Here is a 57,671-nt window from a genome sequence, read left to right on the forward strand (position 1 = left end):
CGCCAGCGTTCGTCCTGAGCCAGGATCAAACTCTCATAATGATTTGTTTGAACGATCCAAAGGATCGTTAAGCTCATAAAAATTAAAACTTTGCTAGCTATTGCTTGCATGTATTTGCTTCATATAAATGAAGCGTCCTACACATTGGTTCGTTTGCTTGCTTTGTTCAGTTTTCAAAGGTCTACAGTGTTGCGTTAGCAACTTTTATATCATATCAGAGTGACAAGTGATTGTCAACACTTTTTTATAAAAGTTTTCTTGCTAGGTGTTATTTAATTCGAACACCACTCACAACGACTTGATTATCATATCATCTTTAGTGTTATTTGTCAAACACTTTTTTGATAAAAGTTTTTGATTCAAAAGCATTTAAAGGTGATTTGTTTTTTACGACTTTGTTATAATAACACTTGTAAAATCATCCGTCAACTACTTTTTAAAAAAAGATTGAAGAACATTTACTCCAATTGCTTTAACAAAGACAAGTAATAATATAGCAATTCTAATAAGAAAAATCAACTAAAATCATAGCCTTTTTTTGATTATTTTTTATAGGCGAATCATTCATTGAAATTAACTGTGATTGTTCGTTTAATCATGCATTTCAATCGTTCTGAATGCGTATTTTTATAAAAAAACAAGAGAACGCTGTTTACGGATCAACGTTCTCTTGCTTCTCTATCTTTAGGTTTTGAAATTGGTATTTTGATTCTAAAAATCGTACCTTGGCCAATGACGCTTTCAGCGGTGATTTTCCCTTTATAACTTGCAAGTAATTGCTTTGCGATCGACAATCCTAATCCATTGCCGCCTTTTGTTCGCGCTCGGGCTTTATCGACACGATAAAAACGATTGAATATCTTATCCAAATCTTCCCCAGTGATCCCTTCGCCAAAATCTTGGATCGCGACCATGAATTGATCCCGCTCTTTAGAAATCGACAAATGGACTTCTTTTCGCTCTGTTGAATATTTAACAGCATTGTCCAATACAATAATAATGATTTGCTCAAAGTGATTGCGATAGATCTTCAAAATCAACTCATGGTATAAATCATCGTCTAAGGTAAAGACAAAATCAGGATACAATATCTTGAAATTGTTAAAGACCTGATAAACAACTTCTTTCGCTTTCGTCGTTTCGTTTCCATAGTGGACATCTACTTGTTCTGCTCGAGAGAGATCCAGCATTTCTTGCACCAGTGTTTTCATACGACTGATTTCTTGCAGGCTAGCCGATAATGATTCATCTAAAATTTCTGGATCATCTTTCCCCCATCGTTGCAGCAAGTTCATATGACCTTCAATGATTGCAACTGGTGTCCGTAATTCGTGGGACACATCTTCAACGAAACGTTCTTGTTGCTCGATATACGAGCGCATCCGATCGAGCATTTCATTAAAGATATCCGCTAGATCAGACAATTCATCATTTGAATTCAATTCGGGCATATGGACAGTTGACTGCGGATTTTTGCGCACTGTTTCCATTGTATCTCGCAAGACTTTTAATGGTTGCAGGAAATAAGCGGATAAGAAGAAGCCAAGTACACTACTTAAAATCAATGACACGATTTCCAAGATGATCAGTGTCAGCAGCAACTTACTACGAATCTCATAAAATGAAGTCAACTCATAAAACGTTTGTGCATAGCCGATTTTCTCTCTCGTTTCTTTTGAATAGATTGGTTGGATCGATAAAAACCCAGTAACACCATCCAACGTGACGATCGTAGGTGCTTTGCGCGCAACGTCAATCAAAGCCAAATCATTTTCATGGGTTTTAAAGACTAAATCTTGACTCAGATTATAGACAAATAAACTTAATGACGATTGTCCTAGTTCTGAAATAAACGAATCGATTTTCATTAGATTTCCATCGATCGTAGATGTTCTATCATAGATACTTGTTTCTCCTGTATCATTTTTTGTCAGATTGCGGTAGGTGCGCACCAAGGTCAATTCTTGATCGGAATTTGCCAAACGAGAAGCTACTTCTGACATCGTCCGCTCGACATTATTCTCTTCTTTGGCTACGATCAAGTTGACGGACGTTTTATACGTGATGACCGCAAAAATCGTAAAAACAACAAATATAAAGAAAGAACTTGCGAAGGCCCACTTCACAGTTAAAGAAGGCCCCTTCAGTTCTCTCAATTTTTTCATTCTATTTTTCAGGTTCACGAGCGCATCACATATCCTGTACCACGAACGGTTTGGATATAGCTTTCTTCCCCAGGTACATCGATTTTATTGCGGAGATAACGAATATACACGTCAACAACATTGGTTTCGACTTCCGTTTCATAACCCCAAACTTTGTTCAACAATACATCCCTTGCCAAAACTACATTGACGTTCTCCATCAATGTCAATAACAGTTCATACTCACGTTTGGTCAATTCGATGACGTCTGTACCGCGACGAACAACCCGATTTTCTTTTTCGATCGTTAAATCACGATAAGTGATGGTTGTTTGTTTGGCTACGTTTTTGTCCCCTTCGATGTCGATTCGGCGTAACAATGCCCGCAAGCGTGCCAATAATTCTTCAATCGCAAACGGTTTAACGATATAGTCATCTGCACCATGATCTAATCCTGATACACGGTCAATCACTGAATCTCTAGCAGTCATCATGATGATTGGCGTATTTTTGCTTTGACGGACACGACGACAGACTTCTAGTCCGTTCAATTCAGGCAACATAAGATCGAGTAAAATTGCATCCCATTCATTATTTAAAGCAGCATCCAGCCCTGTACGGCCATTGTAATGTACTTCAGTATTGTATCCTTCGTGCTTTAATTCTAATTCCACAAATCGAGCTAAGTTCTTTTCATCTTCAATGATTAGAATATTACTCATGATTGATAGCTCCTTTATTGGTTATTTCTGCTTATATATCAAGCATTATCTGTCTTATTTTAGCATGTATCTAAAAAATAAAAAAGAGATTGACCAAAAGTTCTGACTTTTGGCCATTCTCTTCCTTGTAATAAGCAAATGCTTATGCTTCGTCATACCAAGAATAATGGAAAATACCTTCCTTGTCTGTACGCTCATAAGTATGTGCACCAAAATAATCCCGTTGTGCTTGGATCAGGTTGGCTGGTAAGCGATCAGAACGATAAGAATCAAAGTAAGCGATCGCTGAAGAGAACGTGGGAACTGGTACACCTGCTTGCACAGCATAAGCTACCACTTCACGTACGGATTTTTGGTATCTTCTTGTAATATCGATAAAGTACTCATCTAATAATAAGTTTTCGATATCTGCATCTTTGTCATATGCATCGGTGATTTTTTGTAAAAATTGTGCCCGGATGATACAGCCAGCACGCCAGATTTTTGCAATGTCACCAAATGGCAGATCCCAATCGTATTCTTTTGAAGCTGTACGTAATTGTGCAAAGCCTTGTGCATAGCTCATGATTTTGCTGAAGTACAACGCTTCGCGAATTTTGTTGATAAACGCTTCTTTATCACCTTCAAAAGTGACAGCTTCAGGTTTTGGCAATACTTTGCTGGCATTCACACGTTCTTCTTTGTATGCTGAGATATAGCGTGCAAACACTGACTCAGTGATCAATGGTAATGGTACACCTAAGTCTAATGCACTTTGGCTGGTCCATTTACCGGTTCCTTTGTTTCCAGCGGCATCAAGGATCACATCTACCAGTGGTTTGCCCGTGCCTTCATCATCTTTACGGGTCAAGATATCTGCTGTGATCTCAATCAAGTAGCTATCCAATTCGCCTTTGTTCCATTCAGCGAAGATATCTGCCATTTCAGCTACAGATAGACCTAAAATATTTTGCATCAAATCATAGGATTCAGCAATCAATTGCATATCCCCATATTCGATTCCATTGTGGACCATTTTTACATAGTGTCCTGCACCATTTGGGCCAATGTACGTCACACAAGGAGAACCGTCTTCTGCTTTAGCAGAGATTTGTTCCAAGATCGGTGCGACTAACGCATAAGCTTCTTTTTGACCGCCAGGCATGATTGACGGGCCTTTCAAAGCCCCTTCTTCTCCACCAGAGACACCAGTACCGATAAAGTTGATGCCAGAGTTGGCTAATTCTTCATTCCGGCGCACTGTATCTTTAAAGAATGTATTCCCTCCATCGATCAAGATATCGCCTTTGTCTAGATGAGGCAATAATTCTTGGATCGTAGCGTCAGTTGCAAATCCAGCTTTGACCATCAACAAGATACGACGGGGTGTTTCAATCGATTGTACAAATTCTTCTATCGTATATGTTGCTTTGAAATTTTTATCAGGATGTTCATTTACTACTTCTTCGGTTTTAGAACCAGTACGGTTAAACAGGGCAACAGAGTAACCACGGCTTTCAATATTTAGGGCTAAGTTCTTGCCCATTACAGCCATACCGACAACGCCGATTTGTTGTTTTGTCATCTTGCATCCTCCTAAGATTGAATTATCTTCATCATTATAGCGCAAATATGCTGGCTTTTGAACCATTCTCTCCCGAACTATCAAAAATTTTTCAGAAAAATTACACATTTGCAAAAAAAACAAAAAACCACAGGCTCCATGGTTAGCCTGTGGTTTTAAAATCCTTTTTCAAAAAAAGGGTTATGCTTCTTTTGTTGCAACGTCTTTGCCATCGTAATGACCACAGTTTGCGCAGACATGGTGGCTTTTTTTCATTTCACCACAGTTTGCACATTCGTTCAAACCATTGATCGTCAATTTGTAATGTGTACGACGTTTTGCTTTCTTCGCTTTTGAAGTTCTTCTAGCTGGTACTGCCATTTTGCTACACCTCCTTGTTAATGAACGCAACCTTGAGGCTGCAATTTATTCCAATCCTACGCGTTATCATCATCTGATTCATTGAATAGCTCTGATAGTTTTGCAAGACGAGGATCAACTTGTTGGGCTTGCGTTTCTTTTTGTTTTGCAAAATCTTCCTCTGAGAGAACAGTCCAGTCATTACCAGAAGGCATTTCCGTACTTTCTTTCTCTTCATCGGTCAAGACTTGCAATGGAATCGCAAGTAATAAATTATCCGCTACGGAATCGTCTAGACTGATCGTTTGTCCATCAATCAATAATACTTCTTCTTCAACGATCGTTTCATCGCGGCGCTGAAATTGCTCTGGTGTCATAAAACATTCATCGACAGTAAAATCAAGGCCTAAAGCAACTGGTTCAAGAGAACGAGTTGACGGCAAAGTCATTGTCGTTACAACTTGATAATGCAACAAGTATTCATGCTTGCCAGCACTAATAAAACCTTTCACTTTGACTGGTCCCAAATCAATGATTTGTTCATCTCTTTTGATCAGCTGATTTTTCAAGTCCAATGTTTCATCGAACACTAGTGGTTCTTCTTGGTATTTCTTTAATTCCAATAAAGACCATTTCATTCTTATCACTCCTAAGCAACAAAAGCAATTATACAGGGCTTCTGAGGCTTTGTCAATGAAATTTTCTTGACACCTTTCTCAGAACTTTTGGTACCGTTTTACCTGTTTTATCCCCTGTAAAAAAACAAAAAATCGGAACAGACAGTATGTTATACACTGCCTGTTCCGATCAATTACGCATATACCCTTAAATGGCAGTTGTTTCGCCACGATATACGATACCACGACGTGAATCAAGGGTGATCAATTCGCCGTCTTTGATTGTTGCTGTTGCATCTTTGGCACCAACGATAACTGGTAGGTCTTTGGCAATCCCTACTACAGCTGCATGAGATGTTAGGCCGCCGTCTTCAACGATCAATGCTGCAGCTTTTTCGATTGCTGGCATATATTCTTTATCTGTTGTTGGTACTACAAGGATCATGCCGTCTTTTGCTTTAGCGATTGCTTCTTCTGCAGAATGTGCGATCACAGCGTTTGCGACAACTGATTTTTCACCGATTCCTTGTGCTTCTAATAATTTAGAACCAATCAATTGGATTTTCATCACATTTGTAGTTCCGCGTTCGCCAACCGGCACACCAGCAGTGATCAAGATCAAGTCGCCTTCTTTAGCGAAACCTAAATCTACAGCTTGTTTTGAAGCCAATTCAAACATTTCATCTGTTGTTGTTGGTTTTTGGGCAACAGTTGGGTAAACACCCCAGTTTAACATCAACCCACGTTTTGTGCGTTCGTCAAATGTCACAGCTAAGATATCTGCATCTGGACGGTATTTAGAGATCATTTTTGCAGTATAACCTGATTCAGTTGCTGCTACGATTGTTTTAACACCTAAGTTTTTCGCTGCACGGGCAACTGATAAACCGATTGTTTCGGTAACATCTGTTTTATCAAATTGATTGATTTGGAATGTGCTGTTTTCAGACAATGATTTTTCTGCCTCGATATCGATACGAGCCATTGTCGCAACAGATTCTACTGGGTAATCACCATTTGCTGATTCACCTGATAGCATTGTTGCATCTGTACCATCAAAGACAGCATTGGCAACGTCTGAAGCTTCCGCACGTGTAGGACGTGGGTTTTGTTGCATTGATTCTAGCATTTGTGTAGCAGTGATAACTGATTTTCCAGCAGCATTACATTTTTTGATAATGCTCTTTTGAACCATTGGTACTTCTTCCGCAGGAATCTCAACACCCATGTCGCCACGAGCGACCATGATACCGTCAGAAACTTTGATGATTTCGTCGATGTTGTCGATCCCTTCTTGAGATTCGATTTTAGAGAAGATTTGCACATGTGTCATATCTTTTTCTTCTAAGATTTCACGAATTTCAAGAACATCTTGTGCTTTACGTACAAATGAAGCGGCAATAAAGTCGATGTCATTGTCAAGACCAAAACGGATATCGTCGGCATCTTTTTCAGTGATACCTGGTAAGCTGATTGATACGCCTGGTGCATTGACACCTTTACGTGATCCTAGCATACCAGCATTTTTGACAGTGACGATCAATTCGCGGGTTGCTTCGTCTTTTTCTGTGATTTCCATATCGATCAAACCATCATCAAACAAGATGTGTCCGCCAACATGTACGTCTTCAAATAAACCAGGATATGTTACAGCAATTTTTTCTTTTGAGCCTTTGTGTTCTGGGTCCATTGAGATGCGTGTTTCATCACCTACGTTGAATTGGATGTATCCAGCACGGCCAAAATCTGCTTCAGTCGTATTTTGTACAGTAGTCCGAATTTCAGCACCTTTTGTATCTAAAAGGATACCTACATCTTGACCAACTTTTTTGACTGCTTCGCGAACCATTGTCATCCGTGCCAATTGTTCTTCATGATCTCCATGAGAGAAGTTGAAACGGAAAACATTCGCACCGGCTTCAATCAGTTGAGAAATAATTTCCACACTGTTACTTGCTGGTCCTAATGTACTAACGATTTTTGTTTTTTTCATTACTAAACGCTCCTATTCATTTATTTAAAATAGCTAAAAAAAGCTCTTTTTAAAAGTTTTGTGCGTTACTGCCAGATTGCCTAGAAAGAAATTTCTTTGTTTAATTCATATAAAGAAACATCTGGTTTGTGACGGTTGTTTTCTAAAGTGTCGATGATATCTGAAGCAATCATTTTGTTGTCTTCGATACCGATACACAAGCCGCCTTTGCCTTCTTGCAGCAATTCAACTGCGTATGCACCAAATTTACTTGCCAACACACGGTCGCGGGCGCTTGGTGAACCACCACGTACAACGTGACCTAAGATAGATACGCGTGTGTGGAAATCGCCATATTCAGATAATTTGTCTGCAAATTCATTTCCGCCCATCACACCTTCAGCAAGGACGATCAAGCAATGTTTCTTGCCACGGTCGCGGCCTTCACGGATACGATCTGCAACGACTTGCATGTCAAAATCATGTTCAGGGATGATGATTTCATCCGCACCGCCAGCAACACCAGACCAAAGCGCGATATCTCCAGCGCCACGACCCATGACTTCAATCACAAATGTCCGAACATGAGAAGTTGCTGTATCACGAATACGGTCAATCGATTCTAACACAGTATTGATTGCTGTATCGAAACCAATAGTAAAATCTGTTCCTGGAATATCATTATCGATCGTTCCTGGGATACCGATTGCAGGGAAACCATGACGTGTCAACGCCATTGCGCCATGATAAGAGCCATCTCCACCAATAACGACTAAGCCTTCGATACCGAATTTTTTCAATTGTTCGATCCCTTTTAATTGGCCTTCTTGTGTCGCAAATTCAGGGTATCTTGCTGAATACAAGAATGTACCACCTCGTTGGATTTTATCGCCAACATCAGCTACATCCAATCGACGAATATCGCCAGCAACTAAACCAGCATAACCATAGTTGATACCATATACTTCAAGTCCGTCAAAAATTGCCTTTCTGACAACTGCGCGGATCGCTGCGTTCATACCTGGTGCATCGCCGCCACTGGTTAGGATTCCAATGCGTTTCATTATTCTTTCACCTCATCAAAAGATTTTGTTAGGGCAAACCCTGTTTGATACTTTTCAAGTAATAACCACGAGTCATATTCTACCATTATTCATGACAAATGTCTTTGGATACTAGGAAAAAGTTGAAAAAAGTGTAAGTTCGATTGCTGTTTTCCGAAAATTACTTGAAAATTACATTTCCTTTTCCTAATAATTCTTCCAGCTGTGCAACAAAATGCGGATCATCACTGACCCAGTTCGTTTCATTCACCAACAACTTCTTACCGCTTTGGGCATAAAACATGACTACAGGAACCGTGCCTCGGTATTGCTTCATCAAATTGGCCAACGTTTGCATATGCATCGCTTGTGCTTCAGCAGAAATTTTCAGATAGCAGGTTTGCTGCGCGATTTTGCTTTGTTCATGGTCTGCTACATCTATTTTATCAGCAACCAGCTGAATTTCACCATTGTAACGACTTACCTCAACTTTGCCTTCTATATATAAAACTGCATTTTCTTCAACTTGCGGTCGAACGTGTCGATAAATCAAAGGGAAAATTGTCACAGATAATTCTCCACTGGCATCTGTGCCTTCAACAAATGCCATTTGTTCACCTTTTTTGGTTCTGATTTCCCTTATTTTCCGCACATAAAGCAAGATCCTGACTCGTTCGTTAGGTACAAGATTGGCAATATCTGTGACACGTTTAAATTGCTTCAATTTATGAAATTGTTCTACTGGATGTCCAGACAGATACACGCCTAGATATTCCTCTTCCAAAGCCAGCTTTTCTTCTAGTGGATAATCTGCAATTTCTGCTTCTTTCAATGCCATCGTTTCTAAAAGGTCTAAGCTGCCTCCGCTATAAGCGATATTTTGGATTTTACCTTCTAATTGGATCAATGTTTGCTTTCGATTTTTCGTCAGCTCATCGAAAACACCAATACTGACCAAGGGTACCAGATAATCAAGCTTCAGCCATTTACTGTTGCGTTGATTCAACCGCAGCAAAAATTGATCCAACGATCGATACGCACCATTGATTTTGCGTTCGTCAATGATGTCTTGGATCATATCCCTTCTGATCCCTTTGATACTGCTGAAGCCAAAGCGAATGGTTGCATCTCCTTGTAATTGAAAACTATAGCCGCTGGTATTGATGGTTGGCGGAAGAACTGAAACTTTATATTTCGCTGCCTCATTTAGGTATTCTTTCATTTTGCTCGTCGTGTGGCGGACAGAATGCAGAATGGCTGCAAAGAAAGGCGCTGGATAATGAACCTTTAAATATGCCATTTGAAAACCAATCACTGAATAAGCAAAGGCATGCGAACGGTTGAAGCCGTAATCTGCGAAGCGCTCGATATAATCATAGACAAGCGTTGCTTTATCGGCATCATACTGATTTTCGACAGCGCCTTGAACAAAGTGGCGTCGTTCCTCGTCCAAGATGTCTTTTTTCTTTTTGCTGATGGCTCGGCGCAAAATATCTGCTTGTCCCAGACTAAATCCGGCCATTTTTGAAGCAACTTGCATGATTTGTTCCTGATACACAATGATGCCGTATGTGTTTTTCAGAATCGGAATCAAACTGTCATCCGGATAAACAACCGGCTCTTGGCCTTTCTTGCGTTTGATAAACGTATCGATATGCTGCATCGGACCCGGTCGATACAAGGCATTGACTGCAACGATATCTTCAATACTTTCAGGGCCTAACTTGCGTAAAACATTGCGGATGCCCGCTGACTCAAATTGGAAAATACCGGCAGTTTCTCCTTTTTGAAAGAGGATCAACGTTTCAGGATCATCCAAGGGGATTTCCTTTTGGGTCATTTCTTTATGGGTGATTCGCTTGATGCCTTGCAATGTGTTGTCAATGATCGATAGATTACGCAATCCTAGAAAGTCCATCTTCAACAAGCCCACTGCTTCAACATCATTCATCGTAAACTGCGTCAGCCAAATATCATCACTGCCCGTTTGCAAAGGGACTAGATCTAATAAGTTTTGGTCACTGATCACCACGCCTGCTGCATGGGTGGATACATGTCGGGGCAATCCTTCTAACGTTTTGGCCACTTGAAACAGCAACTGATTTCGTTCATTGAAAGCAACCAATTCACGCAATTGATTGGATTGTTCATAAGCAAGTGTCAACGTCATTTTCAGTGCATTGGGAATGGCTTTGGACCATCGGTTGGCTTCGCTTTGAGAAAGACCGAAGACCCGCGAAACATCCCGCAAGACCATTTTGGCAGCCATTGTGCCAAATGTGGCAATTTGTGCCATATACTCTTGCCCATATTTTTGCCGCACATACTGCAAAATCTCATCTCTGCGATTGTCGGGGATATCTAAGTCGATATCAGGCATCGTGTATCGCTCGGGATTTAGAAACCGTTCAAAAAGCAACTCATACTTGATAGGATCCACATCTGTGATCGACAACACATAAGCTGTCAGCGCTCCTGCGGCCGATCCACGACCAGCACCTGTAACGATTTTTTGCTGATGGGCAAAGTCCATCACGTCCCAGACAATCAAAAAGTAATCATCGAACCCCATTTTATGAATGACTGAGAGTTCATATTCTAATCGTTCTTGATATGCCTTTGTCACATGCGCCACTCTTTGCGGCAAGCGTTCAAAACACAGTTGACGTAAATACGTCGCTGCATCTTGCTTTTCTGATAATGGAAAATGCGGCAGCAACCGTTGATGCAATGGAATCTCTACGCGACATTCCTCTGCGATCCGCTGATTGTTTTTCAGCGCCTCTGAATCAGGATCGAATAACGTCTGCATATGTGCTGGCGTTTGCAGATGATGGACTGACGTTCCCTCTTCTTTGACATGACGAAAGTCTTCGATCTGCGTGCCGGCTTTGATATGCCCCATCACATCAACAGCAAAAGCTTCTTCTTGAAACAATGCTGTTACCATTTGATACGCACAAGCTTCGATCCCTAATCGTCTAAAAGCTTCAAAAGATGGCACTTGCGCTGCCTGCTCATTTTCAACGCCATAAAATAAACTGTTTTGATCAAATAAATCAAGCAGTTGTTTTAATTCCGTATAGTTTTTTTGCGGATCGTTCGTCTGATCCAACAAAAAGCCTTGACCAGTGGGCAACACCCCAAAAAGATCCGCCAACGTTGATTCATTGGCAATGAACAGTTCATCGGTGGTCATTTTCTTACTGGAAAGACGCATCAACCTTTGGTAGCCCTGGATATTTTTGGCAAAAAGATAGAGTGGGAATGTCATTGATCCTGTTGCTGCATTGCAGTCAAACAACACCCCAAAAATTGGTTGGATCTGTTGCGCCTGACACTGGCGAAAGAAATCAACAGCACCATACATGACATTTCGATCGGTCAGCCCAATCGTTTGGTAGCCCATTTCTTTGGTTTGGGCAATATATTGAGGAATTTTAATGGTACTTTGAAGCAAAGAATATGAACTTAACGTTGTAAGCGGCGCATACATTGACATTCCTCCTTATATGAAAGTTCTCTTACGAACTATTAGCAAATAAATTTGAAAAGCATCTATGAAAAAGTGAAAATCTTTACATTAATTTTTTTTGTGATACACTAAAGGCGAAAAGTAAGCTACGTGGAAAAGAGGTGTCGTCATGCGTTACTTAGTCACATTATTTTGGACTTTCGTATTGGGTCAAGTTGTTGGTTATCTAGGCAGCTCGTTAACAGGAGCCACTTATGATTTTCAATTAACGACAATCATCTCTTTGGTCACTGGTGTGGTGATCTTACTGATTGGAACGATCGCACCTGCGCCTGAAAAGACAAGTCACAATTAGTGCAACCACTGCGAATCATCACTTGTAGTGATTCGCAGCAAAAAAAACCAGTTACTATCATTGTAACTGGTTTTTTTTTCTTTTCAACTATTGGCTGATATCTGTTTTGCGGAAACTTTTCCGGAAATTAAAACTTGAAATAACAATATTGATCAGTACAAAACCGCTGGTGACCCAAAAAACGGCTGGATAGCCAAACCCGGCTGCGACGGTCGATCCCACCATTGGCCCTAACACTTGCCCAAAGTTCGAAAACATTTGGTTATAGCTGTATACCCGACTGACCCCTTCTATCGGTGTGATCTTACTGATCAGCGTATTGATCGAAGGCATCAAAGCCCCCGTTGAAAAGCCGAGCATAAACCGCAAGGCCCCTAACTGAAACGGCGTCGATACGAAGCCCATTGGGATAAAACAGATAAACGATAAGACCAATCCGCCTAACAAAACTTTGTGGTTGCCATACCGGTCGCCGATTTTACCCAGAAACGGGGAGGAAATAATCGCTGACACACCAGCAATCGAAACAATCAAGCCGCTGACGAAAAGCACATTATTGGTATCTCCACTCAAATCACGAATATATAATGTCAAAATTGGGCTAATGCTTGTGACGCCCAATTGCAAAATCAAAGAGGTAATGAACAAACCAATCAATAACTGTACGTTTTTGATTTGGCTGAAAATTTCTTTGATTGAAAGCATGTCGCCTTTTTCAACTGGTGTAAAGTTTTCTTGTACTAAGAAAATCGTCAATAACAAAGTGATCAGCAATACGACCCCAGTAATGATAAAGACATTTTTTATTCCAAACCATTCAGCCAATGCCCCACCCATTGAAGGCCCGATCAAATTCCCTGCAATGGCACCAGTTGCTAATGTCCCAAGTGCCCAACCGCTTTTTTCTCGCGGTGCTTGAGAAGCAATCAATGCGGTCGCATTTGGGATATAACCAGACAAAATGCCGGTGAAAAAGCGCATAATCAACAACCAATAGACATTCGGTACAAAAGCCAAAGAACCCATAGTCACGGTCATACCGGCTGCAGCTCGGATCATCATCAAACGACGGCCTTTTTGGTCAGCTAAGTTCCCCCAAATGGGTGCAACGATAGCTGCTGCAAACGCCGTGACTGAGATTGCTAGGCCTGAGAACAACTCAATTTGATTCGTTGGTGCACCTAACTCTTCTATATATAAGGGAATAAATGGCATGACAAGACTGAAACTAGCACCTGTAAAAAAACAACCTACCCAGGATATCAGGAGGTTTCGCTTCCAATCGATCTTCATGTATAAACCTTCTTTCACACCTACTATACCGTATTGAGCTTAAAATTCAAATAAAAAAAACCTTTCTGCATGAAAATTGCAGAAAGATTTTTCTCATTAAACTCAACTAATCAATGCTAAAATGACAAAGTTTAGGATAAATAAGGCATTCACTACCCAAATGATCGGTGAAACTTCACTGAATTTGCCTTTGACAACTTTCACCAATGCATAAAAAATGAATCCAGCCGCAATCCCGTATGAAATGCTATAGCAAAGCCCCATGAAGATCGAAGCAAAGAAAGCCGGAACCGCTTCTTCTAAATCTGTCCAATTGATATCTGCAAAAGAAGCCAACATCATCACACCAACTAAAATCAAGGCAGGTGCTGTTGCTTGCGCAGGAACCACCGAGATCAAAGGTGAAAAGAAACTACTCAAAGCGAACAACACAGCAACCACGACCGAAGTCAATCCAGTCCGTCCACCAGCACCAATTCCAGCTGCTGACTCTACGTAAGTGGTTGTATTAGAGGTCCCAAAAATGGCACCTACTGAAGTAGCGATGGCATCGGCAAAGAGCGCTTTATCCATTTTAGTATTAAATCCATTACTATCTTCGAGCGCTTCTTCATCTTTTTTAGAGAAAATACCTGTGCGGCGACCGGTACCGATAAATGTGCCAATCGTATCAAACGTATCAGATAAACTAAATGCAATGATCGTCATGATCACCTGAGGGATTTTCGCAGAATCACTGAATAAAGAACCCATCCCCTCAGATCCAAATGCTGCCCCAAAGGTTGTTCCTAGTTCATTGATCGAACTGCCCAAAGAATTCCCGTGCCAATCGATCGCACTTAGATCAACAACACCCATCAAAATCCCGATAATCGTTGTGCCTAAGATACCAATAATGATTGCCCCCCGGACATTTTTGACCACAAGCAATGTCGTCAAAACCAATCCAATCAAGGCCAAAATAATTGGCGCATTGTTAAAGTTTGCCAATGCAGGAACGATCCCGCCGTTAAAATTGGCACTAATGATCGTATCGCCATCGATCGTTGATCCGGTAACTGCAGCTGTATCAGCCGAAAAACTCAACAGATTGGCATTTTTGATACCGACATACGCTACAAAGATCCCGATTCCGCCGCCAATCGCATGTTGAAGACTTTCAGGAATCGCATGAATGATCAATTTTCTGATTTTTGTGATCGTGATCAAAATATTGATTAACCCACAAATGAAAACCATCGCCAATGCTTGTTGCCATGTGTAACCCAAACCAAAAACAACTGTAAAAGTGAAGAAAGCATTCAATCCCATACCTGGTGCTTGTGCATATGGCACGTTGGCAAACAACCCCATCACTAATGTGCCAATAACGGATGCAATGATCGTCGCTAGAAAGACTGCTTGAAATGGCATTCCTGCTGCTGACAAGATGGATGGATTGACGAATAAAATATAACTCATCGCGAAGAAGGTGGTCACCCCGGCCATCACTTCAGTTGATACTGTTGTCTTATTTTCCTTTAATTTGAAAAACTTTTCCATGTAAATTTTCCACTCCCGTGTTCATCATTTTAGTCTTTGAAAAGAAATAAGGAATAATAGCACTTCTCATCGAACAATTACAAATTATATAGGACAATCATTCGCTTTTCAACAAAATACACAATATATATTCTATTAAACCATTTAATGTTCGTGTTTTACGAGACAAAGAAAAAGAAAGGAGATTGAAAACTTTCATAGATTGTGAAATACCAGAAATATGTTACACTTAAGCCACTACCACAATAGAATGGAGTGAAATTTTTGAAACCAAAAATCATTGCTATTGATTTGGATGGCACCACTTTAAATACCGAATCTCAACTGTCAACCAAAACGCGGGATGTCTTAGGCCGTGCTGTTCGCGCTGGCCATTATGTAACAATTGCTACTGGGCGTCCTTTTCGTATGAGTGATCAATTCTACCGTGCCCTTGATCTGAATACCCCTATGATTAACTTTAATGGTGGTTTAGTCCATAAACCGCGTCAAATTTGGGTCTCTGAAACTGAACATGCCGTTTCTCGTGAAATTGCGTTTGAATTGATGGCACAACGTGAACAACTTGGTCTATCCTTTGTTGCTGCTGAAAATCGTGAAACTTTTTTTATCGATCGATTGGATAGTTTCGATCAGCACTTCTTTTCTTACGACACTGTTTCTGAAAAAAATCTTCTGTCCAACTTGAAAACAGACCCCACCTCTTTATTGGTAAAAACCCAAAATGAGCTAGCTGAATCTGTTTCATTGCGCATCAAAGACCAATTCGATGACGCTGTTGATGTCCGCACATGGGGTGGCCCGCAAGCTATTCTTGAGATTGTGCCAAAAGGTGTACACAAAGCATTAGGCCTGTCTGTAATTGCCAAATCGATGTCATTAGGACCTGAAGACATCATTGCTTTCGGGGACGAACATAACGACTTAGAAATGCTGGAATATGCGGGTTGGGGTGTTGCTATGGCAAATGGAACCCAACAGTTGAAGTCAGTCGCCAATGACGTGACCGACAAAACAAACGGCGAAGACGGTATGGCGGATTATCTGGAAAAATATCTCGCACTATAATGAAAGATTGATCGCAAAAAAGCGGAGGCTCATGACAGCCTCCGCTTTTTATGTGATTGTTTCATAATCGATTTGTTGCGGCTGGGGCATTTCTTGATCGATGAAGAAGACTTTATACCATGTCAGAAATGTGAATACCGTCCAAATCTTACGTTGCAACTCACCTTGCCCATTACGATGATCTTCAAGCAATTGCAAAATAGCAGTTTGATCAAAAAACTCAGCTGCAAAATCAGCTTTGAACAATGTTTTGACCGCAGCATATCCGGTTCCCTCTTTCAACCATGCTTTGATTGGTACTGGGAAGCCAAGTTTTTCACGATTGGCCCATTCATTTGGCAAGTGCCGATTGGCAGCTTGACGAAATACGTCTTTGGTATTGTTTTGATTGATCAAATATTTTGCAGGGATCGTTTGCGCTAGATTCATCAATTCGACATCCAGCAAAGGGACACGCAACTCCAATGAACTCGCCATGGACAATTTATCCGCCTTCAACAAAATATCTTTCGGCATCCATTGATGCACATCTAAGTACTGCATCTTATTGACCTCATCCTGAAGTCCATCTGCTTTATCATAAAATGGCGCAACGATATCAGCAACTGTCGGTGCCTCTTGATACGCAGCCGTTAGAATGGCTGCAGCTGCTGCTTCTTCAAAAATCTCCGCCTGTCCAATGAAAAAATCTCTTGCCGGTGCTGTCGCTTCATACAAATGGATACGACCATGGAAATTTTTCATTTTTCCGATTTGCCGGCCTAAGCTAAAGCGCAATGCCCGCGGGAGTTTCTTCAATCCTTGTGCGAAGACACGCACTGCTTTGGAATTTGTATGGAACCCATAGGCAGCATACCCGGCAAACAATTCATCGGCACCCTCGCCTGATTGAACGACCCGTACTTGCTGGGCAGCCAAGTTGGCCAAAAAATACAAAGGCACACAACTTGGATTGGCATCAGGTTCATCTAAATGATACTGAATCAAGGGAAATGCGTCGAAAGACATTTCACCATTGATCACAGCTGCTGTATTCGTCAAATTCAGCTGTTCCGTTAGTTTTCGTGCTTCGATCGCTTCATTGTACGTTTTGTCATCAAAACCAATGGAGAAGGTGCGTGCTGGGCGCAAGACAGACGCAACATAACTGGAGTCCACTCCACTGGATAGAAACGAACCCACTTCCACGTCACTGATCGTATGCACATCGATAGAGGATTGGACGGCTTGATCAATTTTTTCGACCCATTCTTCTCTCGAAAAAGATTGTTTCTTCGTAAAGTCGACATCCCAATATTCATGTATCGACAACCCATGACGGTTATAGATAAAGTAATGCCCCTCTTGTAAACGATGCACGCCTTTAAAGAAGGTTTCACCATTTAAGGGTGAGTATTGGAAAGTCAAATACGGTTTTAACGCCGCTTTATTGAGTACTTTGTCAAAATCTGGATGTGGCAGAAAACTTTTGATCTCTGAGCCAAACATAAATGTGTCATTCATTTGCGCAAAGTAATACGGTTTGATCCCAAAATGATCACGGGCACCAAATAATTCTTTTTTCTCATGATCCCAGATGGCGAAGGCAAACATCCCTCGCAGTTTTTGCAAGACTTCTGTTCCCCACTCTTCATATCCGTGGAGAACCACTTCCGTATCCGCATGCGTCGAAAAAGTGTGTCCTGCAGCAATCAAGTCTTTCCTTAACGATTGAAAATTATATATTTCTCCATTGAAAATGATCACTTTGCTGCCATCTTCATTAAAAATTGGCTGGGAACCACCCGCCAAATCAATGATCGACAATCTGCGAAAGCCTAAAGCAACGTGATCATCCACAAATTGACCCGCACTACTCGGTCCGCGATGAATGATTCGCTCCATCATCTCTTGAATGATTGGCTCTTTACCTTTTTTCGTATTTACAAAACCAACTATACCGCACATATTTTCACTTCCGTTTTCATATTACATTTTCATTACAGTCAAGATAAATCATACCACAAAATTCTGTTCCCTATGGTTGTTTTTTTTATAATATAGCAATAATTTAAATTTACACTAAAAATAAAAAGCAAAAGAATGCTCGTACAGCAATCTTTTGCTTGATCATCGAGGTTCTCACCTTACAAAACTGTTATCTGGAAACACAAAAACATCTGTGCAGTTCTTAAGAAATTATTTATCATTACTGGTCTTATCCAGTTTTTGTTGGACGAAATCAAAAAAAGGTGCTATTCTAATAATGGAATTTCGTTATCAACTAACCGTTGCCTTTCGTTTCAACGATTAAGAAAGGAGAATGACAAATGACATTCTATAACACAGATATGCAATATCGGGTAACCCTTGATACAAAGTTGAATCTATTTATTGTCTTTGACAAGAAAAATGCGAATCACTTTGCGACAGGTATTACAATCGAACAAGCTGTACAAGAATTGAATAAAACTGCATAAGGAGTTCATCCAAATGAAGGAAACCGATTCGTACTGAAAGCACCTCGCTAAACTGATTAGCAGGTGCTTTCTTGTGTTTTATGGACGTATTATTCAATTTTCCGCTTTTTCATCATGGTCTTTCACCGCGGATCCATCCGCTTCGGCCGACGCTTTTTCTTTCTTCTGTCCTGTCTGGGCTTCATCTACATGCATAATTGCATCCACAGAATCTGCTTTCAAAAATACATTCAACCCTTTGACCGCCGTTTTGGTGACACGCATAATATAATCTTTTTCGTATTCAGCCATTGTGATCCCTCCTAGGTTATCGTAAAATATATTAAACAGAAGCGGCATGCTATTTGCGCCATTTCTTCTATCTATCATAGCACACATTCGGAGGCGTATCATGAAATTCCATACATATAAGGATGCTGACAAAACATTTTTTGCTGTAGCCATTACCTTCTTTATCCTAGGGATAGGCATGAAATTTTTCTGGTTTCCTGCACTATTGTTTTTACTAGCAGCTTTTTTAAAAAAATAAGCATAGAAAGATGCCATGTTCTATGATTGAAGGCCATTTTTATTAAATACCAAAATAAAGAAACCAGCGCGGCATAAGTAATTCTTATACCTCGCTGGTCTCTTTTCATATATTGCGTAAGGAGAGTATAGGGATTATAAATACTTGTCACAGGGCATTATCCACTCTCAATATATTTGCAAAACCACATAGCAACGCCATACCATTTCATTGTATTTTAAAATGTGTTAAGTGTTTGTGGGTCATTATGTGGGTCAATAAATCTCATTGCGCTTGGGGGCATAGCCATCTATTTTCATAGATGGCTATTAATTACTAGATGAAGATATCGCAGTATCATTACTTACATCTATACTCCAAGAGTAAACATCTATAATATTATTTATGAAAAATAAAATTAAGTTACGATAATCGCCATTGTTATCACACTCTTCTAAGCTTCTGTGATATTGATCTCTTGAATCAACATGTATATAAAATAATGGTATATTGAATAATAACAGTGCCTTATTAAAAAACGCTCTACTTGTTCTTCCATTCCCATCTTGAAAAGGGTGAATTACTGTTATTTTATGATGCATTTTGACCAAATATTTAATAATTTCGAAGTTATCATTAAAAAAACCTTGGTTTTTTTTATCATCAAAATCATTTAAAATTTTAGTCATTTTAGCAGAAATTTCTGTAGGTTCTGCAGTTTTAACCGGTTTTCCTAATATACGAGCAGGCGCAGTTCTATATGTTCCTCCAACTTCTTTAAATGGAACAAATGCATAAAATTTTTGATGAAGTCTGAATATTTCGAAGATAGAACTATTCCTATATCTTTCAAATACAAAGTTATACATTTCGAATTGTCCTAAGATTTCTAAATCATCATTGCTCAATGCTTTTTGCTGTTTTTCTCTTTCCTTTTTAACTTCATCTATCCCTTTAAATCTAATTTCGGCTATTAATTCATTAATTTCTGACTCTTCTAAATTACCATTTTCCATTCTATGATCATTGCTTATCAATAGACGTTGATAATCATTCTGAATTTTTTTAGTAGGCGCCCATCTTACAAACTGATAACTTCTTACAACTTGCGCATAAAGCTCATATTCATTATCTAAGCCTAATTCTTTCTTTTTAGCATTCGGCTTAAAATTTCTTAATGTCTTTTTTATATCAGCGCGTTTTATTTTTTGTACATAATTATTAACTTTATAAAACGCTGCTTGAAAACTAACACCAAACAATACTGATATTTCTAATATTTTTTTTAAATAATTAACTTCTGACATATCCTTAGTAATATTTTTATTTTGAATCATTGAAATAATTAAAGAAGATGGCATTAATAAAGAGGATGCAAATTGATCAGCAAATGCTTCAACTTCATCCCTCGCTCCCGATATACAATAATATGTCTTTTCATCTTTAATATGATGACATAATTCGTGCGCTGCAGTAAATCTTTGTCTAGCAATAGGTCGATTTTTATTAATCCCAACCATAGTTTTTGTTTTTGGACCATCATATTCTGTATTTAAAAGATAAAATCCTTCATATTTATCAAAGTTAAGAAAGGTATATACAACCCCACTCTTTTTTAATAAATAAAAAGGATCCACAGGCAAATCTTCTATAGTGATTTCTCGGTGTAAAACTCTATTAATTACTTTTTCAGCTAATTTTTCAGGTTCATCTCCCGACTGGTATAAATCAAAACCATTAAATTTTAAAAACTCTTTCATTAATTAAAAACAGCTCCCTTTAATTGAATACTCTTTGTAAATTGAGTAAAATTTCAATGGCTTTTTTATCTTTAGCTGTAATATCAGAATTAGATCTAGCAAAACCTAATGAAGATACATCCAAAGTATCGCTGCTATGATTACTTAATATATCAGTTGTTTCAACACCAAATAATTTTGCCATTTTTTCTAATAATTCTGATTCTATATTATCTTGGTTCTCATAACCTTTATATTCTTCTACACTAATTTCTAACATGCGTGCAATAAATTCGATACTTAAAGACTGTTGTTCTCTCAATCGTTTAAGACTGTTCATCATAAGTTTCACCTCTCTATTCTTCATTTCATCATTAAAAGTATACCATGATTGTTCTGTTGAACGCTATTGAAAAACGTGTAATTATATAAATTTTAAGATGAATTTAAATTTAACTAATATATATGAACATAATAATTTTAACCTAGAATTGCTAGGCAATTTCATTTAAATATGAAAAGTATACACAAAAAAGCCACTTCCAGCTAAAGAAAGTGACTTTATTTGTGTTTAAAACGCTAAATTGATTTCTGAATCTTGCCTCGTAGCTTTTCTGAAAAATAATCTCGTACCGATTGTTTAGCGTCTTCCAAATTATATTGGTAGGTCATTTAGTCCCTCCTCATTTTACAATTCTGTTGGCTCTAGCTAATTCAGAAACAGATACTTTTTTCTCGGTTTTTTGTTGCGGTTCTTCTTTGTATTTCTCGGCGATCTTGTCAAAACTATTTACAATTTTTTTAGAAAAATCATCTCCACTTTCTAAAATTGCTTTTCTCAGTCCGTTATACATTTCTTCATACATAGTTAAACCGCTCCTTCATTTTCTAATTGTTTTCTGGCTTCATTAAACGTTACACTACTTAAATTTCTAAAAAGTGAGTAAGGCTTTTGATATAATTCATTTCTGAAATTTTTGTCTAGTTCGTACAAATCAACTAAGCGGCTATATTCTGAACTTTCGCTTGTAAGCTCAACGCTTTTTAAAACTTCTTGACGTTCTGCTTCTCGTACTTTTGCTCTTAAAGTTTCAGTGTTTAAAATCAATTCTTTAACTTCTTCTAAACGCTCATTAAAAATAGTTTGCATATCATGTTTTAGTACTTCTAATGCCTTCTGCTGCAAACCTTGAGTAGAAAGGGATTGTAAGCCTTGTAGCTTCTGCTTACTCATGTTGATTGATTTCTTAGCCTTCTCTTGTAAGTCATAATTTTTTTCAAGTTTTGGATCATCAAAGTTGTTAGCTAAGATTTTTTGATACTTGGCTTTTAATCATGTATGAAATAAGTAGTAGTGGTCTCTTTTTTCTCGGAAAAAGAGTTATCCTTGTCGTCGTCAAGGTTATTGTTTTTTTCAGTATTATTAATCTCAGTATCATTAGGTCGGATATATTCCGACTCTTGAATCGGAGAATCTCCGATTCCGTAATTTATCTTACATACATATATCTTGTTAGGTTTATTCAACCCTTGTCGTTCTTCCTTGATCAAATCAGCCTTGATCAACTCTTTAAATGCGTTCGTCACTGGCTTGTCTGACAAATTAAGCATTTCTCCTACATGCTTCCTAGTAAATAGCAAGAAAACTTGCCCATATTCGTCAATCCAATTATTCGTTCTTGATAATTCCTTTCTATCTAGCAAGAACGAGTAAATCATTTTTGCACTTATGGATAAGCCTTTTTATTGATGAAGATGAAGAGGGATTAATTTGGAATTTAGTAACAAGTGTTTTAGCTGCACTAATTAATGAAGAACCGAGGATGAAGGATATTACCTCTGGAACTTTTCGCTGGGAGCACGGCATAGTTCCGTTTATCTTAAGCAATATATTTATATTTTCTGTTTCAATAGATGAAGAATCTAATATATCTTTAGAGATTCGTACCCCAGAATTGTTTCATTCTATTGACGAAGATCAATTCGAAAGTTTTTCCTAATTATTAGCACGCCCCACGCGCAGCTACGGAGGGAGAACAATGGCAACATTCAAGCAATATGATACAAAACAAGGCACTAGATTTATGTTTAAAGCTTATCTTGGTATTGATTCGAAAACAGGTAAAAGAATAGAAACAACCAGAAGAGGATTTCAATCTAAAAAAGAAGCAAAGTTGGCTTTGAATAGGTTGCAGCTTCAATTTGAGAACGGGGAATTTGGAAAGCCAGTTGAGCAAAGCAAAACGTTTCTTGATGTATTTTTAGTATGGAAAGAAAACTATGAGTTAACAGTGAAAGAAAGTACATTCGTGAAGGCTATTTCCCAGTATGAAGTACATGTTATTCCTGTTTTTGGTGATAAAAAGATTGATGAAATCACTGTTCTTGATATACAAAAATTTGCGAATGAAAAAGTAAAAAAATTCGTTAAATACCGCGACTTTATCACAGACATATCAAGAATTTTTGAGTACGCAATAAGCATTGGTGTGGTTAAAGAAAATCCAGCTAAAAGAATTACGATACCTAAGAGAAAAGATTCGGTTGGTCAAGAAAAGCGTATCAACTACTACACTGCTGCGGAGTTAAAAGAATTTTTAGATTGCTCAAAGAATCAACAACCTTTTTACATTTATACTTTCTTCACGCTCCTATCTGCTTCTGGATGCCGTCAAGGCGAATTGTTGGGGCTGGAATGGCGTTCGGTTGACTTCATAAACAAATGTATCTATATTAATCAAACGCTGGCCAGAGGAAAGAATAAGCGCTTGTATCTGGAGCAACCAAAAACAAGACACTCGAAAAGATCAGTCAGCCTTGATGAAAACACGATTGTTATTTTGAGACATTGGCAAAAGAGACAAAAAGAGTATTTACTACAATTTGGCCATAAAACCAATGAATCGAATCAATTAGTTTTTTCAAGTACCGAAAATAGTTTTATCCAATTATCCAAACCTAGAACATGGATGCTTCAAACGATTAATAAAAATAGTCTAAGAGAAATCACAATACACGGTTTTAGGCACACCCATGCAACTCTTCTATTAGAAGCTGGTGTCGAACCGAAAACTATTTCGGAAAGATTGGGTCATTCTTCTATTCAAATTACGTTAGATCTTTATTCTCACGTAACTGAACAAATGGAAAAAAAGGTACCAGATATTTTCTCGAAAGTAATGGAAAATATTTAAATGTGGGTCATTATGTGGGTCACAAAACAAAAAAAGAGTACCAAAACCGCTCTATCCCTTGCTAGGAAAGCGATTCTGATACTTGTATAGATTGTTATAAGGAGAGTACAGGATTTGAACCTGCGCGCCGGGATGAACCGGGTCGGCGGATTTCGAGTCCGCTGCATTACCACTCTGCCAACTCTCCATAACAGTTATTTTCGCTATTTTTTCAAAAAATGTCAAGGATAAATTCAAAAAATCCCTGTACCTATCTATTGCTTCAAAACGCAGAAAAACCGTTATCAATCCTCCTAAGACGAGATTGATAACGGTTATCTCTCCTTCATTTATGCCTGATTAAAAATATATGTATCTGTTTTGGCTAAAACACCTTGAATCGTTTCATTGATCACTTTGATGATTTGATCTTCTGACGGTGCAATGATCCCAGCCGACATCAGCGAAGCGATCCCTGTCACAACGATCCAGACACCATTGTGCAACGCTTCTATAGTGTCTTCAGCAAGATCATTATACTTCGGTTCTGATAGAATCAGTGATTTGAAATAGTTTGATGAAAATTCATGCATCATTTCCCCACCGCCATAATCATCGATAAAAAGGGCGATATAAAGGTTATGTTTTTCTTGAGCGAAATGAATATAGTTCAAACCTAAATCAACAAGCTTATCTCCAGTTCTAACAACGGGGAAAACATTTTCTGATAAATCTTTGAAAACAGCTTCTACTAACGTGTTCTTCAAGTCTTGCATATTGTTGAACTCTAAGTATATGGGTTGGGTAGAAATGCCCATGTGTTTCGCGATGTTTCGCGCCGTGAAATTACCGAATCCTTCTTTGTTGATCAATTCGTACGCGGCCTTCAAAATGTGCTCTCTTGTATAGACCTTCCTTCGCATCAAAAAATCCCCCTTTTACTCTTTATTCAATTGTACATGAGAATAAAGAAAATTTAAAATGAAACACACCACTAGTTATCTTATTTATTATTCTGACAAAAAGATGCAAATGAATCAATAGAAACATCTAAACAGATCCAGGAGAAACTTGTTCCCAATGTTATGTTTAAAAAGTTTGTCTATTCATTCTTGTTCATAAGCAGAAGAAATTGTACACTTAGGAAGATATATGCTAAGCGCACAAAAGCGCAGCAAAGGAGTATGCCGATGGTGGAATCAAAAGAGTTGCTATTAGAAACTTGCTTGTTAGCAGGGAAAATCATGATGGAAAATGGCTCAGAAGTATACCGTGTAGAGGACACAATGAATCGAATTGCGGCGAATGCCGGTGAAGCTGACAGCATTAGTTACGTGACGGCAACTGGGATTTTCATGGGCTTGCGCAGCAGCCATTACGCGCAAGTGGAGAATGTACATGACCGTGTGATCAATTTAGAAAAAATCGTTGCTGTCAATCGCTTGTCGCGAGAATATGCGGCCAAATCGCTTTCACTGATCGAATTGCATCACGCGCTTAAAGCAGTCAACAGCACCACGCCGAGTTTTTCTTTCCCCTTGCAGGTCCTTAGTGCAGGCGTCGTCAGCAGTACGTTGATGATCATTTTCGGCGGTGGCTGGATTGATTTTCTGCCGACATTTTTGATTGGCAGTATCGGATTTATGATTGCCATTTGGGTCAAAAAACGCATTGACATCCGCTTTTTAGATATGTTTTGTGCGTCATTGGTGATTGGCAGTTTGTCGATCTTGGCGGTCCATTTTCAAGTTGCCGCCAATGTCGACAACTTGATCATTGGGGCTGTCATGCCTCTGGTTCCCGGCGTGGCGATCACCAATTCATTTCGTGATATTCTAGCCGGACATCTGATCAGTGGCATGGCACGCGGAACGGAAGCAATCTTCACTGCGGCGGCGATCGGTGTTGGGATCGCTACGATCTTTACTTTGGTAGGAGGGATCTCATGACGAGTTTGATCCATATAGCTTTTAGTTTTGTCAGTACTGTTGCGTTCGGTGTGCTGACAAACATCCCGAAACGGGCATTGATCGCCACTGGTGCAGCTGGCACGATTGGTTGGATGATTTATTGGGGATTGCAGCAACAGGGTTATGGTATCGGCAGCGCGAACTTTTTGGCTGCATTTGCGGTTGGTTGTGTCAGTATCTTTTTCTCTAGACGAAAGAAAATGCCGATGATTATTTTTAACATTCCTAGCTTAGTCCCTTTAGTACCAGGTGGCCCAGCATATAAAGCGGTGCGAGAATTTGCCTTAGGCGACAATTTTGTTGGTTTGGAAAATCTGATGATCGTTGTGATCACAGCAGGCGCGATCGCCGGGGGATTTATGATGACAAATGTTGTAGAAAAGTCGATCATGCATTGGCAAATGAAACGCTTATTCAATAAATAATAAGCCGTTGAAAAGGATGATTTTGAGTACGAAACGGTTTCAAATCATAATTTTTTATTATTTCAGACTTTAGTACAATGCAATTTTACAAGGATTCTTCTATAATCATGACAGAACTTACAAAACTGTTTGATGAATGTCATTTCTTTTACTGGCTTTTTTCGTTTCCACCCAGTATAGTGAAATTAATGAAACATAAAGGAGATGAAGTCCTGTGAGTGTTGCAACTTCTCGTCGAATTATTAATATGATCTCAATCATCGGGTTAGGTTTATCGATTGCTTTGTCCATTTATTTTATCAATCTAGGTGTGTTTAAAGACATCAATGCATTGAGGGGATTGGTCGGACACTCTGTGATCTTAGGACCCATCATTTTTATCTGTTTACAAATCTTGCAAGTCGTCATACCGATCATTCCTGGCGGAATCTCCAGCGCGGCTGGTGTCTTGATCTTTGGCCCATATATGGGCTTTGTTTATAACTATGTAGGGATCTGTATCGGTTCAGTCATTATCTTTTTGCTAGGTCGTCGATATGGTAAGCCATTTATTCTCAGCATGATCAGTGACAAAACTTACAACAAATATATTGGCTGGTTAGACAACCAAAGCCGCTTTGAAAAACTCTTTGCTCTTGCGATCTTCCTACCTGTCGCACCGGACGATGCACTTTGTTTGATGGCTGGTTTGACCAATATTTCTTTGAAAAAATTTACCTTGATCATTCTATTAGCAAAACCGATCTCTATTTTCTTGTATAGCATGGCATTGATCTATGGTGGTACATTCTTGACAGGTTTATTGGGTGGTTGATTGATCTCCTACCCTTTTTTACGAATCAACTGTGAGGAACTCTCGCAAGTACCTAACTTGTTATGGGCTTGTTGATGACTTCTCTGGCAGTTGGTTCTTTTTTATTTCCATTTGTTATATACTAATTGACAACAACTTTTTGTTAGGATGAGGCATATGAACTATTTAAAAAACAGTTTGATCAATACATGGGATTTTCTAAAATCTAGTGATGCTTATTTTCGTGATGTGCTCTTGATGCATGGGGCCCTTTTATTTTTGGTGATCCCTATTCTATCGGCATCAACGAAATTCGTACTGAAACGCGGCGGTTTCACTTATTTGTCATTTGACAATGTTGGGAGTATCTTTACTGAGCATCCGATGGTGTTGTTCTCTTTGACCGTGATTTTGCTTTTGATTTTAGTTGCGGTATTCTTTGAATTCACTTTTCTGTTGCTGAGTGTTTACTTCATTAAGAAACAGCAACCGATCAGCTTGAAACAATTATTGCGGATGACCTTGCTGCAGATGAGAAAATTAAGACCAATGACGTTTTTGTTTTTCTTGTTCTATTTCTTGCTGGTATTGCCGATTGGCGGATTGAGTTTCAATTCTGATTTATTGGCAAAAATCAAAATTCCGGCTTTTATTATGGATTTCATTTTTGCCAATCGTGTACTCATTATTGGTGCTGTCTTACTGATCTATGTGTTGCTGATTTATCTTGGGATCCGCGTCATTTTTGCTTTACCGGAAATGATTTTAAGGGATTTGCCTTTTCGTCTAGCAATCAAGGAAAGTCTGCAAGTGACTAAACGCCGCTTCTTTGCAATCGTTGGTCAGTTTGTTTTTATCGGGGGCAGTATTCTCTTACTTTCGTCCATTGGTTTCAGCTTGCTGATTGGACTGCAAGCGTTGATCGAAAATTTTTTCCCATCCTCATCTTTATATAGCGCCGTGTTTATTATGACTTTCTTGCAGTTTATTCTGTTGCTGAATATCATTCTGTCGACGGTAGCTATTTTCTACATTATTGTCGATTTTATGGACGATGAAGGATTTCTGCCGGCTATTCCGGCTAGCTTTATTCAAGAACCGATGGCTTCCAAAACATTCTTAGGGGTAGAAGGATTCTTATTTACCTTTATAACCGTTCTTTTTGGTGTAGGTGTGAGTTTGTACAATATGAACTACCTGACTTCAGCAGCGAGTGCCAAACCCCTCACGATTTCTCATCGTGGGGTCAGTAATGGGCAAGGTGTTCAAAATTCCCTTGAAGCGTTGCGTTTCACAAGTGAAACGTATCATCCTGATTATGTGGAAATGGATGTCCAGCAAACGAGTGATGGTGCCTTTATCGTTTACCATGACTTTACTTTTCCGCCATTGACAGGTGCCAAAGGAAAACCGGAGCAATCGACGCTAGCCTACGCACAATCGTTAACTGTTTCAGAAAACGGGGAAACCGCTGAGATCCCAACCTTTGATGCGTATCTGGCACTAGCTAATCAACTGGATCAAAAACTATTGGTTGAGATCAAAACACAAAAAAAAGAAGTCGATACCCTTGTCCAAAACTTCTTAGCACAATACCAAGAAGACTTGATCACGAATGGACATATCATGCAAAGTCTGACGTACAATGTCGTGGAAGAATTGAAAACACAAGCACCAGAATTGGTGACTGGCTATATCATGCCTTTCAATATCGTTGGACCGCCTATTACCAGCGCTGATTTTTTGACAATGGAATTCAGTACGATCAACCGTAATTTCATCGCCTCTGCCAAAGCGGATGACAAGGAGGTCTTTGTCTGGACGCCGAATGACACAGATGATATCAGTCGGATGCGTTTCTACGGTGTAGATGGGATCATTACTGATCAGATGGGTCTATTGAATCAAGAAGTGAATGTCGACATGGATGAGATGACCTATTCAGATAAACTGCTGAACTTCGTGATTGGGGTTGGCTAAATAGAAAAAGCTGTTGATGTACGATCGCATCAACAGCTTTTTTTATGCCGCATGGATCGCAGCGTGTATGTTATTAAAAGTCACGATCATTCGATGATTGCACTCAAATACCCACTCTTTGTCTTCTTCTTCACAAGCCGTGACAATAATCAGCGCTGTATTCAGATATAACTTCTCTATTGTGCCTTCTACGTGTTTTTTCGTGCCCACCGGTTGACAACGATAGGTTTGTCCAATATTGATCTGTTCCATATACTCACCTCAAACAATCATTTTTCTTAAGGCTATCATAACAAATAAACAAGCAAATGAAAACGCTTTTTAAACAAAAAAAGTATTTTTTTATTCCGGTGTTTTTATCTCACTTTTAGATGACAAATTCGTTCGCTCGTTCTCTCACCCCTGTTCGTGCCTGTCTTGAGTTTTCGTATTACACTAGAGAAAATCAATGAGGGAGTGATGATCATGCCTATGATTCAAACATTCGTCATTTTGTTATTGTCAGCTGCATTGCTTTTCGGCTTAAAAGAAAACCATTGATGCATGCCATAATACCGTCTACTATCTGCTTGAAATAAAAAAGTCCCTGCCACCCAGATGATCTGGATGACAGGGACTTTGATGTTTCTTGACGCTTATAGACGTTCGTTCAATTCTTTGGCAAGATCTTCAAAACCTGGTTTGCCAAGTAAAGCAAACATGTTTTTCTTGTAAGCTTCTACACCTGGTTGGTCAAATGGATTGACGCCATTCAAGTATCCTGAGATTGCAACGGCAATTTCAAAGAAGTACATTGTATAGCCTAAAGTGTAGGCATCCATCGTAGGGATTTTCACCAAAAGATTTGGTACATCGCCATCCGTATGGGCCAATAACGTACCTTCAAACGCTTTTGTATTGACGAAATCAACTTCTTTTCCTTGTAAGTAGCCCAATCCATCTAGATCAGCTTCTTGGGTTGGAATCGTGATTGATTTGCGTGGTTTTTCAACTTTTACGACTGTTTCGAAGATATTGCGACGGCCTTCTTGGATATATTGACCAAGAGAGTGCAAGTCAGTTGAAAAATTGGCGCTTGAAGGGTAAATGCCTTTTTGGTCTTTTCCTTCTGATTCGCCGAACAATTGTTTCCACCATTCAGAGAAATATTGCATGCCTGGTTCGTAGTTGATCAATAATTCAGTTACTTTGCCTTTACGGTAAAGGATATTACGCATAGCTGCGTACTGATATGCTTCATTTTTTTCAAGGTCATCTGTCGCATACGCATCACTTGCATCAGCAGCCCCTTGCATCAACGCATCGATATCAGCACCTGTAGCGGCGATTGGCAATAACCCAACAGCGGTTAAGACAGAGAAACGTCCACCAATATCATCGGGAATCACGAATGTTTCCCAGTTTTCCGCATCAGCTTCAACTTTTACAGCGCCTTTAGCTTTATCCGTCGTTGCATAGATCCGTTTGTTGGCTTCTTCTTTACCATACTTCTCGATCAAACGTTCTTTGAAGACACGAAAGGCGATTGCAGGTTCAGTCGTTGTACCTGATTTAGAGATCACGTTCACTGAGAAATCACGTTCGCCAATGATATCGATCAAATCTGCCAAGTACGTAGATGAGATTGAATTTCCAGCGAAGAAGATCTGCGGTGCTTTACGTTCTTCTTTACCAACTAAGTTATAGAAAGAATGATTCAAGAAATCGATTGCCGCTTTGGCACCTAAATATGAACCGCCAATTCCGATAACAACTAAAACGTCAGAATCTGATTGAATTTTTTCTGCTGCTTTTTTGATTCGTGCAAATTCATCTTTATCATAATTTTTAGGTAGATCGATCCAGCCTAAAAAATCACTTCCTGCGCCTGTTCCTTCTCTTAATTGTTTGTCTGCTGCTGTGACTTGACTTTGCATGTAACCCAATTCGTATTCATTGACGAAAGGCGCTACTTTTGAATAGTCAAATTTGATGTGTGACATGATTTGTCCTCCTTGAAAAAATAGTTTTTCATACAGTATCTACTTTACGTTTTTTTTCAACTTTTTTCAAGTAATTCCTAATATATCGCCTGTTAGGTATTTTTAGACAAGTCCTTGGGCAAACATTGCTTTAGCAACCTTTTCAAACCCTGCCACGTTAGCACCCAACATGAAATTATTTTTTTGATCAAATTTTTCAGCAGTATCACGGCAAGATTCATAAATATTTTTCATGATATCGTCTAATTTTTCATCTACTTCTGCTTTCTCCCATTGCAATCGTTGAGAGTTTTGGCTCATTTCTAATGCAGATACGGCTACGCCACCCGCATTGGCTGCTTTACCTGGGCAATAGTAGATGCCTTCTTCGATGAAATATTCTGCGGCTTCTAGCACACTTGGCATATTTGCGGCTTCTGACACGACTCTCACACCATTTTTCTTCGCTCTTTTTGCTTGCTCCAAATTGATTTCATTTTGCGTTGCACATGGAAAAGCCAATTCCGCTTCTGTATCAAAATCCCAGACAGATGCGCCTTCGTGGTATTCTGCAGAAGGGCGTGCTTCAGCATAAGCTGTTAGGCGTTCCCGTTTGACTTCTTTCAATTCTTTCAGTAAAGCCAGATCGATGCCTTCTTTGTCATAAATGAAGCCTGATGAATCGGAACATGTCACAGGGATCGCACCTAATTCTTGTAATTTTTCGATGGCATAGATGGCAACATTCCCACTACCGGAAACGATGGCTTTTTTGCCAGAGAAATCTTCGTCTAAGTCCTTCAAAAGATGTTTGACAAAATAGACTGCGCCATACCCTGTTGCTTCCGTCCGGTTCTTGCTGCCCCAGAAATCTAGAGGTTTACCGGTTAATACGCCGGCATCATATTGTTTTAATCGTTTGTACGCACCGAATAAGTAGCCGATCTCACGGCCGCCAACCCCAATATCCCCCGCCGGAACATCTAAGTCTGGGCCAATATGTTTCGATAATTCGGTCATAAAGCTTTGGCAAAAACGCATGACCTCAGCATCAGATTTGCCTTTAGGATCGAAATCACTTCCACCTTTCCCACCACCGATGGGTAAACCAGTTAAACTGTTCTTGAAGATTTGCTCGAACGCCAAAAACTTCAAAATACTCAAATTGACACTTGGATGGAAACGTAATCCGCCTTTGTAAGGTCCCATGGCAGAGTTGAATTGAATGCGGTAGCCGCGATTGACTTGCCAGTTTCCTTGGTCATCTTGCCAAGGAACACGGAACTGGATAAAACGTTCTGGTTCAGTCAACAACCCTAGCACATTTGATTCAATATATTCTGGATGCTCCTCCAAAAAAGGAACAATCGTCGGTAAGAATTCATCTATCGCTTGCAGAAATTCCGTTTGGTGCTGGTCTTTATCATGGATTTTCGTTTGAATGTCTTGAACATATGCTGAAGCTTTTGTCATAGTGCATTACCTCCTTTAAGATATTCTCTATTTTATAGAAAATTTCAGAAATTGCACGCTTTTTTTTCAAATTGTCAGAATTTTTTTTCAATTCCTTTTAAGATGCTTGCTCTACTGCAGTTGTATGGGATATGTTACAATGCAACAGAGGTGAAAATGATGAATAAAAACTACGATGTCATCGTTGTAGGTGCTGGGACCAGCGGCATGATGGCTGCCATCACGGCGGCGCAACAAGGGGCACGCGTGTTGTTGATAGAAAAAAATAAAAAAATCGGTAAAAAACTTTTACTCACTGGTGGTGGCCGTTGTAATGTCACCAATAATCGTCCTGTTGATGACCTAGTGGCACATATTCCTGGGAATGGCAAATTTCTTTATAGTACCTTTTCTCAGTTTAATAATTTTGATGTGATGACATTCTTCAATGATTTGGGGGTCGTGCTGAAAGAAGAAGACCATGGCAGAATGTTTCCCGTCACAAATAAATCGAAAACCATTGTGGAGGCCTTGCACACAGCAATCAATGACCTGCATGTGACGCTCCTGACCAATACTGTCGTTACGAAACTACTGCACGATGGCCAACAGATCCAAGGTGTCCGAACAGAGCTAGACGAGTACACTGCACCAAGCGTGATCTTAACAACAGGCGGAAAGACCTATCCATCCACTGGTTCCACAGGTGATGGCTATAAAATGGCCAAAAAAGTGGGCCATACGATCACCCCACTCTATCCCACGGAATCGCCTTTGATCTCCGAAGATGATTTTATCCTTGAAAGAACCTTACAAGGTATCTCTTTGCAAGACATCGATTTGACCGTCTTGAATGCCAAAAGAAAACCAGTCGTCACCCACACGATGGACTTGCTGTTTACCCATTTCGGTGTTTCTGGACCTGCGGCTTTGCGCTGTTCTTCCTTCGTTAATACCGCATTGAAAGACGGTCCTGTGTCCGTTGTTGTAGATAGCTATCCACAACGCAGCGTAGCTGCTTTAGCAACAGAACTTCACGATGCCGCCCAATCGAAAAAACAACTCAACAACGCGCTAAGCGGGTTCTTGCCAGAGCGTTTGATGAGCTTCTTTATTGAAAGGCTCGGCTTGATGGACAAAATTGCTGAAAAAACTTCTCTGGAGGAATTGACAGACCTTGCGGGCTTGATGAAAGGTTTTGAGATCAATATCATCCGCACTTTCCCCATTGAAAAATCATTTGTTACTGGTGGTGGGATCCATCTGAAAGAAATCAATCCCAAAACAATGGAAAGCAAAAAAATCAATGGACTATATTTTGCTGGCGAATTGATCGATATCAATGGCTACACAGGCGGCTTCAATATTACAGCAGCTTTTTGTACCGGTCATGTCTCTGGAAAGAATGCCGCAGAAACCGCTAGTTATTTTGCCTATTAGTTCATTCTTTCGTTCGCTCGTTGAGCCAGTCTTTACGGCTGGCTCTTTTTGCGTATCAGTTGGTGTTTCTCTGCAGAAGGCGTACACTTAAGCTAACTAAATAACGGAGTGTGATTGCCATGAAACGAATGTCCAGAGGAAAATTTGACAAAATGCAAAAATTAGCCAATGCAGATGGTGTGATTGCCGCGTTGGCGATCGACCAAAGAGGTTCCATGAAAAAAATGATGAAGGCTGCTACGGGTCCTGACAACTTCACAATGGATCATATCTACGAATACAAAAAGTTGGTTTCACAAGAGTTAACTAAGTATGTCAGTAGTATTCTGCTTGATGAAGAATATGGATTTATGGGCATCGAAGCGAAAAACCCGCAGGCTGGATTGATTTTGTCTTATGAAAAAACAGGCTATGATGTCAACACGCCAGGCAGATTACCTGAGATTTTACCAAATGAATCTTTACAACGCCTAGTCAAAAAAGGGGCGGATGCTGCGAAAGTATTGGTTTACTACAATCCTGATGAACCACAAGAAATATTGGACACAAAACATGCTTTCTTAGAACGTTTGGGCACTGAAGCGCAAGCTGCTGATATTCCATTATTTGTCGAGCCCATCGTGTATGATGATGAGATCACAGATCCTATATCGCCAGCATTTGCCAAAATCAAGCCAAGCAAGGTGATACAGACGATCCAAGAATTGAACAAAGACCAATACCATATCGATATTTTGAAAGTCGAGGTACCTGTGCAATTCAACTTGGTTGAAGGCTATCAAAAAGAAGGTTTAGAAGCAGTCTACACGCAAGAAGAAGCGGCCAACTACTTTAAAGAAGCCAGTGAAGCGGCCACTCGTCCATTTATCTATTTGAGTGCAGGTGTGCCGGCAAATGTCTTCCGGGAGGAACTCATTTTTGCTGGACAACATGGCGCCACATTCTCCGGCATTTTAGGGGGGCGTGCCACTTGGCGAGATAGTGTTGACATCTATGGCAAACAAGGGGCAGATGCGCTGATTGAATGGTTAGATACCAAAGGCAAAGAAAATGTGGAAGAGTTGAATGCCATTTTGACACAATATGCCACACCGTGGTATGCATTTTATGGTGGCTTAGAAAATATTGAGGTCTTTGATTTAAATGTGGCGGACTGAAGCCAGACGACAAAAAGCGCAAACCAAGACGACTTGGTTTGCGCTTTTTGCTTATTCAGCTGCCAAAATATCGACAAACTGGGCTTTTGTCAACACCAAGAGATCCTCTGGTGCAAGGCCCATCTGTAGTCCGCGTTTGCCTGCGGAAATAATGATTTCCTTCAGATTCTCCGCACTTGCATCAACAAATGTCGGAAATAATTTTTTCATACCGATCGGTGAACAGCCTCCACGAATGTAACCGGTGGTTTCTTCTAATTCTTTGACATGAAGCATCTCGACTTTTTTATTTTGACTGACTTTTGCTATTTTCTTTAGATCCAAAGCCGCATTTCCTGGAATTACTGCCACCAAAGGGCCCGTCTTGTTGCCAACTGCCACTAACGTTTTGTAGATGGCTTGTGGTGTATCCAATTGTTCAGCTACGGTTGCCGCATCTAAATGGTCCTCAGACCATGCATAGGTATATTCTTGATAGTTGATTTTACGTTGCTCCACCAATCGAATCGCATTGGTTTTTTGACTCTTTTTTGCCATAATATCCCTTCTATCTCTATGATTCCATTTTGATCTCAAATTCATCTAAGTAACTTTGCATGTGTTCCACGGGAATTTGACCTGGTGCCGATGCCTCGCCTAAAGAAGCAAAGGTAAACACTGAGCCGGTCAATGAGCCGCTGACACGGCTGATTTTGCCTAAATCTCCCATGGACATAATCGCTAAAGGCAATTGATTAAAGCCGCGGGCCTTCGTGATGATCCCCATTAAACGCAAGACATCTTGTATTTGATTTGGCATCATCGCCAACTTACCGATATCTGCGCCAAACTGATTCATGATACCAATCCGCAAAATCAAGACCGCATCTTCTGGTGTTCCTTCAAAATCATGATTGCTTAAAATCAATTTGACTTTGGCTGCTTTGATTTCTTTTATAAACTGTCGACCTAGAAATTCCGCTTTTTCCAATTCAATATCGATCCAATCAATCAAGCCGGATTCCGCTGCTGCCTTGCAAAGTATTTTGTATTGGGTCAATGAATATGGCCGCTTGCCACCTTCTTCTATCGTTCGAAACGTGAACAATAAGACTTTTGATTTCAGCGTTGTGCGAATATGAGAGAGCACATCTAATACTGCCTGTACATCTGCTGCATGTTTGTAGTGATCAACACGCCATTCAACGACATCTGCATCAGATTCTTGTGCTGCCAATGCTTCTTTGATGATTTCTTCATTTGTAGTGCCAATCAACGGCACACATATCAAGGGCTGTTTGCCGTTTTCAGTTGTCGGAATTTCTATTGTCATCTATTTCACTCCTTATGGATTTGATAAAAGAATACTTTTAGATAATTGCCTTCATTAAAATGGCGATCGACTGCAAAATCGCTTGGTAAACGGTAAGTATGCAAACAGTCAAAGGACACGTGTGCGTCGTTCAGTGCGTCCTCGATCAATTCTTGAAACTTGCCAATCGGTAAATTGGCTGCATTCGTTGAAGCGATCAACAGCCCATCATTTGCTAAGATCGCTAAGCTGTCAGTTACCAGCTCCCCATAATTCTTGGCTACAGAAAAAACTTTCTTTTTGTTGCGGGCAAAACTTGGCGGATCCAACACGATTGCATCAAATCGCAGATGTTTCTTCTTGGCATATTGAAAATAACCAAAGACGTCCATCACATGGATTTTTTGCGTTTCTGGATCGATCCCATTGACGCTAAATTGTTCTCGTGTCTTCTCTAGGCTTCGTTTCGCCAGATCAACACTGGTTGTTTGACTGGCGCCCCCCATGGCTGCTGCCACAGAAAAGGCACCGGTATAACTGAACATATTCAATAGTGTTTTCCCACTAACTAAACCATCCACAAGTTGGCCGCGCACTTCTTTTTGATCCAAAAAAATACCAGTCATCAAGCCTTCATTCAAGTAGGTCGCATAGGTAATGCCATTTTCCAATACCAATAACGGTTCCGGTGCTGTTTCTCCAAATAACCATTGCGACTCAGGCAAATCTGCGGTAAAACGAATTTTTTCGGCTGCGCCGATAATTTCAGGAAAGATCAGTTGAAAAGCTGCAACGATTTCCTGCTTATGCTGATAGAGGGTCTGGTTGTACCATGAAAAAACGGCATAGGTCGCATAAAGATCTATCGTCAAACCACCAACTTGATCTCCTTCGCCATTGAACACGCGAAATGCTGTCGTGGTGTCATCTTGATAGTAGCTGCTGCGCTTCCCTTTGGCTTTTGCAAACCGGCCTTCAAAGAACGCCTGATCGATGACAGTCTCTTCAAATGCCAATACCCAGCCCAACCCTTTGTTTTGTTCTCCTAGATACCCTACGCCTAAAATCTGTTGCTGCGGGTCGACAAATTTGACCCATTCAGTGCTGGTTTTGGCTTGTTCTAGATCCTCTTTTTGGATCAGCGGATGGCGCTTGCGAAACTTGGCTATCCCTTTTTTGTTTAATGTTATATTCATATTGATCGGCTCCATTCATTCTTCTTTCAAGTATAGCAAAAAGCCGATTCTTTGTCTGTATTCTTGAAAGTAAAGAAATACTTAATTCCCTGCTGCTTCAAGGAATACATTTGACACCTATGACCTTGACTAGTAGAATATACTGTGATGTAAAATCGATCAAATTTCGTTTATACAGGAAAAGAGAGGACGATTCCTTTGAAAAAAAATAAAGTATCCACGATAGTGAATACACGAATGGGCTTTTTCTTTTTGTTGGCCCTATTGTTTTGGTTAAAAAATATTTTTGCTTATATGGTGGATTTCCACCTTGGGATTGAAAGTGCGGTACAGTATTTCATTCTGTTTATCAATCCGATAGCAACCACCCTGCTGCTATTATCCATCGCTTTATATGTTAGAAGAACGAAGGCCGCCTATATCACGATGCTGGTGATCTATTTCTTAATGACCTTGCTGCTCTTCTCCAACGTGTCTTATTATCGTGAATTTACCGATTTCATCACGATCAATACAATGTTGGGTGCTGGGAAAGTGGCCAGTGGATTAGGTGAAAGTGCGATTCGGTTGTTTAGACCTTATGATGTCTTGTACTTTATCGACTTTATCATTCTGATTGCTGCTTTCGTCATGAAAAAAATCAAGATGGATACACGTCCAGTGCGTGCCAGAATGGCATTTGCCATGTCGACACTTGCAGTGATGGTCTTTTCTGCCAATCTATTTATGGCAGAAGCCGATCGTCCAGAATTATTGACAAGGACATTCTCTCGTGATTACTTGGTCAAATACCTAGGGATCAATGCCTTTACTGTCTATGACGGCGTTCAGACCTATCAAGCTTCACAAGTTCGTGCTGAAGCAAGTCCCAATGATATGGACGAGGTCGAAAGCTATGTCAAAGAACATTATGCTGAACCTAACGATGACTTGTTTGGTATCGCCAAAGGCAAAAATGTCATCTATATCCATTTAGAGAGTACACAGCAATTTCTGATCGATTACAAATTGAAAGATGAAAATGGTGTGGAACATGAAGTCATGCCATTCATCAATAGTCTTTATCATAGTGACAGTACCTTTAGTTTTGATAATTTCTTCCATCAAGTCAAAGCGGGCAAAACCAGTGATGCTGAAACTTTATTTGAAAACTCATTGTTTGGATTGAATCAAGGGGCTTTGTTTACACAACTCGGGGGCAAAAACACCTTTGAAGCAGCGCCAGATATCCTTGGTCAAACTGAAGGCTATACAAGTGCTGTTTTCCATGGGAATACCGGTACTTTCTGGAATCGGAATGAAACCTACAAACGATTTGGCTACGATTATTTCTTTGACGCTTCTTATTATGATGTCACTGATGAAAATTCATTCCAATACGGCTTGCATGACAAACCGTTCTTTGAACAATCTGCTCAATATTTGGAACACTTGCAGCAACCATTTTATGCCAAATTCTTAGCTGTATCCAATCACTATCCTTACTCAGAATTTACCAATGATGAAGGTGGCTTCCCATTAGCAACTACATCTGACGAAACGATCAACGGCTACTTTGCTACTGCAAATTATTTAGATACAGCAGTCGAAGAGTTCTTCAACTACTTGAAAGAAAGTGGTTTGTATGACAATTCAGTGATCGTGCTTTATGGTGATCACTATGGTATCTCAAACTCAAGAAACAAAAACTTGGCTGAATTGCTTGGCAAATCAAGCAGCAGCTGGACAAATTATGACAATGCTTCCTTACAACGTGTACCTTATATGATTCATATCCCTGGTCAAACAAATGGCGGGATCAATCATACGTATGGCGGTCAAGTCGATGCATTGCCAACACTACTTCACTTGTTGGGTGTTGATACATCAAACTATATCCAACTAGGTCAAGATTTATTTTCAGATGAGAATGAACAATTGGTGGCCTTTAGAGATGGCGACTTTGTCACACCTGAGTATACGTATTATGGTGGGACGTTGTATAGCAACAGTACTGGCATGGCGATTACCAATCCTTCCGATGCATTGCAGCAGCAGGTAGATGATTGGAAAGCCAAAGTGGACAAACAGTTATCGGTTTCTGATCAAATCAACAATGGCGATTTACTGCGTTTTTATGCGAAGAGTGGTTTAGAAGAAGTCGATCCAGATAGTTACAACTACAAAGATGGCCTACAGCAAATGCTTGATATCGAATCGAATCTAGGTGATGACTCGACAAGCTTGTTCTCTCAAAATGGCAATCAATCTACTGTAGATCTTTATCAAACAAAGACCTATAAAGAATACGAAGAACAGATTCAAGAAGATACCAGCGATTCACAAGATTAGCATATGTTCACCCACTAGTTCATTTCTGGTGGGTGTTTTTTTTCGTCAATGATCGTCGTACCTCAAATGTTTTCTTTTTTTTACTATAAGAACTTCATACTTTATTCAAACTCCCATTTTATACTATACATAAGATGAGGTGAATGAAATGAGAACCGTGAAGTTTGCAATAGCTAGTTTGTTTTATCATAAAAAAGCAATGATTCTGTATACGCTCGTTTCTTTTTTTGCGATGCTCGGTTTGATCGTCACTTTTGCCTTGATCTACTCTTTAGATCAAGTACTGGCCCAGACGAATGAACTCTTGGGCACAGATGATCTGCAATCAAAATTAACCAATGAGATACAACCGATCACCACCCTTTATCAGCACCTGTTTTATTTGATTTTTGGGGCGTATTTACTGGTGATTTGCGGTTTTCAATTTTATTATCAGTTACATAAACGCAATGAATATTCAGCATGGCTGACCACTGGATCATCTACCCGTCAGTGGGCTGGGATGCAGTTGATTGAAATGTGGGTTCCCTTGATGCTTGCAGCAATTGCTGCATTTACACTGCTGATGCTCTTCCAACCTTATTTCCAACAAGAGCTGCTTAGCGGTCACATCTTTGTCTTAGATCGAGAAAACACCTCGGCCCATATTTGGCAGAGTGTCCAAAGTTCCCAGAACGAAGAATTCGGGATCACGATTCCCCAAAATAACCAGGTCTTTGTCCAAAACGTTGAATTGAACAGCACCGCTTGGTTATCGATCATGTTTCATAGTACGCGACAAGCCATCCTTATTTTGACTGCTGCAGTGACAACGATCACTAGTTTGATAGTCAGCGGTCATTGTTTGTATTGGAGGAAAAAACAATGGAAAAACCAACTCAATTAATGTATCCATTTGGGTTATATTTTGTATTAGAGGAGAATCAGCAGCTATTAACAGAACTAGATCATCTGGTCATGCAGCAGCAAGCTGCATTGATCAAAGATCATTGGTCCCCTGTTCCGTTTTTATCTCTAAAAGACAACTTGGCCTTAACGGCTAAGAAAAAGACTGCATTAGAAGACATCCTTCCTTTTTTGAGCTTAGAACCAGCCATCATCAAGAAAGAGCAAGCTGCTTTGACAAAAATCGAAGAACGCCAAATACAGTTGCTGCAAGCTTTGTTACTAGAAAAAGAGATCTTCGTCATGGAGCACGTCCTCAGTAATTTATCCACCAGTGATATTCAACTGTTGCTGCCCATGTGCCAAGGCCTCGCCAAACACTTTGGTCTGCAAATCTTTTTGATTCACGAAGACCAGCGATTTGCCCATACACCGTATATGACAACTTTATGAATAGTATGCGACGTCGCCTTATCAAAAGGGCGGCGTTTTTTTGTCGAATGACCAAAAAAAAGACGTGTAACCGAAGTTACACATCTTTCTATCAAGCTTCTTCTAAGTCAACATCTGGAAATGAGATCCGAAATGTGGTGCCTACACCCAATTCACTTTCAACTGCGATTTTACCTTTGTGCAAACGAACCAGTTGTTCCACGATCGATAAGCCTAAACCAGATTCCCCAAATTGTTTATTTTTGCGAGATGGGTCAACTTTATAGTAACGATCCCAGATATTTTTGACTTGTTCTTCTGACATCCCGATGCCGGTATCCCTGATCTCAATGATCGTTTCTAGATACCCTTTTTCGATCCCCACATGAACCTCGCCATCTTCTGTAAATTGAATGGCATTCTGCAAGATATTGACTAGCACTTGTACAAAGCGATCATAATCAGCATAAACATCGATTGGTTCTTTCGTATCTAATATCAAGACATCTCGTGCCTGCTCTGCCTTGCTTTCTAATTGCGTCAACAGATTTTCTATCGTTGCTGTTGCATTGAATTTCTTGATCACCATTGAGATTTGATTGGTTCTGATTTTTTCGTAATCTAAATTTTCATTGACTAAACGGATCAAGCGATTGGTTTCATTTTTCATCAATCGAATCGCATTGTCTTTTTGATTTTCGGGAATCGCGTTGTATTCCAACCCTTCCAACAGGCCGTTGATCGTTGTCAAAGGGGTCCGCATTTCGTGGGACGCATCGGCCATAAATTGGCGACGCCGCTCTTCTTGGCGTTCGATTTCTTCTTGCGACTCTTTTAACGAATGGGACATCGTATTAAAGTCTTCCGCCAATTCATCGAATTCATCCCGATTGTGTACAGGCAATTCGATATCAAAGTTCCCATTGGTGATTTCCTTCGTCGCACGTTTCATACGATTGATGCGCCGGACTTGGAAGGTGGCGAAGAGGTAACTGATCAATAAAGATACGATGATCGAAATCACGAACACTTTGAACAAATTCTGATTAAATGCACTTACCAAATTCAAAATACTGCTTGCAGACTGTGAGACGACCATCACACCATAAAATTCTGTTCGATTGACAGAAAAAGGAATCAACACATAGGAAGTAAGCTCTTTTTCTCCAGAAAGATCGGTACTTGCCGTCATTTGCAAGCGGGCACCGCTTTGTAAGGATGACCAGTCACTGTCAGAAATCGTAAAATCAACATTATTCGCTGCATCCAATGGATATAAGACTTCATCTGGACTCTTGAAAAAAGCAAAAGAAATATCCTGATTGCTTAAAATATTCTCTGCCAATTGCAGTGAATATTGCAAGTAGCCATCTCGGGTCATATTTTGCTGCAAATAATCAGAATCACTGATTTGCGAAATTTTAGCAACTGATGACGCATACCCCATCAACTGTTCGTAGTTTCGTTCCTGCAATGTTTGTCTGGTCATCTGTGTAAAAGCGACACCAATCGTCATCAGAATCACTAAGATCACAACAAAGAAGGCAATCAGCTGCTGGTACAAATAACGCATTAGGCAACACCTGCATCATCAAATTTGTACCCGACGCCCCAAACTGTTTGGATGATTTGCGGGCCTACTTTTTCAATTTTTTGCCGTAATTTTTTGATATGGGCATCAACTGTACGCTCATCGCCAAAGTATTGATAATCCCAAACCAATTCCAATAATTGCTCACGAGAAAAGACTTGTCTAGGTTTTTTGGCCAACGTAAACAATAAGTCAAACTCTTTGGGCGTCAATCCTTCGATCGCCACTTCATTCAAGTAAGCTTCCCGGGTTTTCGTATTCATCTTGAAATGATCCGTGACGATATCAAAGCGATTGTCAGATGGTTCAGATGTGGTTTTCTCAACCATTTCACTGCGCCGGTGCAGTGCTTTGATCCGTGCAATCAATGTCAATGGACTAAATGGCTTCGTCACATAGTCATCTGCGCCCATTTCAAGTCCGATGACTTGATCGCTTTCAGAATCCCGAGCGGTTAACATAATGATCGGTACGGTACTGGACACTTTCCGGACTTCTCTTGCAACCATCATACCATCCATAGATGGCAAGTTTAAATCAAGGGTGATCATATCCCATTTATCCGGTTCTGCCGTAAAGGCATCTAGTCCTTCTTTTCCATCATATTTGAATGTCGCTTCCCAACCTTCGTTCAAGAAGAACATTTGCATCATTTCCGAAACGGATTCATTGTCTTCAATCATTAATATATTCATTGTCTTCACCTCTGTACTCTTTATCAAAACGTTGTAGATTTTCTTCGATCAAGCCAAACATCGGCACGATAAACCATGGAATTGCAATCATTTCTAAAATAAAAAAATTGGTCCAATCTTGCCATCGCAAGACGCCCCCAATCAAGGTCATCAATGCGCCAAATAAGAGAAAATAGCGACTACTGATTTTTTGGGCGTAACGCCAATATATATCATTTTGTTTTGCAAGAAACGAACGGTATCCATAAATAAAATTGATTTTTTTTGATGGAAAGATGAAAAAAATCAACCCTATCAATAAAAAAATGATACCAATGACTAAAAAAATCATTCTTTCACCCCATTCTTCCTTTAGTATACTCGAAAATCCTGTATCTACCAACAACTTCACGATTTATTCACAAAGGTTTGCCTTTTTTTCAATCTTTGGTAAGATTGTGAGTAGACTATGAAATTGCAGATTAGGAGCAGCAAATATGACTTATAAAGCACTGACTTTTTTTGACTTAGATGGCACCCTCTTAAATGAACATTCGCAAATCACTAGTGAAATTGCAGAAGCGATGGCCGCACTGCGGAAAAATGATGTATTACCGATCATCGCAACCGGCCGAACTGAACCTGAAGTACATGCCATCAGAGAAGCAGCTGGGATCACTTCAAATATTGTGATGAACGGCGCCTTCATCCGTATCGATGGGAAAGAGGTTTTTTCTGATACTTTGTCTGACGATCTTTGCCGCAAGATGTATGAAGCAGCCAAAGAAAACGGCGATGAATTGTGCTATTACAACGAACGCGGCTATCGGGCTACAGGCTACACTGAGGAAATGATTGGCGCGTATAACTATGTCCGCAGTCCTTTACCAGAGATCGATCCCTTCTATTTTGAGCAGGACAGAGTGAACATGGTTTTGGTTTTGGGTGTGGGCAATGATGATTATTATCACCAACGTTTCCCAGAATTGACTTTTTATCGCAATACGCCTTTTTCTATTGATGTCGTTAAAAAAGGCACGTCTAAAGGTACTGGGATCAAAAGATTAGTCGAATTATTAGGCTTAGAAAATGTCCCTACGTACGGATTTGGCGATGGCAGCAACGACTTTGCGTTATTAGAAGCCTGTGACCATAAAATTGCAATGGGCAATGGCATCCAGGAGTTGAAAGAATTAGCGGACTTCGTGACCCTGAAGAACACCGAAGGCGGGATCGTTCATGCCTTGCAGCACTTTAACTTGATTTGATTCTTTGCATCGCTGCCAATTTATGCTATACTAATGATTGGTAGCGATACCCCTATTTCAGGGGGATGTTACGGATTCGACAGGCATAGTTGAGCCTGAATTGCGCTTCGTAGGTTACGTCTACGTTAAAACGTTACAGTTAAATATAACTGCTAAAAACGAAAACTCTTACGCTTTAGCTGCCTAAAAACAGTTAGCGTAGATCCTCTCGGCATCGCCCATGTGCTCGAGTAAGGGTCCTATTCTAAGTGGGATACGGTTGATCTTTCCGTCTGGAAGGTCAAACAGAGATCATCAGACTAGCAATACAGACTGCCTGTCACTCGGCAAGCTGTAACGCGAACCTTCAAATGAGTGGACTATGAGCGTAGATTTTTAGGTAGCAATGTGTTTGGACGCGGGTTCGACTCCCGCCATCTCCATATAGCAAAATCGTAAAGATTTTCTAGTTTTTCTTAAGTGGTAAAACCCTTGTAAATCAAAGGTTTTATCGCTTTTTATTTTATTGGTTAGTTTTTTTGTTTGTCGTGGTTTTACCTGTTTGGTAGTCAATTTGGTAGTCAAAGTATAGGAATAATCGCATGCCAAAAGAAATCCCAGCTAACAATAAAAGGACATATGCTTTCGAAACCCATTACTATGAGTTAATACCTTCTCCAGAACACGTTCATTTCCACTTTGCTCACATCGTTTTGACAGAGAATCTGTTTCAAAAAGATGCACCTTGTAAAACCGAAACCATCATGCTATTATATAAATGCAAACGTTAACATTTAAAATGCACACGTTAACAATAAATAAGGAGGAAAATTATGGCTACAATTATAGAACTCGAAACCTTGTATTATCGGATTCCACTGCCTGAGATCATGGAAGATGCCAAGCATGGGTTACATACCCATTTTGAAGTGCCCATCGTCAAAATCCGGACGGATGATGGCCGCGAAGGCGTTGGCTACACGTATACAGGTGGTTTTGGCGGTGAATCGATCGCCAAGTTGATCGATAAAGAACTCAAGCATATTTTAATAGGCAAGGATCCTGCATGTGTCGAAGCATTGTGGGATCAAATGAATTGGGGGATCCACTATGTGGCGCGGGGCGGATTGGCGAGTTTTGCCATTGCCGCTTGCGATATCGCCTTATGGGATCTGCGGGGGCAAAAAGCACAAGAGCCGTTGTACAAATTGTTAGGCGGCAGCAGCAATAAAGTCAAATGCTATGGCGGTGCAATCGATCTGAACTTCCCGCTAGAGAAACTCTTAGCCAATAACCAAAAATACTTAGATATGGGATTGCAGGCTGTCAAAATCAAACTCGGTCAAAAAACCTTAGCAGAAGATATTGAACGAATCAAAGCAGTTCGAGAATTGATTGGCCCAGATATCACCTTTATGGTAGATGCCAATATGAGCTGGTCTGTTGAGAAAGCCATCAAGGCCGCGAAGTTGATGGCGCCTTACGATATTCTCTTTTTAGAAGAACCGACCATCCCTGAAGATTATGAGGGCTATGGCCGCATCGCGCGCGAAGGTCAAATTGCGGTAGCTGGCGGTGAAAATTTGCGTACACCGATTGAATTTGCCCATATGATCAAGTATGGCGCCGTTGATTTCCCCCAACCTGATGCATCAAATTGTGGTGGTATCACTGGTTGGTTAAAAGTTGCCGCATTGGCACAAGTCAACAACCTATCCGTATCAACCCACGGGATGCAAGAATTGCATGTCAGTTTATTGGCAGCTATGCCAAATGCTGGTTATCTTGAAATGCACAGCTTTCCCATTGACCAATATACCACACGTCCACTAATCATTGATCGCTCAGATGGCATGGCCGTTGCACCAGAAACCCCTGGTACAGGCGTTGTCTTCGACTGGGAGAAGCTAGCCCCTCATCAGCAATCTTATTGAAAAAAAGCAGAACATCCTTTTTTTGGATGCTCTGCTTTTTCTATTTGATCAACGGTTCTTCCTCAAAGTCCAATATCCGTTCATCGATCAATGAACGATACCAGCCTGCTGATTTTTTTAGCGAGCGGGTTCGCTGATCGTTCAACTCGATCCGTACCAGCCCATACCGGTTCTTGAAGGCATTCATTGGTGATACGCAATCGGTAAAGGCCCACAACATATAGCCTTCGCAGTTTGCGCCTGCCTCCACTGCTTTCAATAACCAGTAAAGATGTTCGCCGATAAAGGCAATCCTGTAATCATCTTGCACTTGCCCATTTTCGTCCATGTAGCGTTCTTCTGCCTCACGCCCCATCCCATTTTCAGTGATCAGCCACGGGATGTCCCCATAATTTTCAGTCAGGTAGTTCGCCATATCCAGCATCACTTGCGGATATATTTCCCAACCGCGAGAATTGTTCATGCGTTTTCCTGGCAAATCAAAGGTTTCATAGAACATTTCCGGATGAAAAGGTGTTTCCTCATGCCACTGATAACGTGGCGCTTTTACCCGTTTCGGATAATATTGATTGATCCCCAGAAAATCTACTGTATTGTTTTTGATCGTTTCCAAGTCTGCTGCTGTTGGATCGAAATAAATCCCGTATTTTTGGCAAAGTTCGATCAATTCTGCTGCGTATTCTCCTTTGACCATTGGATCGAAAAAGACCCGGTTAAAGAATAAGTCATACATATCTTTGGCTTTTTGATCTGCTGCTGAAGAAGAACGCGCATAGACCATTTCTGGATTCAGCACACAACCGATACGTCCTGGATAATCATTTTGGTGATACATAGCTACCGCTTGCGCAGTTGCTAAAGCTTTATGGTAATTCCACAACATCCATTTTTTCGTGTTTTGTTCATGGGGCCAGCGAATCGCATCCAAATAGCACCGGGTCTGAACCACGATTGGCTCATTGAATGTGAACCAGTGTTTGACACGATCTCCATATCGTTCAAAGGCGATTTTCGCATATCCAGTATACAAGTCCACCACTTTCCGCGAACTCCAGCCATCATACTTGTCCATTAAATAAGCAGGAACTTCATAATGTTCCAAACACAACATCGGTTCAACGCCAGCTGCAATCAATTGATCGATCACTTGATCGATGTGTGCCGCATAGGCCTCATCAACCACCAGATTTTCATAATCTGTAAAAAAGCGCGCCCAATTGATTGACGTGCGGTAATGCGTCAAATGGATATCTTTCATCAATGCGATATCTTCAGGAAATTGTTCCATAAAATTAGTAGCGACCGCAGGGCCATACCCATTGTGCCAAACAAAACGTTCTTCTTTATACCAGCGGTCCAAAAAGGAATCTTGTCCTGCTTTTTTCCCCTGCCAGCCTTCCGTTTGCCAGGCAGATGATGCTGCCCCTAAAATAAACTCTTTTGGTATCTTCATAAACTTTTTAAACTCCTTCTATGCAACTTCGTTTGTTGTGCGATTCGATACAATGACAAATGGCAAGTAAATCAGAATCGCGACGACAATACAAATGATTTGTGTAATCACTGCCCCAACATCCCCAGCCGTCGCCAAGTAAGCATTGACGATCGGTGGCATTGGCCATGGCACCATCACCACAGCTTTGGCTGCAAAACCTAAAGATGTTGCGATGTAGCCAATCGTCCCAGTAACCAATGGGGTAAGTATAAATGGAATGGCCAAAATTGGATTCAGCATGATCGGCATACCGAAAATCACTGGTTCATTGATGTTAAAAATCCCCGGTGCCAATGACAGCTTCGTGATTTGACGCATATCCTCACGTTTGCCAACGATCAATATAGCAATCAATAACCCAATCGTGACACCAGATCCACCCATACTCATATACATATCCCAAAAAGGCATGGTTATGATGTTGGGCACTTCTTTTCCCGCTTCAAAGGCTTCCGTATTGACGGCAATCGCTGCCAGCAATAATGGTTCTCTGATGGGTTTGACCATTTGATTGCCATGGATACCAATCACCCAGAACACCTGCGCAATAAACATCAATAACAAGATACCAGGCAAGCCTTGAACAACACCTTCTAAAGGTCGTTGGACAACATTGTAAATGATGTCATAGGCATACATACCAGTGACTGATTTGATTGCAAAACCAGCGGTTGCAATGATCGTCACAGTGAAGATCGTTGGGAACAATGCCGAAAAACTTGCCGATACGTTTACCGGTACGCTGTCGGGCATTTTGATCTGCAAACTTTTTTGCCTTCCTAGCCAAGCATATAATTCAATCGACAGAATGGCGACAAACATCCCCAAAAATAACCCTTTCGTATCTGTGTACTGTTTGGCAAGCACATTTTCTGCAATCACAGTCGCGTCTTCATGTAAAAACTCGTAAACCATTGGATTCACAGATAGATACGACATCACCGCAATGATCCCTGGAAACACACCAGAAATTTGATTGAGTTTTGCCAACTCGATCCCAATCAGGAACACCGCATAGATCGTCAAGAAACTCAATGTCACATAACTGACAGCGGAAGAAATCGGTTTCAAATTTTCCAAAAAACGCAATGCTTCGATTTGTGCCAACCCATTTTCAGCATCGAAGACCATCGCTGAAAATAATGTGCCGAACGCACCAGTGATAATCACTGGAATCAGTGCAGCAAACGCATTTTTGATCACCATGATATATCTTAAACTATTGATTTTTGTTGCAAACTTTCCTAACACATTCGCTAATTTATCCAAACTACCTTGCATATTACCCCTCCTAAATAATGCCGTTTGATTCATTCAGTAAACGATTACATCACAAATGTAATCCATTTATCCTGTAATGTAAACCGCATACGGCGTGTCCGGCAGGGGTATGTAAATCTCAACGTTTACATATGGACAGTTATCCTCTATCATGAGGATGAGGTGAACACATTGGCAAACTACCAAGACATTGCTGCCGATATCCGCAGCAAAATCAATCATGGATTCTATCAAAAAGAACATAAACTGCCTAAACAAAGTGAACTTGCTAGCCACTATCAAACAAGTCGTGTGACGATCCAGAAAGCTTTGACCATGTTGCAGATGGAAGGCATTATTTACGCCAAAAAAGGTATTGGTACCTTTATCAGTGATAGTTATTCTACTTTCGACTACAATGCAAAAATCAATCGCGGCTTGACCAAACGTCTAGGTGAAACGGGTAAAATCACGAGTAAAATCATTTCTTTCGACGTGATCTATCCTGATGAAAAAGAACAAGAAAAATTAAAAATCACTGCCGATCAACAAATCTATGATATTGTTCGGCTAAGACTGTTCGATGATATTCCTGTTGTATTGGAATATACGATCATGCCGCTGCACATCATTCCCGGCATTACCACATCTGTGTTGTCTTCTTCAGTTTATGGCTATATTACCAATCATTTGCATCATACAATTGGTACCTCCATTCGCCGGATCAAAGCGGATCATGCTGATACTTACGATCAGCAATATTTGGCTTGCGCTGCGACCGATCCCATTTTAGAAGTGGAGCAAACCGTCTACCTCGGCAATGGCACCCCCTTTGAATTTTCACAGTCCCGCCATCGCTATGACATGGGTGATTTTATCGTGATCAATACCTAAAAAAAGACACAGACTGCTGTTTCCCCCTCTGGGCGCAAAACAGCATGTCCGTGTCTATCTTTTTGCATCGACTTGAACTGGGGGAGAATCGCTTAGCAGATAATCATAAACGATTTGACCCACTTCTCTTAACCACATGATCCCTTGACCAGTCCCTTTTTTATCGTAGGAAAGCCCCGCCAGATAGATCCTTTGCTGATGCAATTCAAAACAAGCCACATCATGCTCGATCAGATGCAAACGGCCGGTTTTATTATAGATCTGCAAACCAGGAAGATCTGCTTCAGCTAAGAGCCCTGGCAACCCTTCTTGAAATTGTTGTTTAGCCAAAAAGGATGGGGAGATCTGCAGGATGGATTCCAACGCCAAACACTCTCTCAGCAGTCTGGCACTAGCTGCCGCAGTCACTTGATTTTCCTTGTTTTGTTCAGGTTTCATCATATAGCGCGCAAGACATATGTCAGGACTTGTCAATGACGCTTGAATCACGGATAATCCGACAAAATCGATCAAGACATTGGTTGCTGTATTGTCTGATACTACCAACATCAGCCGCAATAATTCCTTGAGCTGCCACTTCTTTCTTTCCGGTAAATGCGTCAATATCCCTGCCCCAGCGACAAACTGCTGCGTCGCGATCTCCACTGCTTGATCGAGGCAGAACTGATGCTGTTGCACCTGCTGCAAGTAATAACGATACACCGCCAATTTGATGATGCTGGCCGCGGGAAAGCGTTGCTGACTGTGATATGCATACAGACAGTCTGTTTCCGTACCAACCCAAAGCCCCATCTGCAAAGAAGCCTGATAACGCGACAGCAGGCGATCCATTTCTGCCACAACATGTTGGCTCTTATCCATCAAAACACCCCACTCCCCACGATTTTTTCTGCGTCTATCGGCAACACTAACTACATGTCCTATCACCAATAACGGGCAACTACTGCCAATTCCGCCTCATACACCGAACCGCTGATCGTTGTTTTCATTACCCGAGAGCCAGGTGTCCTTGAATGGATCATTTGGTCCTCTCCCAAATACATGCCTACATGATGGACTTCTCCTTGACCTGATTGATAGGCAAACAAAAGCAAATCTCCTGGCAACGCTTCTTGGTAGGACACAATACGGCCTTGTTGCGCCTGTTCAATCGTATCTCTAGGAATATTGATTCCCTGTAAACGATGCAGGCTGTACATCAAACCGGAACAGTCGAAGCCACTGCCACTGATGCCTGCCCAGACATAGGGTTGATTGATAAACTGCGCTGCTAAGGCAATCATTCGTTGCGGTGTATCTACGGCTTCTTCAATGCGTGTTGCAAAGGTCTTATTGATGCTGCCTAGACCATGCGGCGCAGCCACTTGATAATCCTCAGCCGTTTCCTTGACCAAAGGCAACGTGGTACCAAAGGACAATAGCTGCTGCCCATGAAACGTTTCAAAACGCAGCAATCCCTCTTTGGCAGTGATCCCTACCTGTTGCTGTGACCTATCTGCTGATGCCGTTAGCTCCGTTAAGGTATCGCTAGGCAAATAACCTGGGTAACCTAGGGGATGTTTGTTGCTTGCTTGATCCAAAACGATCACTTCTGCCCAACCATCAGCTTCCGACAAGACGTCTACGACCGTCCCATACAATACCTCCGAGTCGACAAGATCTTCTTGATACAGTCGCATTGTATCAGCAGCCGTTAAAAATGTATGCAGCAGATTGATTGGGTAGCGGTTGATTATGTCCAAAACTGCATTGTTTTTTGGTGCTTTCCATAAGAATGAGCTACTTGCTTGAACTATTTTTTTCATCGCGATCTACCTTTCTATTCCTAACCCAAACGCTTCAGTCACAACCACACGTCCGGGTTGCAGCAACACGCCTTGCTGGGCAATCGAAATACCAGTTGCGTCCCACATGAAAGGAACATCTAGATCAATATAACGGACGTCGGACATCCCCAAGGCAAAATGTGCCGCTGCCGCCATCCCAGCATAACCTTCGATCATCGATCCTACCATGACGGGCATTTGATGTGCTTGAGCCAATGCAAAGATTTTGCGTCCTTCCCGTATCCCGCCCGTCTTCATTAATTTGATATTGAGTGCGTTACAGCATTGTTCTTCGATCAACTGTTTGGCATCTTGATAAGAAAAGACACTTTCATCTGCCATAATTGGGATAGCACTGCGTTCTGTCACGTATTTCAGTCCAGCAAAATCAGCCGCTTTTACAGGCTGCTCTACAAAGTCGATGGGGATGCCTTGCCATTCCTGTAAAATTTGGACTGCTTCTTCTTTGGTCCAGCCTTGATTGGCATCGATCCGAAACGGAATTTGTCCTTTCAGATGCTGATTGATTTGCTTGATTTTCTTCACTTCTTCTTCGATCGTGCCCAATCCTAATTTGATCTTCAAGGATGTAAAGCCTTTGCTTACTTTCTCTTGCGCTTCACGACACATGGTTTCAGGTGAACCAATACTGATCGTAAAATCGGTTTCCAGTGATTGTTTTGTGCCGCCTAAATAACGATACAGCGGTACATTGGCCGCTTTAGCCAAAGCGTCATGCAATGCGATATCAATTGCCGCCTTGGCACTACTATGCCCTTCGACCAACTGATTCATTTCATCTAAAACCGCTAAAGAGGCCTCGACTTTTTTCCCAATCAGAAACGGAGCAAATCGCTTAGAAACATCCGCTATGATCCGCGCCTCAGTATCCCCAGTGATGACCTTGGTTGGGGCTGCCTCACCGATACCAACGAGGCCATTGGTAAAGAAAATCAGTACGCGAATGACGTCTAACACTTGCACTTCTCTTAACGCCGTCTTAAATGGCGCATTTAGCTTAATCGGTACTTTTTTGATCTCAATCTTGTCAATAATCATTTCATTCTCCTTCATCACATAAACGATAAAGCAAAGAGGCGCTTCACTCAGTCAAAGAAGCCACGCTGTCTGAATGAGTAAAGCCCTCTGTATGATCGTTTTTTATTCTGTCACAGATACATGTTTATAGTCATAGGCTGCACCGACACTATGGATCACCAAACCCTGAATGTTCGGCGAACGTAGGTGGGCTTCCGCACTTTGGAACAACGGAATCACACCTAATGCTTCATTGAGTATTTTTTCAGCATCTACCATATCTTGCCAACGGGCAGCAGGATCATTGGCATGTTCATTTGAAGCTTGTTCAATCAGCGTATCATACGCATCATTCAACCATTTGCCACGGTTATAGGAACTGTCTTTTTTGAAAAGCTCCAGGAAGTTGATTGGGTCCGCATAATCGCCAATCCAATTGTTCATCACCATGTCAAAATCTCCGCTGTTGGATCGATCTAAACGAACGGAAAAAGGCACGTTCGTCACTTCAACGGTCAAGCCATCCAAGGTCTGTTGCAGCGTTCCTTGAATATACTCGGCAAGCTTTTTGGACTGGTCAGTATCTGATGTCAACAGCTCGAATGAAAGTTGATCAACGCCTAACTCAGACTTCGCTTTTTCCCAATATTCTTTGGCTTGTTCTTCATCAAAATCCAAGGTTGTTTGTGCATCTTCAATAAAATCAGCTTTGGTATCTGGGTTGAACGCCAGATCAGAAGGCACAAATCCAACAGCTGCAATCGAGCCATTGCCCAAAATATTTTCTACAAGCTGTTGCCGATCGATACTATAAGAAATCGCTTGTCGCAGATTTTCATTTCTAAAAGGCGAATCTTCACTAGCCTGATTCATTTCTAAATATTGGGTCGTCGCACTTGGCTGAACGATATAATCATCATGATTGACATTTTGCATCGCCAACTCGCCACTCAAAGTGATATCATCCGCTTGCCCACTCTCATATAAATTAAAGGCTGTTGAAGAATCTTTGACGACATCAAAGTTGACTTTCGTTAATTGAACATTGTCCGCATCCCAATAAGTGTCATTCTTGGTTAATGACCATTGGATATCGGTTCCTGGACCATCGTATTCTGTTAACATGAAGGGGCCATTATACACGGCATCTTCACTAGTCAAAGCGTATTGATCACCAAAAGAAGTAACCGCGGTTTCATTCTGCGGGAAGAAAGTTGGAAAGGCCAACAAGGAAAGAAAATAGGGCGTTGGTTTGTCCAATGTGATTTTCACTGTGTAGTCTCCCTCGGCCTCGATCCCCAATTCCGTCTTGTCCATTGAACCATCTGCGACCGCTGCAGCGTTTTTGACTGGTTCTAGCATATACGCATAATTGGAACCTGTCGCAGGATCGACAGTTCGTTGCCAACTAAAAACATAATCTGCGGCCGTCACTGGGTCACCATTTGACCACTTGGCATCTTCTCGCAAGTTGACTGTATACGTTAAGCCATCTTCACTGACTGCAGCCTCTTCACTGGCACCTGCAATGATGGGCTCATTGTTTTCATCTAGACGATAAAGTCCCTCATACGCATTGTTCAAGGTAATAAAACTATAAGAATCTGTGGCTAAAGAAATATCTGCGCTACCCATTTCTGCTGAGAATTGCACGGTGATCTCCTGATCTACATCTGTCGTACTTGAAGCTGATTGGTCATTGTCATCTGAACCATTTTGACAAGCAGCTAAAACAAGACTACTCATTAATACCAAAACGGTCCCTTTTGCTCTTTTCCCCATCTGTTTCATCCCCCTCTAACATTCAGACAATTCAAACAATTCTGCGTGTTAAAAAAAGTGTACCCCTTTCATTGAATGCCTGTCAATAGGATCGCCGCAAAAAAGAAAGTGTTTACATCCAAATGTGAGGTAAGAGATAATCCCCAAAAGGCCATTCTTTATACTAAAAGATCCGTGATCATTGACAAGCTATCAGTGTATTTTTTTGCCTAAAATAAAATAAATCGGCCAATGAAACGGTCAAAAATATTTCTTCGAAGAAGTAAAAAAAACGTATCTATTTCGAAAAGAGAATGGTACACTGAACAAACGAAGAGTACACTGCACGAGAAAACGAAAGACTTCCCCAAGTATCCATTTTCTCAAGTACTCTTCGGTATTGTGCGTACGTATAACTACTATACGTGCTTTTTTTTATTCTTTAAAGAAAAACGCAACATTGAAACAAACGGTTAAGTCATGTTTGTCCAATCATATATCGATTTTTCCATTGACAATGATTCTCATTCTCGCATATAATCATTCAACATACAGCGATTTTTTTTATAAAGGAGGAACCCGCAATGTATATTCGAACAGTCGCTTTTGACGTGCGTCCAGAAGGAAAAGACATCTTCTACAAGAAAATAGCCAAAGATGTTGCATCTATGAAAGAATTTGAAGGCTGTCTAGCCACTGAAGCTTGGTTGGCTGAAACAAAAAAAAGCGTGACTTTCCAACTCGTGTCTAAATGGCAAGAGAAAAAACATTTCCAAGCGTGGTTAAAACGACCAGAGCATTTGCAAAAACACCGAGATGCCCATCGCGCCGAAAAAGAAGGGCAAGAAAAACCAAGCATCGTTCTCTCAAAAACAAGCCAAGAATTTTCCCTGATCACAGAGTAAAAGCAAAAAGATGACGCCTAAATTACGTACAGGAGTCATCTTTTTTTATTGTTAGCCCGCAAGCAGATTTCTAGACCGTCCACTCATTCAACGTTTTACCTTCATCATCTACCAAAACCAGCCAGCCATTGGTACCGCCATAATAGAGGAACATCCCCATCTCATTGACACTTTTCAATATAACATCTTCTGTTGTTTGATAATCAGTGATCGCGGCTTGATTATCCTGCCGGATTTTTTCGGATAGTCGTGCGGAATAGCCGATTGAACCGTCTTTATTCAACGGCATCTGCTGACTCAGGATCGCCCCTTTTTCGATGCGTACCTGATTCCTCTTTTGCCAATACACGGTGGCTTTACTTCCTTGATAGTCCACATAAAACGGATGTTCAGTCAATAGTTTTGTCCATTTATGTTGGGGTTTGCCTGATTTTGCTTTTTTCTCCTCAGCCACAGCCGCGCCTATTGGACGATATCCTAACCAATCCAGTAATGGATCAAATATGGCCGCACAGGCTTCTACATGCTTGACTTGTTCACTCGGGATCACGGTATCTTCCCCTTGTGAGATCTGATATTTTTGCCGGTAATACTGTGCCAAATACGCGGCCATGATGTCCCAATTGGGTGTTAAAATAAGCAAACGTGCTGGTGTTTTTTTGGCATCATATTGATGGTCATCTAGCACATCCACGATCTGATTGTTTGCTAACAAAAACAAGACACTGTTCTTTTGGATCGATGTTGGCTGATCAATGATCTCCACTTGCCCCGCTTCATCAGGTAACCTAAGCAATAAATGCTGCTGATCAACGTCTATCGTTTCTATCTTCATCTTTTATTTGCCTCCCTACTGTTTTCTCTAGTATCATCTAGTATTCTAAGGGCATTATACCATTACAGACAAAATCACTGCGAGATGATTGCTTAAAAAAAACAGATGATCATTTACCGATCATCTGTTTGTTCCTGAATATGTTTCTGTAGACAAGCATTGGTTCCTGTTTGCACAATGCCTATGTTCAATCAACTATAGAAACAATTAGCTAAAGAAGCAATCAACTAATGCTGGTCCGTAGATTTCATCATATTTCGCAACGACACGTCCACATCGTTCCTCAATGTCCTCATAATCGATCCCGTCATAACGAATCACATTTAGGACCACACATTTTTCCATTTTACTAATGACTTCTCCAACAATACGGCGTTTGATCCCCACTGGCTGGCACTCATAAGCTTTTCCTAAAACAACTGTTTCTGCGTTCATGTTTTTCTCCTTAAAATTTCATTTTTCTAATGATATTATCATAATATCATTGAATTCTAATTTAATAAAGCAATATCCCTTCAAATATACATATAAAATAAAAAAAAGCACTTCCATCAATGGATAGCGCTTTTACAAACAATATAATCTTTATTTCTTGCTTTCAATCAACAATTGGGCAAATGCCTCTAAATATGTTTGATCGATCGCATCATAACTACCAATTTGGCTGCTATCTAAATCTAGTACCCCTAGTAACTGATCGCCAACCTTCATAGGAACAACGATTTCTGACATCGCTGCTGAATCGCAGGAGATATAATTTTCGTGCTCTTTGACATTCGCTACGATCATCGTTTGATTCTTTTCAGCGGCTTCACCACAAACGCCTTTCCCTAACTTGATGCGTGTACATGACACACGTCCTTGGAATGGACCTAAGATCAGTTC

General features: G+C 40.5%; 55 protein-coding genes, 1 tRNA gene, 1 other RNA gene and 1 pseudogene (1 of these 58 running past the window's edge). 20 read left to right on the forward strand and 38 right to left on the reverse strand.

Annotated elements, in window-relative coordinates; genetic code table 11:
- Nucleotides 1-659: 659 nt before the first annotated feature.
- From AEQ18_RS05260 to dnaE, 8 genes are all read right to left on the reverse strand, one after another.
- Entirely contained in the window at nt 660-2,165 is a 1,506-nt protein-coding gene (locus AEQ18_RS05260) for a HAMP domain-containing sensor histidine kinase (RefSeq protein ID WP_082348604.1), read from the reverse strand.
- Nucleotides 2,166-2,179: 14 nt separating this feature from the next.
- On the reverse strand, nt 2,180-2,866 hold the full coding sequence (locus AEQ18_RS05265; protein ID WP_005229193.1) for a response regulator transcription factor: 687 nt from the start codon (nt 2,864-2,866) through the stop codon (nt 2,180-2,182).
- Between the two features lie 142 nt (nt 2,867-3,008).
- Nucleotides 3,009-4,430 (reverse strand): NADP-dependent phosphogluconate dehydrogenase, encoded by a 1,422-nt coding sequence (gene gndA, locus AEQ18_RS05270; protein WP_054115329.1) that lies wholly within the window; start codon nt 4,428-4,430, stop codon nt 3,009-3,011.
- A gap of 180 nt (nt 4,431-4,610) precedes the next feature.
- On the reverse strand, nt 4,611-4,790 hold the full coding sequence (gene rpmF, locus AEQ18_RS05275; RefSeq protein WP_054115330.1) for a 50S ribosomal protein L32: 180 nt from the start codon (nt 4,788-4,790) through the stop codon (nt 4,611-4,613).
- Between the two features lie 56 nt (nt 4,791-4,846).
- A complete protein-coding gene (locus tag AEQ18_RS05280; RefSeq protein ID WP_054115331.1) occupies nt 4,847-5,407 on the reverse strand; it encodes a YceD family protein in 561 nt (186 codons plus the stop codon).
- Between the two features lie 187 nt (nt 5,408-5,594).
- On the reverse strand, nt 5,595-7,379 hold the full coding sequence (pyk, locus tag AEQ18_RS05285; protein ID WP_054115332.1) for a pyruvate kinase: 1,785 nt from the start codon (nt 7,377-7,379) through the stop codon (nt 5,595-5,597).
- Nucleotides 7,380-7,459: 80 nt separating this feature from the next.
- Nucleotides 7,460-8,422: a 6-phosphofructokinase gene (pfkA, locus tag AEQ18_RS05290; protein ID WP_054115333.1), complete on the reverse strand. Its 963-nt coding sequence runs from the start codon at nt 8,420-8,422 to the stop codon at nt 7,460-7,462.
- A 160-nt stretch (nt 8,423-8,582) separates the two neighbouring features.
- Complete coding sequence (dnaE, locus tag AEQ18_RS05295; RefSeq protein WP_054115334.1) at nt 8,583-11,897, reverse strand: DNA polymerase III subunit alpha; 3,315 nt, start codon at nt 11,895-11,897, stop codon at nt 8,583-8,585.
- A gap of 148 nt (nt 11,898-12,045) precedes the next feature.
- Here dnaE and AEQ18_RS05300 point away from each other — a divergent pair, with 148 nt between their 5' ends.
- Nucleotides 12,046-12,231, forward strand: coding sequence for a YjzD family protein (locus tag AEQ18_RS05300; protein ID WP_054115335.1), 186 nt, complete (start codon nt 12,046-12,048; stop codon nt 12,229-12,231).
- 87 nt (nt 12,232-12,318) lie between these two features.
- On the opposite strand, the gene AEQ18_RS05305 is transcribed toward AEQ18_RS05300, so the two are convergent.
- Together AEQ18_RS05305 and AEQ18_RS05310 are read right to left on the reverse strand one after the other, a co-directional pair.
- Complete coding sequence (locus tag AEQ18_RS05305; protein ID WP_054115336.1) at nt 12,319-13,524, reverse strand: multidrug efflux MFS transporter; 1,206 nt, start codon at nt 13,522-13,524, stop codon at nt 12,319-12,321.
- Between the two features lie 102 nt (nt 13,525-13,626).
- Nucleotides 13,627-15,066 carry an NCS2 family permease gene (locus AEQ18_RS05310; RefSeq protein WP_054115337.1) on the reverse strand — a complete coding sequence of 480 codons (1,440 nt, stop codon included), beginning with the start codon at nt 15,064-15,066 and terminating at the stop codon, nt 13,627-13,629.
- A 264-nt stretch (nt 15,067-15,330) separates the two neighbouring features.
- Here AEQ18_RS05310 and AEQ18_RS05315 point away from each other — a divergent pair, with 264 nt between their 5' ends.
- Complete coding sequence (locus AEQ18_RS05315; protein ID WP_054115338.1) at nt 15,331-16,134, forward strand: Cof-type HAD-IIB family hydrolase; 804 nt, start codon at nt 15,331-15,333, stop codon at nt 16,132-16,134.
- 48 nt (nt 16,135-16,182) lie between these two features.
- Here AEQ18_RS05315 and asnB read toward each other — a convergent pair whose 3' ends face one another.
- Complete coding sequence (asnB, locus tag AEQ18_RS05320; RefSeq protein WP_054115339.1) at nt 16,183-18,081, reverse strand: asparagine synthase (glutamine-hydrolyzing); 1,899 nt, start codon at nt 18,079-18,081, stop codon at nt 16,183-16,185.
- Between the two features lie 362 nt (nt 18,082-18,443).
- On the opposite strand from asnB, the gene AEQ18_RS15740 reads away from it, so the two are divergent.
- Nucleotides 18,444-18,593: a hypothetical protein gene (locus AEQ18_RS15740; protein WP_162838221.1), complete on the forward strand. Its 150-nt coding sequence runs from the start codon at nt 18,444-18,446 to the stop codon at nt 18,591-18,593.
- Nucleotides 18,594-18,686: 93 nt separating this feature from the next.
- On the opposite strand, the gene AEQ18_RS05325 is transcribed toward AEQ18_RS15740, so the two are convergent.
- A complete protein-coding gene (locus AEQ18_RS05325) occupies nt 18,687-18,884 on the reverse strand; it encodes a hypothetical protein (protein ID WP_054115340.1) in 198 nt (65 codons plus the stop codon).
- 100 nt (nt 18,885-18,984) lie between these two features.
- Here AEQ18_RS05325 and AEQ18_RS15675 point away from each other — a divergent pair, with 100 nt between their 5' ends.
- Nucleotides 18,985-19,122, forward strand: a complete 138-nt coding sequence (locus tag AEQ18_RS15675; protein WP_160316054.1) for a hypothetical protein — start codon at nt 18,985-18,987, stop codon at nt 19,120-19,122.
- Between the two features lie 308 nt (nt 19,123-19,430).
- Here the strand turns inward: AEQ18_RS15675 and AEQ18_RS05330 are convergent, their stop codons facing one another.
- From AEQ18_RS05330 to AEQ18_RS15900, 6 genes and pseudogenes are all read right to left on the reverse strand, one after another.
- Nucleotides 19,431-20,861, reverse strand: coding sequence for a Fic family protein (locus AEQ18_RS05330; protein ID WP_054115341.1), 1,431 nt, complete (start codon nt 20,859-20,861; stop codon nt 19,431-19,433).
- A 19-nt stretch (nt 20,862-20,880) separates the two neighbouring features.
- On the reverse strand, nt 20,881-21,207 hold the full coding sequence (locus AEQ18_RS05335) for a helix-turn-helix domain-containing protein (protein ID WP_082348605.1): 327 nt from the start codon (nt 21,205-21,207) through the stop codon (nt 20,881-20,883).
- 316 nt (nt 21,208-21,523) lie between these two features.
- Entirely contained in the window at nt 21,524-21,706 is a 183-nt protein-coding gene (locus AEQ18_RS05340) for a hypothetical protein (RefSeq protein ID WP_054115343.1), read from the reverse strand.
- Between the two features lie 2 nt (nt 21,707-21,708).
- The gene (locus tag AEQ18_RS05345; RefSeq protein WP_082348606.1) at nt 21,709-22,074 is read right to left on the reverse strand and encodes a hypothetical protein; all 366 of its coding nucleotides are present in this window, start codon (nt 22,072-22,074) and stop codon (nt 21,709-21,711) included.
- A gap of 95 nt (nt 22,075-22,169) precedes the next feature.
- Nucleotides 22,170-22,442, reverse strand: coding sequence for a hypothetical protein (locus tag AEQ18_RS05350; protein ID WP_235505497.1), 273 nt, complete (start codon nt 22,440-22,442; stop codon nt 22,170-22,172).
- Nucleotides 22,443-22,463: 21 nt separating this feature from the next.
- A pseudogene (locus tag AEQ18_RS15900) lies at nt 22,464-22,559 on the reverse strand (replication initiator protein A); the annotation flags it as partial.
- A gap of 2 nt (nt 22,560-22,561) precedes the next feature.
- On the opposite strand from AEQ18_RS15900, the gene AEQ18_RS05355 reads away from it, so the two are divergent.
- Together AEQ18_RS05355 and AEQ18_RS05360 are read left to right on the forward strand one after the other, a co-directional pair.
- A complete protein-coding gene (locus AEQ18_RS05355; RefSeq protein ID WP_054115345.1) occupies nt 22,562-22,840 on the forward strand; it encodes a hypothetical protein in 279 nt (92 codons plus the stop codon).
- A gap of 39 nt (nt 22,841-22,879) precedes the next feature.
- The gene (locus AEQ18_RS05360; RefSeq protein ID WP_054115346.1) at nt 22,880-24,034 is read left to right on the forward strand and encodes a site-specific integrase; all 1,155 of its coding nucleotides are present in this window, start codon (nt 22,880-22,882) and stop codon (nt 24,032-24,034) included.
- A gap of 99 nt (nt 24,035-24,133) precedes the next feature.
- Here the strand turns inward: AEQ18_RS05360 and AEQ18_RS05365 are convergent.
- Both AEQ18_RS05365 and AEQ18_RS05370 read right to left on the reverse strand, forming a co-directional pair.
- Nucleotides 24,134-24,221 (reverse strand) — tRNA-Ser (locus AEQ18_RS05365).
- A 142-nt stretch (nt 24,222-24,363) separates the two neighbouring features.
- Nucleotides 24,364-24,936, reverse strand: a complete 573-nt coding sequence (locus AEQ18_RS05370; protein WP_054115347.1) for a TetR/AcrR family transcriptional regulator — start codon at nt 24,934-24,936, stop codon at nt 24,364-24,366.
- 267 nt (nt 24,937-25,203) lie between these two features.
- Between AEQ18_RS05370 and AEQ18_RS05375 the strand changes: the two genes are divergently transcribed.
- The 4 genes from AEQ18_RS05375 (at nt 25,204) to AEQ18_RS05390 (ending at nt 29,181) form a co-directional block, all read left to right on the forward strand.
- Nucleotides 25,204-25,962 carry a threonine/serine exporter family protein gene (locus tag AEQ18_RS05375; protein WP_054115348.1) on the forward strand — a complete coding sequence of 253 codons (759 nt, stop codon included), beginning with the start codon at nt 25,204-25,206 and terminating at the stop codon, nt 25,960-25,962.
- On the forward strand, nt 25,959-26,408 hold the full coding sequence (locus tag AEQ18_RS05380; protein WP_054115349.1) for a threonine/serine exporter family protein: 450 nt from the start codon (nt 25,959-25,961) through the stop codon (nt 26,406-26,408). The genes AEQ18_RS05375 and AEQ18_RS05380 overlap by 4 nt, the downstream gene beginning before the upstream one ends.
- 214 nt (nt 26,409-26,622) lie before the next feature.
- Complete coding sequence (locus AEQ18_RS05385; protein ID WP_054115350.1) at nt 26,623-27,222, forward strand: TVP38/TMEM64 family protein; 600 nt, start codon at nt 26,623-26,625, stop codon at nt 27,220-27,222.
- Nucleotides 27,223-27,378: 156 nt separating this feature from the next.
- Nucleotides 27,379-29,181, forward strand: a complete 1,803-nt coding sequence (locus AEQ18_RS05390) for a glycerophosphoryl diester phosphodiesterase membrane domain-containing protein (RefSeq protein ID WP_054115351.1) — start codon at nt 27,379-27,381, stop codon at nt 29,179-29,181.
- A gap of 42 nt (nt 29,182-29,223) precedes the next feature.
- On the opposite strand, the gene AEQ18_RS05395 is transcribed toward AEQ18_RS05390, so the two are convergent.
- From AEQ18_RS05395 to gdhA, 3 genes are all read right to left on the reverse strand, one after another.
- Nucleotides 29,224-29,433, reverse strand: coding sequence for a hypothetical protein (locus tag AEQ18_RS05395; protein WP_054115352.1), 210 nt, complete (start codon nt 29,431-29,433; stop codon nt 29,224-29,226).
- 383 nt (nt 29,434-29,816) lie between these two features.
- Nucleotides 29,817-31,163, reverse strand: a complete 1,347-nt coding sequence (locus AEQ18_RS05400; RefSeq protein WP_054115353.1) for a glucose-6-phosphate isomerase — start codon at nt 31,161-31,163, stop codon at nt 29,817-29,819.
- A gap of 102 nt (nt 31,164-31,265) precedes the next feature.
- Nucleotides 31,266-32,615, reverse strand: a complete 1,350-nt coding sequence (gene gdhA / locus AEQ18_RS05405; RefSeq protein WP_054115354.1) for an NADP-specific glutamate dehydrogenase — start codon at nt 32,613-32,615, stop codon at nt 31,266-31,268.
- Between the two features lie 159 nt (nt 32,616-32,774).
- Between gdhA and AEQ18_RS05410 the strand changes: the two genes are divergently transcribed.
- Both AEQ18_RS05410 and AEQ18_RS05415 read left to right on the forward strand, forming a co-directional pair.
- The gene (locus AEQ18_RS05410) at nt 32,775-34,034 is read left to right on the forward strand and encodes an NAD(P)/FAD-dependent oxidoreductase (RefSeq protein ID WP_054115355.1); all 1,260 of its coding nucleotides are present in this window, start codon (nt 32,775-32,777) and stop codon (nt 34,032-34,034) included.
- Between the two features lie 119 nt (nt 34,035-34,153).
- Entirely contained in the window at nt 34,154-35,191 is a 1,038-nt protein-coding gene (locus AEQ18_RS05415) for a tagatose 1,6-diphosphate aldolase (RefSeq protein WP_054115356.1), read from the forward strand.
- Nucleotides 35,192-35,242: 51 nt separating this feature from the next.
- On the opposite strand, the gene ybaK is transcribed toward AEQ18_RS05415, so the two are convergent.
- Genes ybaK through AEQ18_RS05430 form a run of 3 tightly spaced genes read right to left on the reverse strand, consistent with a single transcriptional unit; the run spans nt 35,243 to nt 37,678 of the window.
- A complete protein-coding gene (gene ybaK / locus AEQ18_RS05420) occupies nt 35,243-35,728 on the reverse strand; it encodes a Cys-tRNA(Pro) deacylase (protein ID WP_054115357.1) in 486 nt (161 codons plus the stop codon).
- A 16-nt stretch (nt 35,729-35,744) separates the two neighbouring features.
- Entirely contained in the window at nt 35,745-36,503 is a 759-nt protein-coding gene (gene aroD, locus AEQ18_RS05425; protein ID WP_054115358.1) for a type I 3-dehydroquinate dehydratase, read from the reverse strand.
- Between the two features lie 5 nt (nt 36,504-36,508).
- Nucleotides 36,509-37,678 (reverse strand): class I SAM-dependent rRNA methyltransferase, encoded by a 1,170-nt coding sequence (locus AEQ18_RS05430; protein WP_054115548.1) that lies wholly within the window; start codon nt 37,676-37,678, stop codon nt 36,509-36,511.
- A gap of 237 nt (nt 37,679-37,915) precedes the next feature.
- Here AEQ18_RS05430 and AEQ18_RS05435 point away from each other — a divergent pair, with 237 nt between their 5' ends.
- The 3 genes from AEQ18_RS05435 to AEQ18_RS05445 all read left to right on the forward strand — a co-directional run bounded on the left by AEQ18_RS05435 (nt 37,916) and on the right by AEQ18_RS05445 (nt 41,347).
- Complete coding sequence (locus AEQ18_RS05435; RefSeq protein WP_054115549.1) at nt 37,916-40,009, forward strand: LTA synthase family protein; 2,094 nt, start codon at nt 37,916-37,918, stop codon at nt 40,007-40,009.
- A 148-nt stretch (nt 40,010-40,157) separates the two neighbouring features.
- Nucleotides 40,158-40,895 carry a hypothetical protein gene (locus AEQ18_RS05440; protein ID WP_054115359.1) on the forward strand — a complete coding sequence of 246 codons (738 nt, stop codon included), beginning with the start codon at nt 40,158-40,160 and terminating at the stop codon, nt 40,893-40,895.
- Nucleotides 40,874-41,347, forward strand: a complete 474-nt coding sequence (locus tag AEQ18_RS05445) for a hypothetical protein (RefSeq protein ID WP_054115360.1) — start codon at nt 40,874-40,876, stop codon at nt 41,345-41,347. The genes AEQ18_RS05440 and AEQ18_RS05445 overlap by 22 nt, the downstream gene beginning before the upstream one ends.
- A 91-nt stretch (nt 41,348-41,438) precedes the next feature.
- Here AEQ18_RS05445 and AEQ18_RS05450 read toward each other — a convergent pair whose 3' ends face one another.
- From AEQ18_RS05450 to AEQ18_RS05460, 3 genes are read right to left on the reverse strand one after another with little or no spacing between them, the layout of a single operon-like run.
- Nucleotides 41,439-42,899, reverse strand: coding sequence for a sensor histidine kinase (locus tag AEQ18_RS05450; protein WP_054115361.1), 1,461 nt, complete (start codon nt 42,897-42,899; stop codon nt 41,439-41,441).
- The gene (locus AEQ18_RS05455; RefSeq protein ID WP_054115362.1) at nt 42,899-43,612 is read right to left on the reverse strand and encodes a response regulator transcription factor; all 714 of its coding nucleotides are present in this window, start codon (nt 43,610-43,612) and stop codon (nt 42,899-42,901) included. Before AEQ18_RS05455 ends, AEQ18_RS05450 begins: the two co-directional genes overlap by 1 nt.
- Nucleotides 43,593-43,997, reverse strand: a complete 405-nt coding sequence (locus tag AEQ18_RS05460) for an SdpI family protein (protein ID WP_235505492.1) — start codon at nt 43,995-43,997, stop codon at nt 43,593-43,595. Before AEQ18_RS05460 ends, AEQ18_RS05455 begins: the two co-directional genes overlap by 20 nt.
- Nucleotides 43,998-44,088: 91 nt before the next feature.
- Here AEQ18_RS05460 and AEQ18_RS05465 point away from each other — a divergent pair, with 91 nt between their 5' ends.
- The 3 genes from AEQ18_RS05465 to AEQ18_RS05475 all read left to right on the forward strand — a co-directional run bounded on the left by AEQ18_RS05465 (nt 44,089) and on the right by AEQ18_RS05475 (nt 46,772).
- The gene (locus AEQ18_RS05465) at nt 44,089-44,859 is read left to right on the forward strand and encodes a Cof-type HAD-IIB family hydrolase (protein WP_054115364.1); all 771 of its coding nucleotides are present in this window, start codon (nt 44,089-44,091) and stop codon (nt 44,857-44,859) included.
- 61 nt (nt 44,860-44,920) lie between these two features.
- Nucleotides 44,921-45,284, forward strand: a transfer-messenger RNA (tmRNA) gene (gene ssrA, locus AEQ18_RS15365).
- 387 nt (nt 45,285-45,671) lie between these two features.
- Nucleotides 45,672-46,772: a mandelate racemase/muconate lactonizing enzyme family protein gene (locus AEQ18_RS05475; RefSeq protein ID WP_054115366.1), complete on the forward strand. Its 1,101-nt coding sequence runs from the start codon at nt 45,672-45,674 to the stop codon at nt 46,770-46,772.
- A gap of 40 nt (nt 46,773-46,812) precedes the next feature.
- Here the strand turns inward: AEQ18_RS05475 and AEQ18_RS05480 are convergent, their stop codons facing one another.
- On the reverse strand, nt 46,813-48,225 hold the full coding sequence (locus AEQ18_RS05480; protein ID WP_054115367.1) for a glycoside hydrolase family 1 protein: 1,413 nt from the start codon (nt 48,223-48,225) through the stop codon (nt 46,813-46,815).
- 18 nt (nt 48,226-48,243) lie between these two features.
- A complete protein-coding gene (locus AEQ18_RS05485; protein ID WP_054115368.1) occupies nt 48,244-49,548 on the reverse strand; it encodes a PTS sugar transporter subunit IIC in 1,305 nt (434 codons plus the stop codon).
- A gap of 171 nt (nt 49,549-49,719) precedes the next feature.
- Between AEQ18_RS05485 and AEQ18_RS05490 the strand changes: the two genes are divergently transcribed.
- Nucleotides 49,720-50,421, forward strand: coding sequence for a GntR family transcriptional regulator (locus AEQ18_RS05490; RefSeq protein ID WP_054115369.1), 702 nt, complete (start codon nt 49,720-49,722; stop codon nt 50,419-50,421).
- Nucleotides 50,422-50,475: 54 nt separating this feature from the next.
- On the opposite strand, the gene AEQ18_RS05495 is transcribed toward AEQ18_RS05490, so the two are convergent.
- From AEQ18_RS05495 to AEQ18_RS05510, 4 genes are all read right to left on the reverse strand, one after another.
- Nucleotides 50,476-51,282 carry a serine hydrolase gene (locus tag AEQ18_RS05495; RefSeq protein ID WP_054115370.1) on the reverse strand — a complete coding sequence of 269 codons (807 nt, stop codon included), beginning with the start codon at nt 51,280-51,282 and terminating at the stop codon, nt 50,476-50,478.
- Between the two features lie 62 nt (nt 51,283-51,344).
- Nucleotides 51,345-52,226 (reverse strand): C40 family peptidase, encoded by an 882-nt coding sequence (locus tag AEQ18_RS05500; protein WP_054115371.1) that lies wholly within the window; start codon nt 52,224-52,226, stop codon nt 51,345-51,347.
- Between the two features lie 6 nt (nt 52,227-52,232).
- Nucleotides 52,233-53,306: a dipeptide epimerase gene (locus AEQ18_RS05505; protein ID WP_054115372.1), complete on the reverse strand. Its 1,074-nt coding sequence runs from the start codon at nt 53,304-53,306 to the stop codon at nt 52,233-52,235.
- A gap of 102 nt (nt 53,307-53,408) precedes the next feature.
- Nucleotides 53,409-55,067 (reverse strand): peptide ABC transporter substrate-binding protein, encoded by a 1,659-nt coding sequence (locus tag AEQ18_RS05510; protein WP_054115373.1) that lies wholly within the window; start codon nt 55,065-55,067, stop codon nt 53,409-53,411.
- A gap of 563 nt (nt 55,068-55,630) precedes the next feature.
- Here AEQ18_RS05510 and AEQ18_RS05515 point away from each other — a divergent pair.
- Nucleotides 55,631-55,951 carry an antibiotic biosynthesis monooxygenase family protein gene (locus AEQ18_RS05515; protein WP_054115374.1) on the forward strand — a complete coding sequence of 107 codons (321 nt, stop codon included), beginning with the start codon at nt 55,631-55,633 and terminating at the stop codon, nt 55,949-55,951.
- A 70-nt stretch (nt 55,952-56,021) separates the two neighbouring features.
- Here the strand turns inward: AEQ18_RS05515 and AEQ18_RS05520 are convergent, their stop codons facing one another.
- From AEQ18_RS05520 to AEQ18_RS05530, 3 genes are all read right to left on the reverse strand, one after another.
- Nucleotides 56,022-56,786 (reverse strand): hypothetical protein, encoded by a 765-nt coding sequence (locus AEQ18_RS05520; RefSeq protein WP_054115375.1) that lies wholly within the window; start codon nt 56,784-56,786, stop codon nt 56,022-56,024.
- Between the two features lie 207 nt (nt 56,787-56,993).
- On the reverse strand, nt 56,994-57,221 hold the full coding sequence (locus AEQ18_RS05525; RefSeq protein ID WP_054115376.1) for a hypothetical protein: 228 nt from the start codon (nt 57,219-57,221) through the stop codon (nt 56,994-56,996).
- A 150-nt stretch (nt 57,222-57,371) separates the two neighbouring features.
- Nucleotides 57,372-57,671, reverse strand: the 3' portion of a protein-coding gene (locus AEQ18_RS05530; protein WP_054115377.1) for a GAF domain-containing protein. Its footprint extends 162 nt past the window's final position; 300 of the gene's 462 nt are visible here — the last part of the coding sequence; the start codon falls outside the window, past its right edge; it ends in the stop codon at nt 57,372-57,374.

The organism is Enterococcus sp. RIT-PI-f (assembly GCF_001297065.1).
In the GTDB taxonomy this organism is placed as follows: Bacteria; Bacillota; Bacilli; order Lactobacillales; family Enterococcaceae; genus Enterococcus_D.

Excerpts from the sequence above, each read along its gene's own strand:
- AEQ18_RS05260 (WP_082348604.1), bottom strand. The coding sequence starts at position 2,165 with ATGAAAAAATTGAGAGAACTGAAGGGGCCTTCTTTAACTGTGAAGTGG.
- AEQ18_RS05265 (WP_005229193.1), bottom strand. The coding sequence starts at position 2,866 with ATGAGTAATATTCTAATCATTGAAGATGAAAAGAACTTAGCTCGATTT.
- gndA (WP_054115329.1), bottom strand. The coding sequence starts at position 4,430 with ATGACAAAACAACAAATCGGCGTTGTCGGTATGGCTGTAATGGGCAAG.
- rpmF (WP_054115330.1), bottom strand. The coding sequence starts at position 4,790 with ATGGCAGTACCAGCTAGAAGAACTTCAAAAGCGAAGAAAGCAAAACGT.
- AEQ18_RS05280 (WP_054115331.1), bottom strand. The coding sequence starts at position 5,407 with ATGAAATGGTCTTTATTGGAATTAAAGAAATACCAAGAAGAACCACTA.
- pyk (WP_054115332.1), bottom strand. The coding sequence starts at position 7,379 with ATGAAAAAAACAAAAATCGTTAGTACATTAGGACCAGCAAGTAACAGT.
- pfkA (WP_054115333.1), bottom strand. The coding sequence starts at position 8,422 with ATGAAACGCATTGGAATCCTAACCAGTGGCGGCGATGCACCAGGTATG.
- dnaE (WP_054115334.1), bottom strand. The coding sequence starts at position 11,897 with ATGTATGCGCCGCTTACAACGTTAAGTTCATATTCTTTGCTTCAAAGT.
- AEQ18_RS05300 (WP_054115335.1), top strand. The coding sequence starts at position 12,046 with ATGCGTTACTTAGTCACATTATTTTGGACTTTCGTATTGGGTCAAGTT.
- AEQ18_RS05305 (WP_054115336.1), bottom strand. The coding sequence starts at position 13,524 with ATGAAGATCGATTGGAAGCGAAACCTCCTGATATCCTGGGTAGGTTGT.
- AEQ18_RS05310 (WP_054115337.1), bottom strand. The coding sequence starts at position 15,066 with ATGGAAAAGTTTTTCAAATTAAAGGAAAATAAGACAACAGTATCAACT.
- asnB (WP_054115339.1), bottom strand. The coding sequence starts at position 18,081 with ATGTGCGGTATAGTTGGTTTTGTAAATACGAAAAAAGGTAAAGAGCCA.
- AEQ18_RS15740 (WP_162838221.1), top strand. The coding sequence starts at position 18,444 with ATGACATTCTATAACACAGATATGCAATATCGGGTAACCCTTGATACA.
- AEQ18_RS05325 (WP_054115340.1), bottom strand. The coding sequence starts at position 18,884 with ATGGCTGAATACGAAAAAGATTATATTATGCGTGTCACCAAAACGGCG.
- AEQ18_RS15675 (WP_160316054.1), top strand. The coding sequence starts at position 18,985 with ATGAAATTCCATACATATAAGGATGCTGACAAAACATTTTTTGCTGTA.
- AEQ18_RS05330 (WP_054115341.1), bottom strand. The coding sequence starts at position 20,861 with ATGAAAGAGTTTTTAAAATTTAATGGTTTTGATTTATACCAGTCGGGA.
- AEQ18_RS05335 (WP_082348605.1), bottom strand. The coding sequence starts at position 21,207 with ATGAAGAATAGAGAGGTGAAACTTATGATGAACAGTCTTAAACGATTG.
- AEQ18_RS05340 (WP_054115343.1), bottom strand. The coding sequence starts at position 21,706 with ATGTATGAAGAAATGTATAACGGACTGAGAAAAGCAATTTTAGAAAGT.
- AEQ18_RS05345 (WP_082348606.1), bottom strand. The coding sequence starts at position 22,074 with ATGAGTAAGCAGAAGCTACAAGGCTTACAATCCCTTTCTACTCAAGGT.
- AEQ18_RS05360 (WP_054115346.1), top strand. The coding sequence starts at position 22,880 with ATGGCAACATTCAAGCAATATGATACAAAACAAGGCACTAGATTTATG.
- AEQ18_RS05370 (WP_054115347.1), bottom strand. The coding sequence starts at position 24,936 with ATGCGAAGGAAGGTCTATACAAGAGAGCACATTTTGAAGGCCGCGTAC.
- AEQ18_RS05375 (WP_054115348.1), top strand. The coding sequence starts at position 25,204 with ATGGTGGAATCAAAAGAGTTGCTATTAGAAACTTGCTTGTTAGCAGGG.
- AEQ18_RS05380 (WP_054115349.1), top strand. The coding sequence starts at position 25,959 with ATGACGAGTTTGATCCATATAGCTTTTAGTTTTGTCAGTACTGTTGCG.
- AEQ18_RS05390 (WP_054115351.1), top strand. The coding sequence starts at position 27,379 with ATGAACTATTTAAAAAACAGTTTGATCAATACATGGGATTTTCTAAAA.
- AEQ18_RS05395 (WP_054115352.1), bottom strand. The coding sequence starts at position 29,433 with ATGGAACAGATCAATATTGGACAAACCTATCGTTGTCAACCGGTGGGC.
- AEQ18_RS05400 (WP_054115353.1), bottom strand. The coding sequence starts at position 31,163 with ATGTCACACATCAAATTTGACTATTCAAAAGTAGCGCCTTTCGTCAAT.
- gdhA (WP_054115354.1), bottom strand. The coding sequence starts at position 32,615 with ATGACAAAAGCTTCAGCATATGTTCAAGACATTCAAACGAAAATCCAT.
- AEQ18_RS05410 (WP_054115355.1), top strand. The coding sequence starts at position 32,775 with ATGAATAAAAACTACGATGTCATCGTTGTAGGTGCTGGGACCAGCGGC.
- AEQ18_RS05415 (WP_054115356.1), top strand. The coding sequence starts at position 34,154 with ATGAAACGAATGTCCAGAGGAAAATTTGACAAAATGCAAAAATTAGCC.
- ybaK (WP_054115357.1), bottom strand. The coding sequence starts at position 35,728 with ATGGCAAAAAAGAGTCAAAAAACCAATGCGATTCGATTGGTGGAGCAA.
- aroD (WP_054115358.1), bottom strand. The coding sequence starts at position 36,503 with ATGACAATAGAAATTCCGACAACTGAAAACGGCAAACAGCCCTTGATA.
- AEQ18_RS05430 (WP_054115548.1), bottom strand. The coding sequence starts at position 37,678 with ATGAATATAACATTAAACAAAAAAGGGATAGCCAAGTTTCGCAAGCGC.
- AEQ18_RS05435 (WP_054115549.1), top strand. The coding sequence starts at position 37,916 with ATGGGCTTTTTCTTTTTGTTGGCCCTATTGTTTTGGTTAAAAAATATT.
- AEQ18_RS05440 (WP_054115359.1), top strand. The coding sequence starts at position 40,158 with ATGAGAACCGTGAAGTTTGCAATAGCTAGTTTGTTTTATCATAAAAAA.
- AEQ18_RS05445 (WP_054115360.1), top strand. The coding sequence starts at position 40,874 with ATGGAAAAACCAACTCAATTAATGTATCCATTTGGGTTATATTTTGTA.
- AEQ18_RS05450 (WP_054115361.1), bottom strand. The coding sequence starts at position 42,899 with ATGCGTTATTTGTACCAGCAGCTGATTGCCTTCTTTGTTGTGATCTTA.
- AEQ18_RS05455 (WP_054115362.1), bottom strand. The coding sequence starts at position 43,612 with ATGAATATATTAATGATTGAAGACAATGAATCCGTTTCGGAAATGATG.
- AEQ18_RS05465 (WP_054115364.1), top strand. The coding sequence starts at position 44,089 with ATGACTTATAAAGCACTGACTTTTTTTGACTTAGATGGCACCCTCTTA.
- AEQ18_RS05475 (WP_054115366.1), top strand. The coding sequence starts at position 45,672 with ATGGCTACAATTATAGAACTCGAAACCTTGTATTATCGGATTCCACTG.
- AEQ18_RS05480 (WP_054115367.1), bottom strand. The coding sequence starts at position 48,225 with ATGAAGATACCAAAAGAGTTTATTTTAGGGGCAGCATCATCTGCCTGG.
- AEQ18_RS05485 (WP_054115368.1), bottom strand. The coding sequence starts at position 49,548 with ATGCAAGGTAGTTTGGATAAATTAGCGAATGTGTTAGGAAAGTTTGCA.
- AEQ18_RS05495 (WP_054115370.1), bottom strand. The coding sequence starts at position 51,282 with ATGGATAAGAGCCAACATGTTGTGGCAGAAATGGATCGCCTGCTGTCG.
- AEQ18_RS05500 (WP_054115371.1), bottom strand. The coding sequence starts at position 52,226 with ATGAAAAAAATAGTTCAAGCAAGTAGCTCATTCTTATGGAAAGCACCA.
- AEQ18_RS05505 (WP_054115372.1), bottom strand. The coding sequence starts at position 53,306 with ATGATTATTGACAAGATTGAGATCAAAAAAGTACCGATTAAGCTAAAT.
- AEQ18_RS05510 (WP_054115373.1), bottom strand. The coding sequence starts at position 55,067 with ATGGGGAAAAGAGCAAAAGGGACCGTTTTGGTATTAATGAGTAGTCTT.
- AEQ18_RS05515 (WP_054115374.1), top strand. The coding sequence starts at position 55,631 with ATGTATATTCGAACAGTCGCTTTTGACGTGCGTCCAGAAGGAAAAGAC.
- AEQ18_RS05520 (WP_054115375.1), bottom strand. The coding sequence starts at position 56,786 with ATGAAGATAGAAACGATAGACGTTGATCAGCAGCATTTATTGCTTAGG.
- AEQ18_RS05525 (WP_054115376.1), bottom strand. The coding sequence starts at position 57,221 with ATGAACGCAGAAACAGTTGTTTTAGGAAAAGCTTATGAGTGCCAGCCA.